This is a genomic window from Indolivaga macrotermitis (genome assembly GCF_900128985.1).
Lineage (GTDB): Bacteria > Bacteroidota > Bacteroidia > Bacteroidales > Dysgonomonadaceae > Dysgonomonas_A > Dysgonomonas_A macrotermitis.
The window spans coordinates 230,686-288,356 of sequence record NZ_FQUC01000001.1 but is presented as its reverse complement, the minus strand read 5'-3'; the positions used below and the strand labels follow the sequence as shown (position 1 = coordinate 288,356).

42 protein-coding genes and 1 tRNA gene (1 of these 43 running past the window's edge) are annotated in these 57,671 nt (G+C 38.5%); 29 read left to right on the top strand and 14 right to left on the bottom strand.

Annotated features, from left to right (window positions below):
• Positions 1 to 49: 49 nt before the first annotated feature.
• Genes BUC12_RS01240 through secG form a run of 4 tightly spaced genes read left to right on the top strand, consistent with a single transcriptional unit; the run spans position 50 to position 3,180 of the window.
• A complete protein-coding gene (locus BUC12_RS01240) occupies positions 50 to 1,333 on the top strand; it encodes a sigma-54 interaction domain-containing protein (protein ID WP_062175361.1) in 1,284 nt (427 codons plus the stop codon).
• A complete protein-coding gene (locus BUC12_RS01235; protein WP_062175360.1) occupies positions 1,330 to 1,836 on the top strand; it encodes an LptE family protein in 507 nt (168 codons plus the stop codon). The genes BUC12_RS01240 and BUC12_RS01235 overlap by 4 nt, the downstream gene beginning before the upstream one ends.
• A gap of 39 nt (positions 1,837 to 1,875) precedes the next feature.
• Positions 1,876 to 2,835: a hypothetical protein gene (locus BUC12_RS01230; protein ID WP_062175359.1), complete on the top strand. Its 960-nt coding sequence runs from the start codon at positions 1,876 to 1,878 to the stop codon at positions 2,833 to 2,835.
• 3 nt (positions 2,836 to 2,838) lie between these two features.
• Positions 2,839 to 3,180 (top strand): preprotein translocase subunit SecG, encoded by a 342-nt coding sequence (gene secG, locus BUC12_RS01225; protein ID WP_062175358.1) that lies wholly within the window; start codon positions 2,839 to 2,841, stop codon positions 3,178 to 3,180.
• Between the two features lie 87 nt (positions 3,181 to 3,267).
• Here secG and BUC12_RS01220 read toward each other — a convergent pair whose 3' ends face one another.
• The 4 genes from BUC12_RS01220 to rlmH all read right to left on the bottom strand — a co-directional run bounded on the left by BUC12_RS01220 (position 3,268) and on the right by rlmH (position 9,637).
• Complete coding sequence (locus BUC12_RS01220; RefSeq protein WP_062175357.1) at positions 3,268 to 4,059, bottom strand: TrmH family RNA methyltransferase; 792 nt, start codon at positions 4,057 to 4,059, stop codon at positions 3,268 to 3,270.
• Positions 4,060 to 4,181: 122 nt separating this feature from the next.
• A complete protein-coding gene (locus BUC12_RS01215; RefSeq protein WP_062175356.1) occupies positions 4,182 to 6,092 on the bottom strand; it encodes a choice-of-anchor J domain-containing protein in 1,911 nt (636 codons plus the stop codon).
• Between the two features lie 22 nt (positions 6,093 to 6,114).
• Positions 6,115 to 8,772 (bottom strand): TonB-dependent receptor, encoded by a 2,658-nt coding sequence (locus BUC12_RS01210; RefSeq protein WP_062175355.1) that lies wholly within the window; start codon positions 8,770 to 8,772, stop codon positions 6,115 to 6,117.
• Positions 8,773 to 9,163: 391 nt separating this feature from the next.
• The gene (rlmH, locus tag BUC12_RS01205; RefSeq protein ID WP_062175354.1) at positions 9,164 to 9,637 is read right to left on the bottom strand and encodes a 23S rRNA (pseudouridine(1915)-N(3))-methyltransferase RlmH; all 474 of its coding nucleotides are present in this window, start codon (positions 9,635 to 9,637) and stop codon (positions 9,164 to 9,166) included.
• A 318-nt stretch (positions 9,638 to 9,955) separates the two neighbouring features.
• Here rlmH and BUC12_RS01200 point away from each other — a divergent pair, with 318 nt between their 5' ends.
• From BUC12_RS01200 to BUC12_RS01100, 21 genes are all read left to right on the top strand, one after another.
• Positions 9,956 to 11,245, top strand: a complete 1,290-nt coding sequence (locus BUC12_RS01200; RefSeq protein ID WP_062175353.1) for an Nramp family divalent metal transporter — start codon at positions 9,956 to 9,958, stop codon at positions 11,243 to 11,245.
• Positions 11,246 to 11,341: 96 nt separating this feature from the next.
• Positions 11,342 to 11,423 (top strand) — tRNA-Leu (locus BUC12_RS01195).
• A gap of 98 nt (positions 11,424 to 11,521) precedes the next feature.
• Positions 11,522 to 12,094, top strand: a complete 573-nt coding sequence (locus BUC12_RS01190; protein WP_062175352.1) for a Crp/Fnr family transcriptional regulator — start codon at positions 11,522 to 11,524, stop codon at positions 12,092 to 12,094.
• 64 nt (positions 12,095 to 12,158) lie between these two features.
• Complete coding sequence (locus tag BUC12_RS01185) at positions 12,159 to 12,971, top strand: SDR family oxidoreductase (protein WP_062175351.1); 813 nt, start codon at positions 12,159 to 12,161, stop codon at positions 12,969 to 12,971.
• 283 nt (positions 12,972 to 13,254) lie between these two features.
• Positions 13,255 to 14,412 (top strand): Rid family hydrolase, encoded by a 1,158-nt coding sequence (locus tag BUC12_RS01180; protein ID WP_157257463.1) that lies wholly within the window; start codon positions 13,255 to 13,257, stop codon positions 14,410 to 14,412.
• Between the two features lie 31 nt (positions 14,413 to 14,443).
• Complete coding sequence (locus BUC12_RS01175) at positions 14,444 to 18,517, top strand: two-component regulator propeller domain-containing protein (RefSeq protein ID WP_062175349.1); 4,074 nt, start codon at positions 14,444 to 14,446, stop codon at positions 18,515 to 18,517.
• A 127-nt stretch (positions 18,518 to 18,644) separates the two neighbouring features.
• Positions 18,645 to 19,535, top strand: coding sequence for an AraC family transcriptional regulator (locus BUC12_RS01170; protein WP_062175348.1), 891 nt, complete (start codon positions 18,645 to 18,647; stop codon positions 19,533 to 19,535).
• 263 nt (positions 19,536 to 19,798) lie between these two features.
• A complete protein-coding gene (locus BUC12_RS01165) occupies positions 19,799 to 21,574 on the top strand; it encodes an acetylxylan esterase (RefSeq protein WP_062175347.1) in 1,776 nt (591 codons plus the stop codon).
• A 32-nt stretch (positions 21,575 to 21,606) separates the two neighbouring features.
• A complete protein-coding gene (locus tag BUC12_RS01160; RefSeq protein WP_062175346.1) occupies positions 21,607 to 24,492 on the top strand; it encodes a sugar-binding domain-containing protein in 2,886 nt (961 codons plus the stop codon).
• A gap of 31 nt (positions 24,493 to 24,523) precedes the next feature.
• The gene (locus BUC12_RS01155) at positions 24,524 to 25,819 is read left to right on the top strand and encodes a glycoside hydrolase 5 family protein (protein ID WP_082141857.1); all 1,296 of its coding nucleotides are present in this window, start codon (positions 24,524 to 24,526) and stop codon (positions 25,817 to 25,819) included.
• A 5-nt stretch (positions 25,820 to 25,824) separates the two neighbouring features.
• Entirely contained in the window at positions 25,825 to 27,042 is a 1,218-nt protein-coding gene (locus BUC12_RS01150; protein WP_062175345.1) for a glycoside hydrolase family 27 protein, read from the top strand.
• A gap of 26 nt (positions 27,043 to 27,068) precedes the next feature.
• Positions 27,069 to 28,505 carry an MFS transporter gene (locus tag BUC12_RS01145; RefSeq protein WP_062175344.1) on the top strand — a complete coding sequence of 479 codons (1,437 nt, stop codon included), beginning with the start codon at positions 27,069 to 27,071 and terminating at the stop codon, positions 28,503 to 28,505.
• A gap of 7 nt (positions 28,506 to 28,512) precedes the next feature.
• Positions 28,513 to 29,679: an AGE family epimerase/isomerase gene (locus BUC12_RS01140; RefSeq protein ID WP_062175343.1), complete on the top strand. Its 1,167-nt coding sequence runs from the start codon at positions 28,513 to 28,515 to the stop codon at positions 29,677 to 29,679.
• A 44-nt stretch (positions 29,680 to 29,723) separates the two neighbouring features.
• Positions 29,724 to 32,042, top strand: coding sequence for a glycoside hydrolase family 3 N-terminal domain-containing protein (locus BUC12_RS01135; RefSeq protein WP_062175342.1), 2,319 nt, complete (start codon positions 29,724 to 29,726; stop codon positions 32,040 to 32,042).
• Between the two features lie 118 nt (positions 32,043 to 32,160).
• Positions 32,161 to 34,161, top strand: coding sequence for a glycoside hydrolase family 97 protein (locus tag BUC12_RS01130; RefSeq protein WP_062175341.1), 2,001 nt, complete (start codon positions 32,161 to 32,163; stop codon positions 34,159 to 34,161).
• A 239-nt stretch (positions 34,162 to 34,400) separates the two neighbouring features.
• A complete protein-coding gene (locus BUC12_RS01125) occupies positions 34,401 to 35,300 on the top strand; it encodes a helix-turn-helix domain-containing protein (protein ID WP_062175340.1) in 900 nt (299 codons plus the stop codon).
• Between the two features lie 580 nt (positions 35,301 to 35,880).
• Positions 35,881 to 39,075 carry a SusC/RagA family TonB-linked outer membrane protein gene (locus tag BUC12_RS01120; RefSeq protein WP_394333920.1) on the top strand — a complete coding sequence of 1,065 codons (3,195 nt, stop codon included), beginning with the start codon at positions 35,881 to 35,883 and terminating at the stop codon, positions 39,073 to 39,075.
• Positions 39,076 to 39,125: 50 nt separating this feature from the next.
• Complete coding sequence (locus BUC12_RS01115; protein WP_062175339.1) at positions 39,126 to 40,856, top strand: RagB/SusD family nutrient uptake outer membrane protein; 1,731 nt, start codon at positions 39,126 to 39,128, stop codon at positions 40,854 to 40,856.
• Between the two features lie 29 nt (positions 40,857 to 40,885).
• The gene (locus tag BUC12_RS01110) at positions 40,886 to 41,710 is read left to right on the top strand and encodes a hypothetical protein (protein ID WP_062175338.1); all 825 of its coding nucleotides are present in this window, start codon (positions 40,886 to 40,888) and stop codon (positions 41,708 to 41,710) included.
• Positions 41,711 to 41,904: 194 nt separating this feature from the next.
• Positions 41,905 to 43,710: a DUF6057 family protein gene (locus tag BUC12_RS01105; RefSeq protein ID WP_062175337.1), complete on the top strand. Its 1,806-nt coding sequence runs from the start codon at positions 41,905 to 41,907 to the stop codon at positions 43,708 to 43,710.
• A 6-nt stretch (positions 43,711 to 43,716) separates the two neighbouring features.
• Positions 43,717 to 45,177: a TolB family protein gene (locus BUC12_RS01100; protein WP_062175336.1), complete on the top strand. Its 1,461-nt coding sequence runs from the start codon at positions 43,717 to 43,719 to the stop codon at positions 45,175 to 45,177.
• Positions 45,178 to 45,244: 67 nt separating this feature from the next.
• Here BUC12_RS01100 and BUC12_RS01095 read toward each other — a convergent pair whose 3' ends face one another.
• Positions 45,245 to 45,607, bottom strand: coding sequence for a hypothetical protein (locus BUC12_RS01095; RefSeq protein WP_139261982.1), 363 nt, complete (start codon positions 45,605 to 45,607; stop codon positions 45,245 to 45,247).
• A 110-nt stretch (positions 45,608 to 45,717) separates the two neighbouring features.
• On the opposite strand from BUC12_RS01095, the gene BUC12_RS01090 reads away from it, so the two are divergent.
• Positions 45,718 to 46,302: a hypothetical protein gene (locus tag BUC12_RS01090; RefSeq protein ID WP_062175334.1), complete on the top strand. Its 585-nt coding sequence runs from the start codon at positions 45,718 to 45,720 to the stop codon at positions 46,300 to 46,302.
• 81 nt (positions 46,303 to 46,383) lie between these two features.
• Here the strand turns inward: BUC12_RS01090 and tsf are convergent, their stop codons facing one another.
• The 6 genes from tsf to BUC12_RS01055 all read right to left on the bottom strand — a co-directional run bounded on the left by tsf (position 46,384) and on the right by BUC12_RS01055 (position 51,074).
• The gene (gene tsf, locus BUC12_RS01085) at positions 46,384 to 47,208 is read right to left on the bottom strand and encodes a translation elongation factor Ts (protein ID WP_062175333.1); all 825 of its coding nucleotides are present in this window, start codon (positions 47,206 to 47,208) and stop codon (positions 46,384 to 46,386) included.
• 116 nt (positions 47,209 to 47,324) lie between these two features.
• Positions 47,325 to 48,170, bottom strand: a complete 846-nt coding sequence (rpsB, locus tag BUC12_RS01080; protein WP_062175332.1) for a 30S ribosomal protein S2 — start codon at positions 48,168 to 48,170, stop codon at positions 47,325 to 47,327.
• A 218-nt stretch (positions 48,171 to 48,388) separates the two neighbouring features.
• Positions 48,389 to 48,775 (bottom strand): 30S ribosomal protein S9, encoded by a 387-nt coding sequence (gene rpsI, locus BUC12_RS01075; protein ID WP_062175331.1) that lies wholly within the window; start codon positions 48,773 to 48,775, stop codon positions 48,389 to 48,391.
• A gap of 5 nt (positions 48,776 to 48,780) precedes the next feature.
• Complete coding sequence (gene rplM / locus BUC12_RS01070; RefSeq protein ID WP_062175330.1) at positions 48,781 to 49,236, bottom strand: 50S ribosomal protein L13; 456 nt, start codon at positions 49,234 to 49,236, stop codon at positions 48,781 to 48,783.
• Positions 49,237 to 49,814: 578 nt separating this feature from the next.
• The gene (locus BUC12_RS01060; RefSeq protein WP_062175328.1) at positions 49,815 to 50,588 is read right to left on the bottom strand and encodes a carbonic anhydrase family protein; all 774 of its coding nucleotides are present in this window, start codon (positions 50,586 to 50,588) and stop codon (positions 49,815 to 49,817) included.
• A 48-nt stretch (positions 50,589 to 50,636) separates the two neighbouring features.
• Positions 50,637 to 51,074 (bottom strand): copper resistance protein NlpE, encoded by a 438-nt coding sequence (locus BUC12_RS01055; RefSeq protein WP_062175327.1) that lies wholly within the window; start codon positions 51,072 to 51,074, stop codon positions 50,637 to 50,639.
• Positions 51,075 to 51,289: 215 nt separating this feature from the next.
• Between BUC12_RS01055 and pnp the strand changes: the two genes are divergently transcribed.
• Entirely contained in the window at positions 51,290 to 53,473 is a 2,184-nt protein-coding gene (gene pnp / locus BUC12_RS01050; RefSeq protein ID WP_062175326.1) for a polyribonucleotide nucleotidyltransferase, read from the top strand.
• Positions 53,474 to 53,579: 106 nt separating this feature from the next.
• On the opposite strand, the gene BUC12_RS01045 is transcribed toward pnp, so the two are convergent.
• The 3 genes from BUC12_RS01045 to BUC12_RS01035 form a co-directional block, all read right to left on the bottom strand.
• Entirely contained in the window at positions 53,580 to 54,077 is a 498-nt protein-coding gene (locus tag BUC12_RS01045) for a hypothetical protein (RefSeq protein WP_062175325.1), read from the bottom strand.
• 11 nt (positions 54,078 to 54,088) lie between these two features.
• Positions 54,089 to 54,532 (bottom strand): MarR family winged helix-turn-helix transcriptional regulator, encoded by a 444-nt coding sequence (locus BUC12_RS01040; RefSeq protein ID WP_062175324.1) that lies wholly within the window; start codon positions 54,530 to 54,532, stop codon positions 54,089 to 54,091.
• A gap of 83 nt (positions 54,533 to 54,615) precedes the next feature.
• Complete coding sequence (locus tag BUC12_RS01035; RefSeq protein ID WP_062175323.1) at positions 54,616 to 55,593, bottom strand: GlxA family transcriptional regulator; 978 nt, start codon at positions 55,591 to 55,593, stop codon at positions 54,616 to 54,618.
• A gap of 116 nt (positions 55,594 to 55,709) precedes the next feature.
• Between BUC12_RS01035 and BUC12_RS01030 the strand changes: the two genes are divergently transcribed.
• On the top strand, positions 55,710 to 57,206 hold the full coding sequence (locus tag BUC12_RS01030; RefSeq protein ID WP_062175322.1) for a succinate CoA transferase: 1,497 nt from the start codon (positions 55,710 to 55,712) through the stop codon (positions 57,204 to 57,206).
• 62 nt (positions 57,207 to 57,268) lie between these two features.
• Positions 57,269 to 57,671: the 5' end (the start) of a class II fumarate hydratase gene (fumC, locus tag BUC12_RS01025; protein WP_062175321.1), read on the top strand. The gene runs 992 nt beyond the window's last position; only the first 403 of its 1,395 coding nucleotides appear in the window; its start codon is at positions 57,269 to 57,271; its stop codon lies beyond the right edge, outside the window.

Sequence of the window (57,671 nt, the reverse complement as noted above, 5' to 3'; positions counted from 1 at the left end):
TAGATAATTAAGGAATAAAAGGTCGTAAAAGACCTTAAACTGGAGAATTATGGCAAAACCGGATTTACAACAAGTAAAACAACGATTCGGGATCATTGGAAACAGTCCTGATCTTAATAGAGCTATCGACATAGCCCTACAGGTCGCACCTACCGACATGTCTGTACTGGTAACAGGAGAAAGTGGCGTAGGTAAAGAAACTTTTCCACAGATAATACATCAGTTCAGCCGTCGTAAACACGGAACATATATCGCTGTCAATTGCGGCTCTATCCCCGAGGGAACTATCGATTCGGAACTTTTCGGGCACGAGAAAGGGTCTTTTACCGGAGCTACGGGCGACCGTAAAGGATATTTTGAAGTAGCCAATGGAGGCACATTGTTTCTTGACGAAGTAGGCGAGCTTCCGTTATCTACCCAGGCACGCTTACTACGGGTTCTCGAAACCGGAGAATACATAAAAGTAGGTTCGTCTAAAGTCGAAAAAACAGACGTCCGGGTAGTAGCTGCCACTAATTTAGACATGGTTACGGCGACTTCAAATGGAAAATTCCGCGAAGATTTGTACTACAGGCTCAATACTGTTCCTATCCGTGTACCGGCCTTACGCGATAGACAGGATGACATACCCCTACTTTTCAGAAAATTTGCCAGCGACTGTGCCGAAAAATACCAGATGCCCTCAATCACACTGACCGACCGTGCTAAAGATATGCTGAAGCACTACCGTTGGCCGGGCAACATCAGGCAATTAAAGAATATTACCGAGCAGATATCGATCATTGAGCAAGAGCGCGAGATATCACCTGAAATACTGAAACTGTATCTTCCGGACAATGAGGTAGGAATAGTACCTATCGGCACCATCAATGCCGGATCAGGAAGCAATGACCAGAAACTATTTAACAGTGAAAGGGAAATACTCTATCAGGTATTATTTGATATGAGGAAAGATATGAATGAACTCAAAAAAGTGGTTCACGATCTTGTTTCCGGTACAGTCGAATCTGCCCAGCATCTGTCGACAGATAATAAAATGCCGGCAACACCTACAACCCTTACAGTCGTAGATAAAGATCAGAGCAGGGCTGTCCCGATTAAATATACAGAACCTACATCTATAACCCCGTTACCGATAAAAGACGATGCCGAAGATATAGAAGCGAATGATTTTATTGAAGAAACTGCTTCGTTAGAAGACGTGGAACGGGAAATGATAAAAAAAGCCCTCGAACGGCACAACGGTAAACGTAAGAATGCTGCTCAGGATCTGAAAATATCAGAGAGAACCCTCTACAGAAAGATCAAAGAATATAACTTAGATAATTTATGAAAAGATTTATCGCCTGTCTGGCTGTCATTTTGGTAGTCATATCATGTAGAGTGTCATACCAGTTTAATGGGGCATCCATTGACTATACTAAAATCAAAACTCTTTATATTAAAGACTTCCAGAATCAGGCCGACCGCGTTAATCCTTCAGTGGCTCCGGCATTTAACTTGGAGATGAGAGACTTTTTCACAAGGAACACCAAGTTGTCTATTCTGTCTAATGGCCCTGCCGACCTTGAACTGGAAGGCGAGATAATCCGTTATGACCTGATGGGGCTGAACGTAACAGAGAATGCGCTTGCCGCCACTACACGTTTGACAATGGCCGTAAGAGTACGCTACCGGAATAATGTAAATCCGAATGAAGACAAGGAAGAAACATTCAGTGCATACCGGGATTTTGATGCCAGTATAAACTTTACTAATGTTGAAGAAGATTTATATAATCAGATAAACAAAGAGATAATAGACCAGATATTTAATGCTACCATGTCGAACTGGTAACCGTATATCTACTCTATCCAATATTAAAATATATCGACTATGAATATCAGGGACTTTTACCAACTCGTAGAACTGGAACGGGAGCCGGATGCAGGTATGCTTACACAGCTGCAGTTCCTGACAAAAAAATACCCTTTTTTTCAGGCAGGTATATTTACTTATATCAAATGCCTTTACCTTTTGGAAGATGATACATTCCGAAATGAGTTAAAACGTTTGGCTGCTTTTGTTATCGACCGGAAAGCCTTGTTTTACTATGTGATGAACAACCAGTTCAAAGACTTCCAGAAACAGGCTGAAAAGAGATTAACCCAAGACAGGACAGATTTTCTTATAAATGCTTTTTTCGATACACTATCCGACAAGGTTGAAGAAGAAAGGAGGCTCGAGCACGCTATCGTAAATTCGAGTATGGCGTCTCTGGATTATTTCTCGTATCTGGAGTCAGAATCGTCCATCCAAACAGAGATAAATCTCGGAAAAGAAAAGAAGAGTAAAACAGATGAGATATTGGAAAATTTCGATTTCGGTTCTTTACCTGAAGATATATCTATCTCCGAGAGTTATACTTTAACAGAGGAAACTACAGACGAAGAACCTCCGGTTTCAGTTCCGGAAGAACCTATAACCGAGGAAACCTCTGAAGATTCGAAAACTCCTTCACTTAAGCATCAGGATATCATAGACCGCTTTATCTCGAAAGCCGAAAACAGAGACGATATCCGTATAAAAATGGAAAGGTCGGATAGTAGCGATGAAGAAGACATGGATAATATGGACGAAGATATGGATGGCAATGCCAGTGAAAAGGAACTGGATGATGACATATTCTTTACTCAAACACTTGCCAATATTTACATTAAGCAGAAAAAATATAATCGGGCTTATGAAATTATTAAGCGTTTGAGTTTGAATTATCCCGAAAAAAACACTTACTTTGCAGACCAATTATCATTTTTGGAAAAACTAATAAAGAATTCGAATAAAAAAACTAAATAAATAATGGTAACCGTATTTTCTATTTTATCAATTATTGCGTCTATTATATTGGTATTAGTCGTTTTAATCCAGAAATCAAAAGGAGGAGGCTTATCTTCTAATTTTTCTTCTTCAAATCAGATTATGGGTGCACCTAAGACTGCTGATTTTTTGGAAAAAGCAACTTGGGGTTTAGCTATTGCTATTATGATATGCAGTTTAGCAAGTGCTAAATTCATTTCGTACGAGAGACAACAACCTCAAACACAACAGACAGCTCCGGTAGATAATACTCAAGCTCCAGATATGAATTCGCCACAGCCTACTTTACCGGCTCCTATGCCAGCTCCGGCTCCTGCAAATTAATAGAGAATTATTTATATTTTTACGATATATAGTAAAAGAGGAAAGTTTCGAAAACTTTCCTCTTTTTTGTATCATAAAAGAACAGTATCAGAATCCCCGCTGCCGCATAGCTTCAAAAGTAATTACTGCAGTAGACACGGAAACATTAAGAGAATCAATCTTTCCCCTCATCGGTATCTTTATTCTTTGATCCGAATTATTCAACCAAAAATCAGTTAGTCCATCTGCTTCCGTTCCCATTACAATTGCTGTAGGAGTAGTATAGTCTACATCCTGATACCATTCCGAAGCCTGTAACTCTGCTGCTAATGCTTTTATTTGATTCTGCTTAAGCCACATTAAAGCCTCCTGAGACGAACAAACAGCAACAGGAACAGTAAATACACATCCTACACCCGAACGTATTGCGTTGGGGTTGTAAATATCAGTCAATGGATCGCAGACAATTACAGCATCAACCTGCGCAGCATCAGCTGTACGGAGGATGGCCCCTAAATTCCCGGGCTTCTCTACAGCCTCGAGTATGATGATAAATGGATTCTTCTTTATTTTTAAGTCCTCTAAAGTATGCGATTTAGGTTTCATCAAGGTCAGTAAACCATCCGAACCTTCGCGGTAGGCTATTTTATCAAATACCTGCTCCGAAACTTCAAATTTACAGCTATTCTCAATTCCACTTAAAACTTCGGGATAATCAGTCTTACTAAATAGTTCGGGGCAAATAAATACAGAATCAACCTCATAACCAGCAGACAATGCCAACATAAGCTCTCTTGCACCTTCCAGTATAAAAAGACCTTGCGTTTTACGTTCTTTGGCTTTTCCTAGCTTTACTATATTCTTGATACGATTATTCTGTAGGCTTATTATCTTTTCCATTATATATTACAAATTGAAATACAAAGGAATAGAAAAACATCTTTCCATCCGAATGTTTGCATGAAAAAAGAGCTTATCCCGATTTGGGATAAGCTCTTTTCCATATATTGAGAATCTATTGATTACTCTGCAGTTTCTACATAACCGGCTCTGGTATTCGATTCACGTTGAATGAACTTCCATTCTTTTGTTCCGGTACATTGCATAGTATATACCCACTCTTCTGTACCAATTGTACTGATATGGCTTGAGTATATCTTTAATGTAACCTTTGCAAATTGTTCTACACCGTTTACAATAGGGGTTGCATTCGGATATGTTGCAGCCAATATTATCTGTACCCCGGCTATTGTGCGGTCATTACAGAATTTTTCTTTCTCGGCACTTGTTCCTTCCAATGGATAAAGAGGATCTAGTGAACGGTCTTTATCACGGTAAGATACATTAGGATAATAAGCACTGAAACCATAATAGTATTCTGCATTACCTCTTGTATCCCACACAGCAGGATTATCTACTGCCTCATTTGCTTTCACATAATCTACGACTATCTGATAATCGGCTTTCTCTGTTTTCACAACAAATGTAGGATCAAATATCCATTGCTTTTGACCATTTACGTCTGCAAAAACAAACTGATCTGTTTTCTCTACAACAAATGTATTAGGAGTCCATGCATTATTATTGAATATATATTCATCTGCTTGGTTCGAGCTGCTAGTTTTGTATACAACAACATAACTTGCATCAGGTTGAGCATATGGATATTTAGATTTCAGATAAGTTGAGATATAACTTGGTGCATTATCTGTTGTCAGATAAGTAACGCCCATAGCTTCGTAATCGGCTGGCTGAAGAACGACTTTTCCTGTCGATGCTTTCCATGCTGAACCATCAAATTCGTAGGCAGTATATACAGTTTCGGATTTTTCGACTTTGATACCCGGTATCGCATTGAAAACATTTACATTATCCACACGATAAGTAGTTGTCAATCCGGTTACACCGTTTCCAACATACTTAAATGCGACATATACTTTCTCGCCGGCAAAACTGCTCAAGCTACCCATTCCGGCATCTTCGAAATCATTCATTGATGCTGAAGGTACAGGAATTGTAAATTTACTTGAGATATTAGTCCATGTAGCTGCAGCTACATTTGTACCATCAAAGTCTTTAGATACCCAAACTGTCAAAAGATCTCCCGCCGGATTTCTCACGCAGATATCGAATGACAGATATGGATTGGCTACTTGCCCTAAATCTACCTGAGGAGAGATTAACCAAATCTCATTTTCACCGGTTGATTTGTATGAAGAAACTTCAGCAAAGAAGTTACTGTCGTATGTTTTTGCCTGCCAGTTATATGTTCCTTTCAGGTCTTTGCTTTGCCACCCGTCTTTATTTATGATATCATAAGCAACATAGCTTCCTTCAAAATCTTCTGTCAAATAGCTATCGCCAATAACAGTTGCATCTACAGGCTCTTCTGTCGAATATTGATAAGTAATGTTTTTCAGATCGCCTTTTTTTGCATTTGGATAACGGGCTTCTAATACCGCAGGGAGATTATTTGCCGGAGATTTACTTGGCGTAAAAGCATCTGCAAATGGTTCGCCCCATACTAATTTATAATCAGTGTCACCTAGAACCAGAGATTGTGTCGATAGACCGGTTAAAACCGAATCTCTTTTTTCGTCAAAACTGTAAGTGATTTTGGCAATAGAACCTACATCTCCTGCAAGATATTTCGATTTCAGCAGATAAGGCATCAATGTAGAAGCTGGTAGTGCATTTGAAAATACCTTCGCACTATTAAACGCATCAGCCATTGCCGAATCTGCAGCTGTTTTATTAGCCCTAAGAGCAGAAACGATGGTTGCAACATCTCCCGATTGGAATGTATACTCATAAGTTGCTACATTTCCGGGTTCCGTCTTATTTTCAAAATCATCGAAATAGTGTTCGTTATAATCACAAGCCGAAAAAATGCCGGTGAGTAATACTGCTACTATGTATATATATTTTTTCATTTTTCTATAAATCTTATTTAGGTTAGAATCTTACTCTCAATGATGCTGTATAAGTACGTCCGAATCCATACATTACGCCTACATTTTCCCAACTGCTACCACCTTCGGTACGAGCATTGTAATCTAATGCATCAGAAATGTATTCCTGATTCAGTACATTGTTTATATTACCACTAATAGTCGCATCTAATGTACCGATCTTGAACTTATAGTTTGCTCTGGCATCAAGTACACCTGCACTTGGGATTTTCCAAGGACTATAATATTTATAAGTTCCTCCAGCATTAGGCATTTCTATTTTGAAATTTGCATAGTTATCACTGTAGTGAGTATAATCCAAACCAACAGTCAACTTTTCATTGAACATTTTATAACTTGCTCCGGCTGCAAATGTAGTTTGTGCAGAGTTTCCTACGCGTACACCTTTCATATCTACAAAGAATGCCTTATGCTCTTCACCTTCGGCAAGAGGGTTGTTACCATCATTTGTTGGTTGTCCCATATTATTGTATGCATATCCGGTAGCTTTGCTATCCCAGATCCAGTCTCCCAGAGAAACCATACCTGTAATCTCAAGATTGCGGATAGGTTTTGCAACAAAGTCTAATTCTATACCTTGGTGACGGGCATTGATACCACTCATATTAACGAACGAATTACGGTCGTTACCCAAAGTCGATACCATCGTTTTATCCATCCATTTAGTGTAATAAAGGTTCAGGTTAGCCGACAAATATTTCGAACGATAACCGTATCCTACTTCCGCTGAGAATAATTTTTCATTGATCGCATCTTTATTTACAGCATTACTTGTATGAATGTTAGTGAAATAACCACCACTCATGAATGGTGCACGAGAAATATAACCTGTATTGAAGAATACATTGTGCTCTTCTGTCAGATTATAGTTTGCTCCACCTTTCACATTGAATCCTAAGAATGTTTTAGAATCCGATTTTTGATTAGCTTTGCTGTAATAGTAGCGGTCTTTTTTCCAATAAGTACTTGTAGAAAGCGATCCTGACAAGAATACGCTTAATGCTTCTTTATTATATTCAGCCTGAGAGAATACTCCATTTTGAGATACATAACCTGTATTATCGCGATATACAACATCTCCGACTTTAAGTTTTTGATACTTGTAGCTATCAGTTAGTCCCGGCCAGTTTGTTTCGGATATGCCCTTACGTTGTGGGTCAAGATAGAAATCACCACCCATCAGGTCTATAATCTTACTATCGTGAAGACCGGCATAGTAACGAACGTCGATACCTCCATAGAAATCAATCTCCTCAGTTAATTTAGTAGTGTATGTTGAGATAAGACCCGCCCAGAAGTGGTTGTTACGAGATTCTGTCAATACAACATCCGATCCGTTTGGATTATTCTTATTTGATTGCAATAAAGACGTGTAATCCATATAACCGGTAAGAGGATCACGGTAGTCCTGATTCAAAGACCCATCAGACGAATTTGTTCCATACAATCCATTGTAATTACTTCCTCTCCATGCACGTCCAGCTCCATCACCTATAGAAACATAGGCTACAGTAGATAAGCTCGATTTATCATTAATTGTCCAGAAGTGATTTAATGATATCTGAGGTTTGTGATAACGGTTACGATTTTGATTAACTCGTTCTCCCTGATTGTCAAAACCATAAGTTGGATTGAATTTATATCCGTCCTTTTGTTGTTGCCATCCACTTATAGTCAGGTAATCTCCGCTATAACGTTGGTTATGCCATTGAGGCGAACCGAACGCTGTGAATGATAACTGATGATTGTCATTGATAATTTTAGAGATATTCAGGAACCATGTGTAAGCTTCAAACTCTGTTCCCATAATATATCCGTCTCCCCAGTTCTTAGAACCCAGGAATGTCATAGCCCAGCCATTTTCAGAAAGACCTGTAGAAACACTGAACGCTAACTTATTATAGTTGTCATTACCTAAACCATAGAATACGAAACCACCTTTAGTAGCATCTGTCGATTTAGTTACAATATTAATTGTACCTCCTACCGAAGGAGCAGCAACTTTAGAAGCACCAAGTCCACGTTGTACCTGCATCGAACGGGTTACATCAGACAAACCAGCCCAGTTAGACCAGTATACCCCACCCCATTCCATATCATTTACAGGAACTCCATTTACCATTACAGCAATATTAGCAGATTCAAAACCACGAAGATTGATACGCGAGTCGCCATATCCACCACCTTGTTTTGTAGCATAAACACCCGGAGTAGACTTTAATATCTCGGGAAACTCCTGAGAACTTAATTTAGTCTCCAGCATTTCGGGTTCGATTACCGAAATTGCAACCGGAGTTTTACGTCTGATTGCAATAGATGATGTTACAACCACGTCTTTAAGACCAATCGCATCACTCTCCATCTCTATTACTCCCAAATCGGCAGATGCATCGATATGCATTGTTTTATAACCAACATAGGTCAAATCCAATTTACCCGATACGGATGAAACCTTGAATGAAAAAGATCCGTCAAGGTCTGTTGAAGTTCCGGCTTTAGCCGCCTGTGAGAATACAGATACTCCGATCAACGGCTCCTTTGTGTCTTTGTCAATTACTTTACCTTTGATCGTTGATTGAGCAAAAGCCGAGATTGAACTAAATAAAACAGCAAAAAGCAGAAAAAATAGTTTTCTCCTCATGATTAATTTTGATAGTTTAGATATTAAAAAATGTAATGATTTTGTTTTGGTCCGAAGGATATGTAAAGAAATTTCACTTTCTCTACCGGCTTGATTATTTATATGTGACCACAAGCAATTCATCAGATTCAGGTTAAGACGATATAAGACTTTCGTCGATACAGATTTTCCATGAGGGAATACCCCTCATAAATGACCCAATAGGCTAGATAGCCTAGCATCTTTTTACAACTACTTTTCCGGGAGAAACTACTCCGCATAATAATGATCACTTATATTATATAAATATGAAGCAAAGGTAAATGATTTTAAATGGATATATAAATAAAACATAAAAAAATTATCAGCAAGTTAACAGATTTAATAGATTTGTAATAATTAATGTAAAATTTCACTCGTGATGATATGGCTCATTATTAAGTATAGTCATAGCCCTATAGAGCTGTTCTATAAATATGAGGCGTATCATTTGGTGGGAAAATGTCATCCGGGACAGAGATATTCGCTCTGATGCTTTTTCATATATCGTTTGAGCAAAACCATAAGGTCCTCCGATAACAAAAACCAAGCGTTTGTTTACTGTATGGGACTTCTTTTCGATGTAACCGGAGAATCCTACAGATGAAAACTCTTTGCCTCTTTCGTCTAACAAGACAATATAATCACCGGGTTGCAAACACTTCAGTATCAAATCTCCTTCTTTTTCCTTCTGCTGTTCTTCTGACATACTCCTCACGTTTTTAATATCAGGAATCACTTGCATCTCAAAAGGTATGTAATGCTTCAACCGGTTTTCATACTCTTTGATTGCCTCTACAAAATATCCGGCATCGGTTTTTCCAATAACAAGCAGGCTTATCTTCATTTATTTTTTCATCTTTTACAACCGCCAACACACTCAAGTTATGCCTAACTTAAACATATCAGTGATCTGAAATTCTCTCACAAAAATATTAAATTGGAATAAAAACACAGCCTCATTTCAATCAATATTTTTTTACATAAAAAATGTTACAAACCAAAATAAGTTCTATCTTAGTTTATTGATAGCAAGATATGGCAGTATAGAGTATAGGAAAAATAAAGATTGCGAAATATGGGAAAACAAGTTAAGCTCTAAATGCGTTGTTATAAGCATTGGATTTTATCACTATAAAAACAAGACTTTCGAATTCTTTTATCGATGATACATTTTTGGAAAAAAATACTGAAAGATTATACAAAACGAGACACCAAGTTAAAATCGAGTGCTCTTGATCTTTTTAAATATATAGGACCGGGCTTGTTGGTTACGGTCGGGTTTATCGACCCCGGCAATTGGGCTTCCAATTTTGCGGCAGGGTCTGAGTTTGGATATACATTACTTTGGGTTGTTTCTCTTTCAACCATCATGCTAATTCTATTGCAGCACAATGTGGCTCACTTAGGCATAGTTACCGGTCTCTGTTTATCGGAAGCTGCAAACAAGTACCTTCCCAGAACAGGGTCGCGAATAGTATTATGGTCTGCGATAGCTGCATCCGTTTCCACCTCTCTGGCTGAAATTCTGGGTGGAGCCATTGCTCTAAATATGCTTTTCGGGATACCAATAAAGGTTGCTGCTGTACTCGTAACTATATTCGTGTTCTGCATGATGTTCTCGAGCTCGTACAAAAAGATCGAGAAATATATAATTGCATTCGTCTCCATTATCGGACTATCATTTATCTACGAATTATTTCTTGTCGATATAGAATGGGGTGAAGCTGCCCGATCGTGGGTTGTTCCGTCAGTACCTCAAGGTAGTATACTCATTATCATGAGCGTATTGGGTGCAGTAGTTATGCCACACAACCTGTTTCTCCATTCGGAAATCATACAGAGCCGTGAATGGAACCTAAAAGACGATAATGTTATCGAAAAGCAATTGAAATATGAGTTTTTCGACACCTTATTCTCGATGGTTATAGGATGGGCTATAAACAGTGCGATGATACTATTGGCTGCCGCAACTTTTCATAAACAGGGAATAGTCGTAGATGACCTGCAACAGGCAAAAAGCCTCCTCGAACCTCTTTTGGGCAATGCAGCCGCTATTATATTCGGAATAGCATTACTCTTTGCCGGAATTTCATCATCAATGACCTCAGGAATTGCCGCAGGGTCAATTTTTGCAGGGATGTATGACGAACCATATAACATCAAGGACATACATTCGCGTACAGGTGTAGTCATTTCATTAGGTGTTGCATTACTTATTATATTCTTAATTACAAATCCGTTCAAAGGGCTCCTTATTTCCCAAGCTGTGTTAAGTATGCAATTACCCATAACCGTATTCTTACAGGTAAGGCTAACTTCGTCAAAAGAAGTGATGGGCAAATATGCCAATCGTCCGACTACGAAATACACGCTATATATTATAGCTTCGGTTGTAACGCTTCTTAATATTTGGTTGCTATATACTCTGGCTACCGGTTGGATCACAGAATAAACAAAGGAGGGGGTACATTTTTCAAAAAATATCGCCTTATTTATTTGAATTCTAAAAACTATAATTATCTTTGTACCCGCTAACGCAATATTAGCCGCGGATGTGGCGTAATTGGTAGCCGCGCCAGACTTAGGATCTGGTGCCGTGAGGCGTGGGGGTTCGAGTCCCTTCATCCGCACTGAGAGCGACAAATTGAAGATTTCTTCTTTTTGTCGCTTTTTTGTTTCTTATAATTATCTATTTTTATGCCTATCGACCACTTTAAACTCATAAGGAATGCAATATTGTAAACTTTATAATATAATATCAGGCTATATTGAGCTTGAAGAGCAAAACAAAGAATTAGTAAGAACTGTATTCAAGTATGAATTTGCAGAAAAAGGGAAAACATTGATTAGTTCCGGGGAGTATACCGACAAGGCTTTCTTCATAATTTCCGGGTATTTAAAATATTTCAAGATGCTCGATTCCGGCAAAGAATTGATCATACATCTATACTCCCCCGATAATTTTGCCATATCATTAAATAGCTTTTTTTTAGGCACGAAAGCAGAAGAATCGTTACAAGCGATTACTGATTGCGAATATTTATGGATTACAAAATCCGATCTGGAAAAACTATATTCAACAAGTTACGAATGGCATAACTTTGGGCGGAAATTACTCGAAAGCGCGCTGATTGAAAAGGAAGAAAGGGTCATCGACCAGCTAACATTGACCGGACAAGACAAGTATATGAAACTACTTAAAAACCATCCGGATATACTTCAGAATGTACCCGTAAAATATATTGCTTCATTTATTGGAATAGAACCCGAATCGCTAAGCCGTATAAGGAAAATGAATTAACTAACATTTGTTAAGGAGTTCAGACTATTGCCAGATTTACCTTTGTCGAAAAACAACAGTAAATATGAAGACAATATTAATAACCGGAACATCAAACGGAATAGGGAAAGAAACTGCTCTTTTATTTGCTAGCAAAGGATGGCGTGTAGCCGCAACTATGAGAGACACCAAGCACTTTTCCATATTCTCAGAAAATAAAAATATAAAGGCTTACTTGCTAGATGTAAGAGATAAAGACTCTATAGATGGCTGTATCCAGCAAGTAATTCACGACTTTGGCAAGATAGATGTAATTGTAAACAATGCAGGTATCTATACGACCAGTCCATTAGAGATGACTTCTGATAACGCTATCGATAACATTATAAGAACAAACATTAATGGGGTTATATATACGACAAAAAGCATTTTAGACCATTTCAGAAAGAATAAATCGGGTACGATAGTGAATATCTCGTCTATTGCCGGACGGGCTACATTTCCTTTCCAGTCGGTATATCACACCTCAAAATGGGCAGTGGAGGGATTTAGCGAAAGTCTTTATTATGAACTGGAACCCTTGGGGATACGGGTCAAAATAGTTGAACCGGGTGTGGTTAAAACCAATCTTTATGAATCACTATCAAGCATTACTTTCGACAACTACCCTGAAGAGTATCAGAATAGTTTTGTAAAAGGCTATAAATCACAGCTTAAAAATTTAAAGAATGGATATTCTCCTATACTTGATGCAGAGACAATCTATAAAGCAGTCAACAGTAAAAGTTCCGGACTGAGATATACAACCGATACTACAACTAAGCTAGCTTTGCTCCTTAACTGGCTTCTACCCTTGTCCATATTCCGCCGCATAATAAAGAAAATCAATAGATTATAATACAATTAAAATTTACCTACACTAAAAGTGGCAAAAAGAAGATTCTCTCTTCTTGCCACTTTTCTCTATTAATAAAACCAATTCTTGATAATTTTAAATATATAAAATTGCCTAAAACAAAAGCAGGCTTATCATGAAATATTATCTTTGTATGAAACCATAAAGAACATTTCTTTTCACATACTTCTAATTTAAATTATCCGAATTAAGCAAAATCAGATGGCAGAATTTATCTGTAGGTGATTTGATAGCAAGAATTTGCATGAATAAAATGGAGACTGGAATGATTAAAAGACATTGTTTAAACGAAGGGTTAACCCAATTCGTAACATATACTACTGACAATGGGATTGACGAAGGATTTCTAATTCTTAGAACTCAACCCTATCTGCCCCTTAATGATGCGTTAAAGAGTCTTTCTTTAGAATATAATAACTTGTTGTTGAGAAAAGAATTTACAGGCTTTGCTCCTATATATACAAGATTCTTTCTGAGCGATGTTGAAAATCAGTACCAAGAAGTTTGTCGATCTGATATATATAATAATTTATCTGCAGGATCGGTTAGAATGACCGGTAAAGAACCGCTTGACAGTGCAAAGGTTTCTATTGTAAGCCATTTTCTTAAAACAGATAAAGAACACCTTTCCCGGATTGACAACAACTACCCTAATTCTCTAGCATTCAGGGGACAGAACTACGGTATGTATTTTTATGCGGATTGCGGATCTTCCGAAAGCAACGACCCCGGAGAACAAACCGCAATCATTCTGAATAAATTAGAAAAAAGTTATTCTGATATAGAAGGCAAAAAAGATCTTATCAGGACATGGGTATCAGTGAGGGATATTGATAATAATTACATACCATTTGTTGTAAAAAGAAAAGATTTCTTCGAACTTATCAGCATGGATAGGTATTATCCGGCAAGTACCGGTGTAGAAGGACGATCGTGGGATCCCAAAAGGCTCGTTGTATTGGATGCCCTTATTTATTCAGGACTGGATGATGATCAGATAGTAAAAATGGAAGCTGTTGATAATATGCCTTCGACAATAAGCTACGGGGTCACTTTCGAAAGAGGACTAAAAGTCGAATTCGGAGACAGAACGCATTATCATTTGTCCGGAACTGCCAGTATAGACATAAACGGAAAAGTCATACATATCGGTGATATTCACAAGCAAGTAGAGCAGGCTCTGGCTAACTTCAAAGCATTATTAAACAATAGTGGTTTATCTTTTGCCGACCTTATGTATCTTGTTTTCTACGTTCGGGATGCTAAGTGTACAGAAGAGATCAGAAACATAGCAGATAAAATCTTGCCTGCGGATATCCCCAGAGTATATGTACGCAGTTCTATTTGCAGGCCTCAATGGCTGATGGAGCTGGATGGAATTGCAATAGGAAAAGGGAATATGCAATACAATCCGTTCAAGTGAAATTTAAGAAAAGTATATTGATAAAATATCCATGACAAAAAATCTGATATTTATATTCATATTATTATCAGGAATCTTTGATCTTGTAAAAGCAAAACCTTCTCAATATCAGGCACCCAAGTTGATAGGAACTCAACAGGGCCTTTCGAGTACTAAGGTTAGCTGTATTATACAGGATAAGGAGGGCTTTGTCTGGATCGGAACTGAAGACGGACTCAATAAATTCGATGGTTTCCGCTTTTCGATATATAAAAGGAAAGATGGGGACTTCTCATCCCTTTCCCATAACAATGTAAAATCAGTGTATTGTGATTCGGAAGGTACTCTATGGGTAGGCACAATGATGGGATTGCAATATTATAATAGGGTAAAAAATAATTTCATCAATGTATTCTTGGGGCAATCCATAGAAATGATGCTTAGAAGTTCTTTCTTATGGATTTTTGAAGATTCTCAAAAGAATCTTTGGTTTAGTCTTTACAACATCGGAGTATTAAAATACTCTTTAACAACGAAGAAAAGTGTCTTGTACAAATCGTTGCCCGACGGAGGCAAATTATCAAGCAAAGCCATCCGGCACATAATGGAAGACCGAGACGGTAATATCTGGTTTACTTCATTTGATAATGGTATCACCATATACGACCCAGGAAAAGACATATTCCACTACTATAATACCGAAAATAGCGATCTGCCAACTAATGCGATATTAAAGGTATGTCAGGCAAGCAACGGAAATATTGTTGTTACAACATTGGGAACTGGTGTATACATCTTTAACCAGATGACCAAGTCTTTTATGAAAACTAACTTGGGAGTATCAGCTTTTGCTACAGAATCGATGAAAGACGGAACTGTATTGATAGGAACCGAAGGTGAAGGACTTTTCTATATAGACAACTCGGGAAAGAATGTACTAAGGCATCCGGCTATCTCTCCTTTAAAGAACGAGATAAACGGAAGTAAAATGCACTGTTTCCTCGAGGATGCCAATGGCGATTTATGGATTGGAATGTACAATGATGGTATTTGCCTGTTACCAAAAGAACCGAAAGGATTTATTAATTACAAAAGAAGTTATGACAACTCTAACTCTTTGAGTTATGGACAGATCACTGGAATCACCACCGACAACAATGGTGATATATGGTTTGCTACGGATGGAGGAGGACTTAACTTCTTTAATAAATCGACAGGTAAATATACCTACTATAAACATCATCCGGCAGATCCTAAATCGATACCTGACGATGCTGTTGTAGCTGTGATAAAGGACAGCAAAGGAACAATCTGGGCAGGAACATATATCGGCGGGTTGTGCCGTTTTGACAAAGCCTCGGGTGGATTTAATGTATATCAATATTCCGAAAATGAAAATTCAATTCCGGATAACTATGTGAGATGCATTTTAGAAGACGGAAAAAACAACTTGTGGTTAGGGACCGACGGTGGGGGTATTAGCTATTTCAATACTTCGACCGAAACTTTCACGAATTACTCTTCGACTAAAAACCGGGGGCTGGTATCAGACAATGTTACGTGCATGTTCCTGCAAGACGAAAATACACTGTGGATCGGGACTCACTCGGGAATTTGCAGGCTTGATATTCCTTCCGGGAAATTTACCAGTTACGAAAAAGGGACATCAGTAAACAACCTTACTATTTACAGTATCAACAAAGACAATTCAGGGAATATCTGGATCGGAACAACTTCGGGTCTATATAAATATAATGCACAGAGAAATACTTTTGCGAATTACGGCCTATCAGGGCGTTTCAGTAATATTGTTATCGATGGTATTGTTTCTTACAAAGATCAGTTATGGCTCAGTACCAACGAAGGAATTATCTGCTATCTTCCCAAGTCCGAAGAAATAAAATACTTTTTGAATAATAACGATCTGGGAGGAACGTATTTTATCCGTTCGTCATGTTATATAAGTCCTGAAAACGAAATATTCTTTGGAGCAGGAGACGGAAGCTATGCCTTTTATCCCGAAAAACTGGATATAAGAGAATTATCACCAAAGGTATATATCACCGATCTGGAAATATTCAATGAACCGATAATTGTCGGAAAACCGTATAAAGGGCATACCATACTGAATAAGGCTCTCCCGTATACCAATGAGATAAAATTACAATATTCCGATAACAGTTTCACCCTGCACTTTTCATCTCCGGAGATTAAATATCAATCATCTGTCTACTACATGTGTTATCTCGAAGGTGTCGACAAACAATGGTTTTCATCACCCGATGCACAGCAAAGTGTAACATACAATAATCTACCACCGGGAAAATATACATTTCATGTGTATGCCAGTAATATTCCGGAAGAACAAGGAAAGAATATAACGACTCTTTCGATAGAGATATTTCCCCCGTTATGGCTTACATGGTGGGCTAAGCTGGGATATATCCTTATACTCGTCCTTATCATAGCAACTATTATGTGGATAAGTTATATCAGGATGAGAGATAAAAATGAATTGAAAATGGAACGGTTAAGAGCTAAAGAACAGGAAGAACTTAGCCGGAACAAAATGCAGTTCTTTACTAATATCAGCCATGAGTTCCGCACTCCTCTAACCCTGATTATTGCTCCACTTGAAGAAATGCAGCAATCAGAGCCGGATAAAGAACGCTCACATATCATGAAGATGATGCTGCGCAACGCAAACAGGCTATTGAGGCTTATCAACCAGATATTAGATTTAAGAAAAGCCGAAAACAATAAAATAGAAATAGAAGTTCACCCGATAAACCTTGTCCTGTTTATTCAGGATTTTATAGGTATATTCTCAGATGTATTACACAGAAAACAAATATCCCTGTCTTTAGATTATAACTCGAAGGATATAATTATATGGTATGATCCCGATTTACTCGAAAAATGCCTGTACAATCTCTTATCCAATGCATTAAAATACACAGGGGAAGGTGGAAAAATACACATTTCCATATCGAAACAACCTGATAACGATATCATATTGAGCATACAGGATAATGGAACCGGAATCAATCAAGATGAGCAGCCATACTTGTTCGATCGCTTTTATCAAGGACAATACTCGAAAGGCTCCGGTACCGGAATCGGCCTGCACCTTGTTAAAACAATAGTGGAATTGCATCATGGAAGTATTGAGGTTCAAAGTGAACCCGATTCCGGCAGCTCCTTTATTCTGCATATTTTGGGAGGAAAAGACCATTTCGATCCGGAAGACTGTAACGAACAGCCCTGGCAACCATCTGATTCCGAAAAGGACTTATCCGGAATAGAAGAAGAAATAGCCGAGACTATTCCGGTCAAAAATGAACCTGAGAGAAAAGACAAGCCTCTGATCTTATTAGTCGAAGACGAAATTGATATGCGAATGTACATTCGCCATGAATTAGTGGACAGGTACATCATTGATGAAGTAAATAATGGAAGGGAAGCTCTGAACCGTTTAGAGACTTTACAGCCCGACCTGATTATTACAGATGTAATGATGCCCGAAATGGACGGAATTGAATTTACACGGATAATTAAAGAAAATATCGAAACCTGTCACATTCCTGTCATTCTGCTCACTGCAAATAATGAGGTAGAACAAAGACTGGAGGGTTTGGAAACCGGAGCAGACAGCTATATTGTCAAACCATTCAGAACTGATTATCTTCGTATCCGCATAAAGAAGCTGCTTGAGACCAGGCAAAAGATGCGGGAGAAATTTACCCGTATGCTCAATCTCGAAGCACAGGAAGTTGATGTTGTAAACGCCGATGATGCATTTCTGCAAAATAGTATCAGTTATATACGAGACAACATTTCCGAATCTACACTTTCGGTCGAAGATATGGCAAAGCATTTAAGTATAAGCAGAACAAATCTCCATCGAAGAATAAAAACTCTAACGGGGCAAAGTCCTGTCGAATTAATTAAGACTATACGCATGAAACAAGCTGCATACCTTCTGGAAAAGGGATCTCTTACAATCTCCGAAGTTGCGTATGAAGTCGGGTATAACTCTTTGTCTTATTTTAGCAGTAGCTTCAACTCCTACTGGGGAGTACCTCCAAGTGCGTATACCAAAAACAGCGAGCAAAAGTCTAAATAATACAAGTTACACTTGCGATTGATACATTTTTTAAAGTTTATGGTACAAATTTGAAAGCCTCTTTCAGTAAGGTAACATAAATTTGGATTTTGAAATAGTATTCATTGTTACCTTGTATTTTATATATATGAACTCAAATCTAGCTGCCATAACCGAAGTTACTCCCTTGTCGGAAAAAGACTGTTTCTACATTGCCGATCGGCATAAAACAGAATTTACATATCCCATGCACTCGCATGCGGAATTCGAACTGAACTTTGTAGCCCATGCAAATGGTGTAAAACGGGTCGTAGGAGACTCCGTAGAAATCATCGGTGAATATGATCTGGTGCTGATAGCCAGCAAAGATCTGGAACATGTATGGGAACAACACCTATGTGAGTCGAAGAATATTCGCGAAATCACAATACAATTCTCACCCGACCTGTTCTTCTCTAACTTTATCGATAAAAACCAATTCGAATCTATACGGGCCATGTTGGAAAAAGCTCAATTAGGGATATCTTTCCCTATGGCTGCTATCATGAAAGTATATCAACTACTCGATCAGCTATCGGGAGAGCGTAATGGCTTCTATGCAGTAATTAACTTTCTTACTATCCTGCATGAACTTTCTCTTTTTGCCGATGAAGCAAAAACACTATCGAGTTCGGCCTATGCGAAAATGGGAGTTTACTCAGACAGCCATCGTATACAAAAAATACAGAAACATATAAATGATAATTACAAAGAAGAAATACGGCTAACACAACTTGCCTCTTTGATCGATATGACTCCGGCCGCTTTCAGCAGATTTTTTAAACTAAGAACAGGTCGCGGATTATCCGACTATATTATTGATATCCGTTTGGCACAGGCAGCCCGTCTGCTTCTGGATACGATGATGACCATTTCGGAGATTTGCTACGAAAGCGGGTTTAATAACCTCTCTAATTTCAACCGTATCTTTAAAAAGAAAAAAGGATGCTCTCCAAAAGAATTCAGGGAAAATTACAGAAAGAAAAAGCAAGTAATTTAATTTCTTTCAATTTGATACAAATCTAGCACAAGATAGTATTGTGTTCAGTCCTAATAATACTATTCGGACACATCCCTAATTTGTATAAAAATGAAAAATATGTCTTTCTTTAAGGCTTTATCCCCATTTTAGCAAACAGGAAGAAAAGTATCACCAATAGATAATATAGTACTACTTAAATAAAAGATACTACCCTATTTTTGTAAATATACCTTGAGTGAGCTAAAGTAAAATTGAAAATCAAAAATAATACCATATCAATTATGAAACATAAAAGCTTGATACTCCTTGGCTTGATATTGATGGCCATGGCTTTTCCTTCTTGCAAAACAGAAGTGCAAGAAATTATTACCTCAAAAGTTACTGATAACTTCGATAACGCATGGAAATTTCATGCAGGAGAGGGTGTTGATAGCCTATGGACAGATACAACTTTTGATGATACAGCATGGATCATAGTATCGACCGACAGCTTACTGAAAGACAAAGGTATAAAACTAGACAATGGATTTGGATGGTATAGAAAAACCGTACAATTATCGGACAGTTTGCAGTCTGCCATTAAGGAAAAAGGAGCTATTGTGCTTCATTTGGGCAAATTAGCTGCTACAGACGAAGTGTATTTCAATGGTAAACTAGTTGGTAAGACCGGCGAGTTTCCCCCGAATTATATGGGCTATAACGATGGAGAAAGAAATTACCTGATCGGAGAAGAAAACATCAACTTCAGCGGGGATAACCTGATAGCTATTAAGTTTCACGATGGTTGGGGGACAGGAGGCTTTTTAGCCGGAGCAAAACTCAGTATATCTTCAGCCGAAACAAATGACAAGGTATCGCTAAATGTTGATGTGGCAGACCAAGACTATGTTTTTATGGCTCCTGATCCAATCAGTATCAAAGTAAACATAGATAACAAAAACACATGGCCGGTAAAAGGGAATCTGGTCGTAACTCTTACTACAGACAATTTTCAACCGGTAAAAACAGACTCGTCAGCTATTAAAATTGATGGTAATGGTACATTTTCCCATTCTTTCGAATTAAAAGATCCTAATCCGGGATTCTACAGATATACAGTTCAATTCAAAAGAGATACAACCGTAGTATGCGAAAAGAAATTCAACGTAGGCTTCGAACCGGAGAAAATCAGTTCCCCTTTGGATGCGAAAGCTGATTTTAAAGAATTCTGGGATAACAACTTGAAAGAACTGGCTAAAGTTGCACCAAATTACAAATTGATTCCTGTACCCGAAGCTTCTAAACTTGATTACGATATGTATCGGGTAGAAATGCGCTCTTTCGGAAACGAACTTATCCAAGGGTATTATGCCAAACCTAAAAAAGAAGGCAAACATCCTGTAATTGTCGAATATATGGGATATGGTTCATTACCTTACTTTCCTAATCAGACATGGGATGGATTTGCATATTTCGTTCTATCAATCAGAGGTCAGGCATTGAATTTACCTACAAACCGTTTCGGAACATGGATTACATACGGACTGGACAAGAAAGAGGACTACTATTACCGTGGAGCATTTCTGGATGTTGTGAGAGCCCTTGATTTCGTAACCAGCCGTCCCGAAATAGATGCTGAGAAGATCGCAGTCAGAGGTGGCAGCCAAGGTGGCGCATTGTCATTTGTTGCTGCGTCATTGGATAAACGAGTAAAGGTAGCTGCTCCTAATATACCGTTTCTGTCAGATTATCGTGATTATTTCAAAATTGTAAACTGGCCGAGAAGTGACTTTGACAACTATATGAAAGAGCATCCGGAAGCTAAATGGGATAATGTATACGACCTGCTTACCTATTTCGATATAAAGAATCTGGCTCAATGGATCGAATGCCCGGTACTTATGGGTATTGGCGTTCAGGACGAAGTTTGCCCTCCACATATAAATTTTGCGGCATACAATCAGGTGAAATCAGAAAAACGCTGGATGGCATTTCCTCATCATGGGCATAGTGTTGGTAGCGAATTTCATGATGCTATGATGGCATTGTTCAGAGAGAAACTGAATGTACAGGAATAACATCATCTAATTGTCCAACTTTAATTTGAATCATGAGAAAATACAATATAATATTCCTACTTATTGCTTTGATTACAGGATACTCTTGTAATCAAAGCAATAAGCTATACGAGCGCCCGCGTATCGATTTACAGGGGTCGTGGAGTTTTCAACTAGACTCACTTAATCAGGGAATTTCGGAAAACTGGCAAACTTTAAACTTTACAGACTCGGTTCATTTACCGGGGACCACCGATACGAACAAGAAAGGTATACTCAACACCAAGATGGACGAGACTACCTACCTTTCGCGCATATATAGTTATGTAGGTAAAGCTTGGTACCAAAAACAAATAAATATACCCGAATCATGGACTGGAAAGAATATCAGTCTGTTTTTGGAACGTACCAAACCAACTACCGTTTGGATAGACGGAAAAGAAGTAGGAACGAATGACAATGTTTCTACCAGTCAGATATACGATCTAACTGCATATGCATCTCCCGGAAATCACCAGATAACGATCATGGTTGATAACGGGGAATCGGTACCACCACAGGTAATAGCCAACTCACATGCTTATACAGAATCTACACAAACAAACTGGAATGGTATCATTGGTGAGATGTATCTCGAAGCTGTAAATCCGATGCATATCAAAGACATTCAGGTATATCCCAATGCGAAAGACAAATCAGTCTTAGTAATAGTAAAGATTTCTAATCCTGAAAAAATAAGTCAGGCTCAACTCAGACTGGAAGCTCAAGCTTGGAATACAGACCAAAAACATAATGCTGAAGTAGTAAATCAGGCTTTAGATTTATCTAAAGATGAATTTGAAATAACATATAATCTGGGAGACAAAGCTCTGTTATGGAGCGAATTTCATCCTGCATTATATAATTTAGACATAACACTGGAAAATGGAGACCAGCTATATGATTCGCAAACAGTAAGCTTCGGGCTTCGCGACTTTAAAGTACAAGGTACACAATTTTCGATTAATGAGAATATAACTTTTCTGAGAGGAAAGCACGATGCTTGCGTATTCCCTTTGACAGCCCATGTTGCTATGGATGTGGATACTTGGCGAAAATATTTCCAGACAGCGAAACAATACGGAATCAATCATTACAGGTTTCATTCGTGGTGTCCGCCTAAGGCCTGCTTTGAGGCTGCCGATATAGAAGGAATTTATTTGCAACCCGAATTACCATTCTGGGGTACAATGGATAAGAATGACAACAGGCTTCTATCTTTCTTAAGTAAAGAAGGAATAAATATCCAGAACGAATTTGGTAACCATGCCTCTTTTGTGATGTTCGCACTTGGCAACGAACTGTTCGGTGATCAGGAAGCGATGGATAAGTTAATCAAAACATTCCGTGAAATAGATAGTAACAGACACCTATATGCATTTGGTGCCAATAACTTTTTGGGATATGAAGGGCAGATTCCCGGAGAAGACTTTCTGGTGACCTGCCGAATCGGAGGATCGGGAGATGACGAGCCATACAAAACCCATGTAAGAGGATCCTTTTCTTTTGCCGATGCCTATGATGGAGGTTATATCAACCATACGTATCCTAATTCGGTAATGGATTTTTCGAAAGCGATAGAAGGATGTACTGTTCCTGTAATCAGCCATGAGACAGGGCAATTCCAAGTATATCCCGATTACAACGAAATAAAAAAATATACCGGAGTATTACAACCCAGAAACTTTGAAATATTTAAGAAAAGGCTCGAAGAAGCAGGGATGCTTGATCAGGCTGACGATTTTTTCAAGGCCTCGGGTAAATGGGCTGTGCAGCTTTATAAAGCTGATATCGAGATGGATTTAAGAACCAAAGGTTTTGGAGGATTCCAGTTATTAGACCTACAGGACTATCCGGGACAAGGATCGGCTTTTGTCGGTATTCTGGATGCCTTTATGGATAGTAAAGGACTTGTTGCACCCGAAGAGTGGAGAGAATTTTGCTCACCTATAGTACCCTTGTTTATTTCGGAAAAGTTCTGCTGGACTAAAAATGAAACATTGACAGGCGAGATAAAAATTGCCAATTATTCAGAAACAAAACTGGATGGCAAAAAGCTTGAATGGATAGTAACCGGAGAGAACGGCAAAACAATAGGAAACGGCACTTTGAATATATCTTCAACTCAGCAAGGCCTGATAGACTTAGGTGCAATACAGATGGATCTTTCTTCTATAGATAAAGCACAAAAGATTTTATTGAGCTTAAACATATCCGGAACCGAATACAAAAACACATACCCGATGTGGGTATATCCTCCAAGAGGCGAAATAGAAATTCCAGAGAATATTACGGTAACAAGAAAACTGGATGCTTACGCTATAGGCAAACTCAAAAATGGAGAAAGTGTTTTCTGGTATCCTGACCAAAAACAATACACTAAGTCTACTGTAGGCGGGTTATTCCAGACCGATTACTGGAATTACCGTATGTTTAAAACAATCAGCGAAAACATAAAGAAAACAGTTTCGCCCGGAACGCTGGGTATTTTGACTAATCCGGAACATCCTATTTTTAAAGATTTTCCTACAGAATTTCATACCAGCTGGCAATGGTTTCCTATTATAAAGAATAGCTATCCTCTGATTATGGATAAGATGCCCTCTGAATACCATCCAATAGTACAGGTGATTGATAATATAGAACGGAATCATAAACTAGGGCTGATTTTCGAATTCCAGATGGAAAGCGGTAAACTTCTGGTCTGTATGGCCGATTTAGATGCTGCCATGGATAAACCTGAAGCTAAGCAACTGTTTTTTAGTATCATGAATTACATGAAATCGGATGCTTTTAAGCCTGCTTCTAAAATAGATATGAAATCGTTAAACGAATTATTTAGTCCGGCTACATCTACTAATAAAATTGCCCTGTTACAAAATATTTCAAAATATAAATAATCCTCTTAGAGATAAAACATACATTAAAATGATGAAAAAACTAATACTTCTCACTATTACAGCACTATTTATGTTCTCGTGTGGTCAGAAAAAAAGTACAGACACTACATCCAACGAGCCCGCGTTTGTAAAGCAAAACGGAGGGCACTTCGAGATAAACGGTAAGCCTTACTATTTCATAGGAACCAATTTCTGGTACGGAGCTATACTTGGATCTACCGGACAAGGCGGTAACCGTGACCGGTTGCACAAAGAGCTCGATTTCTTTAAAGAAAACGGTATAACAAACCTTCGTGTTCTTGTCGGAGCAGACGGATATGCTGGACAAGAGGTTAAAATCATGCCTACCCTGCAACTTGAGCCGGGTGTTTATAATGATACTATTTTTGACGGGCTGGACTATCTGCTTGCCGAAATGAAAAAGCGTGACATGCATGCGGTACTATTCCTTAACAACAGCTGGGAATGGAGCGGTGGATACGGACAGTATCTTAATTGGGCTGGAGAAGGCGATGTACCTGAAAAAGGTGTACATGACTGGCCTGTTTTTGTAAAGCAAGTTGCGAAATATGCAGATTGTGATAGTTGCCATACACTTTTTCATAACCATATAAAAGCCGTTATATCAAGAACCAACGGGTACACAGGAGAAAAATATACAGATGATCCCACTATCATGTCGTGGCAAATTGGTAATGAGCCCCGTGCTTTCAGTGACGAAGCTAAACCTGCATTTGCGAAATGGATAAAAGAAGCGGCAGCCGTAATACGTTCCGTAGATCAGAATCACTTGATTTCTATCGGATCTGAAGGTATATGGGGGTGTGAAATGGATTCTGCTCTTTTCGTAGATATTCATGCGGACAAGAATGTAGATTACCTGACTATGCACATCTGGCCTAAGAACTGGAGTTGGATAGATATTGCCAACATACCCGGATCGGTAGATGTTGGTATCGAGAAAACCAACGAATATATGAAACAACACATTGCAATTGCAGCAAAATTAGACAAACCGGTCGTTTTAGAAGAATTCGGATTCCCTCGCGATAACCATAAATACACATTGGATGATCCTACTACTGCACGTGATAAATACTACCGCAATATATTCAGCCAACTGGTTACCTCTTATAAAGAAACCGGAGCTTTTGCAGGATGTAACTTCTGGGCATGGGGTGGATTCGGACGTCCGGCTCACGAATTCTGGAAACCTTGGGACGATTATGTAGGCGATCCTTCACAAGAAGAACAAGGATTAAACTCTGTTTTCAATACAGATTCTACTATCAAAGTAATTAAAGAGTTTTCAGACCAGCTAAAATAATAAATATGAAAAAAGGTATTATATCGATAGCATTACTTCTTTTATCGTTTGGTGTATTTTCTCAGAAGTTCGATAGTCTTGCACTAACACCACAGATGGGATGGAATAGTTGGAACAAATTTGCAACCAACATCAATGAACAGATGGTTAAAGAAATGGCTGATGCTCTGGTTAGTTCAGGACTTAAAGATGTCGGCTATAACCATATATTGTTAGACGACGGATGGATGGATATGAAGCGTGATGCTCAGGGAAATCTTGTCCCACATCCCGAAAAATTCCCGAATGGGATTAAAGTGGTTGCTGACTATGTACATTCAAAAGGCTTAAAATTCGGATTATATAATTGCGCCGGTTCAGAAACATGCGCCGGTTATCCCGGAAGCCGTGGACACGAATACCAAGACGCATTGAAATACGCAGAATGGGGTGTCGATTACCTGAAATATGACTGGTGTAGCACCGGTAAAATGAACGCCGAAGAAGCGTATACAACTATGCGCGATGCGCTTTATGCAGCAGGTCGTCCTATCCTATTAAGTATCTGTGAGTGGGGAGACAACGATCCTTGGAACTGGGCTCCTCCAATCGGGCATAGCTGGCGTACAACAGGTGACATTTACAATTGTTTTGAGTGTGCGCACGATCATGGAACTCATTTCTCGTGGGGAGCTATTAATATCGTGAATATGAGAGATCAGGAAATGCTCCGCAAAATAGCAGGTCCCGGACACTGGAACGATATGGATATGCTCGAAATAGGTAACGGAGTTTTTACCGTACACGAAGAGCAAACACACTTAGCTTTATGGGCAATACTTAACTCGCCTCTGATTTTGGGTAATGATATAAGAAATATACCAAAAGAAACACTCGAAGTTCTTACCAACAAAGACATAATTGCCATAAATCAGGATCCATTAGGAATACAAGGTTTCAAATACGGGACAGAAGGCAATGTTGAAATCTGGGTAAAACCGATGGTTAATAACGAATGGGCTATCTGTTTCTTTAACCATTCACAGGAATCTATTGACTTAACATTCGATTGGACGGACAAAATCATTAAAGACGAAGTCTTCAACAAAGAGATCACATTCAATAAAGAGAATGTCTATAAATTAAAAGACCTGTATCAGAAAAAAGAAATAGGAACGACTAAGCAGGTATTAAAACAAAGGCTCGAAAAAAGCCAGTCCTTAGTAGTCAGGGTATACAAATAAGTTTTTTAAGCTAAAATATAAAATATATGACTGGTACAAATAAAGTCTCTTTAAAAGAAAAAATCGGTTACGGTTTTGGAGACATGGCATCTTCTATGTTCTGGAAGATATTCGGAATGTATTCACTGTTCTTCTATACCGATGTTTTCGGTATCACAGCTGCGGCAGCGGGAACGATGTTTCTGATAGCACGTTTATGGGACTCATTTTTCGACCTGTTTGTCGGAATCATGGCTGACCGCACAAAAACGCGCTGGGGAAGCTACCGTCCTTACCTACTTTGGTTTGCGATCCCTTTCGCTGTAATGGGTGTATTTACCTTCTTCGTACCCGACTTTGCCGAAACAGGAAAACTGATTTACGCTTATGTAACATATTCTCTGATGATGATTGTGTACTCGATCATCAATGTTCCTTATGCGTCATTGTTGGGTGTTATGTCTTCCAATCCACAAGAACGGAATATTCTGTCATCTTACCGTATGTCTTTCGCCTTTATCGGTAGCTTTATTACATTTATGCTATTACAACCGCTTATAGACGGATATGCAAAAGCTTTTGGTTCAGGTGAGGTACAAAATACACTGGAGCAGGTACAGGAAAGTTCTGTCAGTACATCCCCAATAGGGTGGACTTTAGGTGTAGCAACTATCGGTATTATCTGCACCGTTTTATTCTTCTTGTGTTTCAGTTGGACACGTGAACGTGTAAAACCTGTAAACGAAGATGAGAATACCTCAGTAAAACAAGACCTAAAGAACTTGTTCCAAAACTCTCCCTGGTGGATTCTGGTTGCAACAGGGTTAGCAGCTTTATTATTTAATGCCGTACGTGACGGAGTTGCCATATATTATTTCAGGGATTATGTACAGTTTCATTATCGTATGCCTCTTACAGGTTGGGATATGACTACAATTTATTTCCTTGTAGGACAAGCGGCAAACCTTGTCGGTGTTATCATGGCTCCTACCCTATCTTCTAAGTATGGAAAGAAGAGAACATATATGATATCGATAGCAATCGCAGGGGCTCTCAGTATTGTGTTCTTTTTTATCCCGAATCAAATCGGATGGATTTTATTATTGCAAGCTTTAATCTCGGTTTGCGCCGGATATGTATTACCTCTTCTTTGGAGTATGTTCGCCGATATAGTAGACTATCAGGAACTAAAAACAAACCGCCGTGCATCAGGACTGATCTTTTCATCCTCATCTATGTCTCAAAAGCTAGGATGGGCTTTAGGAGCAGCTCTTACAGGATGGGTACTATCGATATTCAAATACAACCCTGAAATAGCTCAACAAAGTATGGAAACCATCTTCGGCGAAAAGCTTATGATAAGCATATTTCCTGCTGTTTGTTGCTTACTAGCATTTATCGGTATGATGGTTTATCCTCTTTCTGAGAAAAAAGTTAAAGAAATTACTCAGGAACTGGAAGAAAAACGAGGTAAATTAAACTAATAAAATTATGATCGGTTTTAAAGACGAATTAGTCAATAATATATTACCATTCTGGATAAATAATATGCAGGATGGTGCTAACGGAGGTTTTTACGGGCGTATCGATGGTGAAAACAATCTTCATGCCGAAGCGAATAAAGGGGTTGTACTCAACGCCCGTATACTATGGACATTCTCAGCGGCTTACAGGCTTCTGAAAGATGAAACCTACAAAGCAATAGCACAGAGAGCCTTCGATTACATCAATGCTTATTTTATAGACAAAAAGCACGGAGGTGTATACTGGGAGTTGGATTATAAGGGCAATCCTGTTAATACAAAAAAGCAGACATATGCTCAAGGCTTTGCATTATATGGCTTTTCCGAATTTTACCGGGCTACAGGTTCTCCCGAAGCATTGCAATTAGCCAAAGACTTCTTCTTTCTACTCGAAAAGTGCTATGACAAAGAACGTGGAGGATATCTGGAAGCTTATACCGAAGATTGGAATCCGATTGAGGACATGAGATTGAGTGATAAGGATGCAAATGAGAAAAAAACAATGAATACTCACCTGCATGTATTAGAGCCATATACCAACTTATGCCGAATATGGGATAATACTGAATTGAAAGACGCTCAACGACGTTTAATTCTTATCTTTACTGACAAGATACTGGATAACTCAAATTTCCATCTAAATTTGTTCTTTGATGAGGATTGGAATATCAAATCTCCTGCGATTTCATACGGACATGACATCGAAGCCTCGTGGTTGCTATATGAAGCTGCTGAGGTATTAGGCGATAAAGACCTTTTATTAAAAATAAAAGAATTATCGCTTCAAATAGCAGATACTGCCGGAGAAGGTCTACAGGCTGATGGCAGTCTTATCTATGAAAAAAAGGCGAATCACATGGAACTCGATCGCCACTGGTGGGTACAAGCCGAAGGAGTTGTAGGCTATATGTATGCTTTTAAAAACTCTGACAAAGCTGAATATTTAGAAAAGGCAGAGCTTTTATGGAAATATATACAAACAAATATTGTAGATAAAGCTAAAGGAGAATGGATTTGGAGCCGTTCACCCGATGGAAACATTAACACAAAAGATGACAAAGCCGGATTCTGGAAATGTCCGTATCACAACAGCCGCATGTGCTTTGAAATGATCGAACACTTTGGATACGAATAAAAAAAAGACTTAATACCTTTTTGTATTATTTAAATAATCAAAACATGAAAAAAACATTCGCAGTAATGGCTGCCTCGTTAAGCCTTATAGCAGGAGCTCACGCTCAGGTTACAAGTGATGTCGAGAAACAAGCAGCTGCCATAGTTTCAAAAATGACTTTAGCCGAGAAGATTGGACAAATGTCTCAAATTTCTATCGACATTGTTTGTAAGGGACAAGATACCCCACCGACAAGTACATTGGAGATAGATATGGATAAACTTCGCGAAGCTGTGGTCAAATACCATATAGGCTCTATATTGAATGCACCTAACACAAGAGCCCGTACACCCGAATGGTGGTCGGATGCTATAGCTAAGATCCAACAGGTAGCAATGAACGAAACCCGGATGAAAGTCCCTGTTATTTATGGACTGGATCAAATTCACGGAGCTACCTATACAGCAGGTTCCACAATGTTTCCTCAGGAGATAAATCTGGCTGCTACATGGAATCCCGTTCATGCCCGTAAGATGGGAGAAATCACCGCATACGAAACCAGAGCCAGCAATGTCCCGTGGACGTTCTCTCCGGTTCTTGATTTAGGTCCCGATCCTCGTTTCCCCAGACAATACGAAGCTTTTGGTGAAGATCCGTATATAGCCTCTGTTATGGGTTATGAACTAGTTAAAGGCCTTGAAGGTGACGATAATAATATCGGTAATCCGCATAAGATTGCTGCTAACATGAAGCATTTTCTTGGATACGGAGTACCTATCAGCGGAAAAGACCGTACTCCGGCTTATATTCCGATGAATGTACTTTTAGAATATCATGTTCCTGCTTTCCAAGCAGCTGTTGATGCGGGTGTACATACTGTGATGATCAATTCGGGAATTATCAACAACGAACCCGTACATGCCAGTTTTGATCTGATGACAAAACTTCTTCGTGAAGATATGGGCTTCAAAGGGATGATCGTTACCGACTGGGAAGATATCAATAAATTGTATAACCGGGATAAGATGGTTCCGTCAATAAAAGAAGCTATCAAAGCCGGAATCAATGCAGGTATAGACATGTCGATGATACCTTATAACTATGTAGAATTCTGTACCCTTCTGACCGAATTAGTAAACGAAGGATCAGTTCCGATGTCGCGTATCGACGATGCTGCTACAAGAGTAGTAGCTGTTAAGCTTGGACTAAATTTGTTTAATGCACCTAATACGCTAAGCAAAGATTATCCTGAATTTAACTCTAAAGAATTCCAGAAAGCATCATACGATGCGGCTGCACAAAGTATTACTTTGTTGAAAAACAATGAGAATATATTACCTCTCAAAAAAGGTGCTAAAATATTAGTAACCGGCCCTAATGCAGTAAGCAAACGTTCTTTGAATGGAGGATGGACATTCTCTTGGCAAGGTGAAAAGATTGATGAATTCGGAGATAATTACCTAAACCTTTTGGAGGCTATTCAAGCAAAATATGGTAAAGAGAATGTGACATACGTACCCGGAGTAAGTTATGCTCAAAAAACCGAATGGGCTACAGAACACAAAGATAAATTTGACGAAGCTGTAGCGGCTGCAAAAAGCGTAGACTACATAATCCTTTGTCTTGGAGAAAACTCTTATTGTGAAAAACCGGGTGATTTAGACGATTTGTACTTGAATGATCTGCAAACAGAGTTAGCAAAAGAAGTTTTGAAAGCAGGCAAAAAAGTAATACTTGTTTTGAGTGAAGGACGTCCTCGCATCATCTCAAAATTCTCCTCTCAGGTAGATGCTATCGTGCAAACATATTTACCCGGTATCTATGGAGCCAATGCTTTAGCTGATGTGCTTTCCGGCGAGGTTAATCCTTCAGGAAAACTTCCATATACCTATCCGGCATTCCCTAACTCATTAGTACCTTATTATCATAAGTATGCTGAAGAGCAAGAGAATACCGACAGTGCATACAATTATGAAGGTGATTACAATTTTGAATATCCTTTTGGACATGGCTTAAGCTATACCACATTTACTTACTCAAATGCTAAGATAAATACAGGTCAACAATCATTGGGAACTAAAGACGAAATCATTATCAGTATAGATGTGACTAATTCAGGAAATATTGCAGGGAAAGAAGCTGTTCAATTATATTCGTCAGATTTATTTGCCAGTTTGATTCCGGACGTAAAACGCCTGAGACGTTTCGAGCTAGTAGATTTGAAAGCAGGGGAAACAAAAACCGTAACATTCAAATTGACTCAAAAAGACTTATCATTTATCAACCTGCAAAATAAGCGTGTTGTAGAACCGGGAGACTTCGAATTCCAAATCGGAGCATCTTCTGCCGATATTAAGGCTAAACTAGCATTCAACATACAGTAAATATAGAGGGAGCAGCCAAACACTGCTCCCTAATCTTCTCTGTTTTTATTATCCCTCATAAAATATCATGACAGTAGCAACCGAAATTCCGGTTGTTGCTTAAACAGTAAATTAAAAAATGAAGAATACCAGAAGATTACTTGTTCTAGCACTGATCCTTTCTGTTTTCAGTTCAGGAAGCTTTGCTCAAAAACAATTTGCACTGAAATCTCCTGACGGAAAATTAAATGCCGATATATTGGTTGGCAATACGATCGAATACTCAGTTTCGCATGCCGGAGACCTGATGCTGTCTAAATCGCCATTGTCCATGAAACTTGAAGGAGGACTCGCATTCGGTGTTAACTCAAAATTATCAGGCTCTACAACAAAATCTGTCAATCAGACTATAGATGTAACGATCTATAAACGCAAAAAAATAGAAGACAATTATAACGAACTGACCCTAAAGTTTAAAGATGGTTTTGACGTTATCTTCAGAGCATATAACGATGGAGTAGCATACCGCTTTGTTTCTAACCTTAAAAAGCCTTTCAAAGTAGAAAGCGAGCAAGCCGTGTTCAATTTTCCTGCAGACCAGAAAGCTTATATACCCTATGTCCAAATAGTGCGTGAGCCCCTCGAAAAACAATTTTATAACTCATTCGAAAATACTTATGAACATATAAGCCTCTCGCAATGGGATACAAAGCGTTTAGCTTTCTCTCCACTGATTGTAGAGGGCGTAAATGGTAAGAAAGTGGGTATTGCCGAATCTGACTTGATTAATTATCCCGGAATGTTTCTTTATAACGGAAATACATCTAATAGCCTAACCGGTATTTTCGCTCCTTATCCCAAAGAAATCAAACAAGGTGGCCATAACATGTTACAAGGAGAAGTCCAATCTGCAGAATCTTATATCGCTAAATACGATGGTGCGACATCCTTTCCCTGGCGTATAGTAATAGTTTCGGAAAAAGATTCGGAGTTAGCAGACAGCGATATGGTTTACAAATTAGCGACACCCAGTAAGATAGCTGATGCTTCATGGGTGAAACCGGGTAAGGTTGCATGGGATTGGTGGAATGACTGGAACTTATACAATGTCGATTTTAAAGCCGGTATAAATAACGAAACTTATAAATACTATATAGATTTCGCATCGAAATACGGAATAGAGTATGTTATACTGGATGAAGGATGGGCTGTAAACTTACAAGCCGATTTGTATCAGGTAATACCCGAAATAGACCTTAAAGGACTGGTTGATTATGCCAATAAAAAGAATGTAAGTCTTATACTTTGGGCAGGTTACTATGCCTTTAATAAAGATATAGAAGGTATCTGTAAACATTATTCCGAAATGGGTATCAAAGGGTTCAAAGTTGACTTTATGGATAGAGACGATCAGCCGATGGTCGATTTCCATTACAAAGCAGCTGAAATAGCTGCAAAATACCATATGTTGCTCGACTATCACGGATCGTATAAACCTACCGGCTTACAGAGAACGTTCCCTAACGTAATCAATTTCGAAGGCGTACATGGTCTGGAACAAATGAAATGGTCTCTTGAGACAGTTGACCAGGTGACATATGATGTAACATTCCCATTTATCCGCATGATTGCAGGACCTGTTGATTATACACAGGGAGCAATGCGTAATGCTACAAGAGGCAATTACCGCCCCGTTAATAGTGAGGCCATGAGCCAAGGTACACGTTGCCGTCAATTGGCAGAATATATCATTTTCGAATCACCCCTAAACATGCTATGTGATAGTCCGTCTAATTACATGAATGAACAAGAATGCACTGAGTTTATAGCCTCTGTTCCTACAGTATGGGATAATACTATTTCGTTGAATGGCGAAATCTCTAAATATATCACCATTGCCCGTCAAAAAGGAGATGTTTGGTATGTAGGCTCTTTGACGAATTGGGATACAAGGACTTTAAATTTAGACCTTTCTTTTCTTGGTGAAGGTAATTACAAAGCCGATATATTTAAAGATGGCGTAAATGCAAACAAAGTAGCCCGTGATTATGTGAAAGAAACAATAGCGATTCCGACCGACAGGCAATTAAAAATATCGATGGCTGAAGGTGGTGGCTATGTGATGAAAATATATAAGTGATACTCTCCCCTCTTTATAAAAAAGGCTTCAGAATTTGAAGCCTTTTTTATTGCATATATATATATCAACTAACAGACTGGATATGATGCTTTTTATTAATGTACGAATTATATCATGTTTTAACATGGTATGATACAAATTTTAAAACTTTAAGTACAAAATTGAAACACTTTTGACCTATGAGGCAATACATTTGTGTATACAAAAAATGTTAACTAGTACTTTAATATCCGTGTGCCATGAGACATAATTTTAATTTATTGCCAGAAATCACACCTCTGTCTAATAAAGATTATTTCTATATTACAGACAGATATAAAACAGAATTCACATCTTCGATAAGCAGATATGCCGAGTTTGAACTGAACTTTGCAGCATATGCTCAGGGGATGAAAAGGATTGTGGGCGATTCTGTTGAGGTTATAGGCGATTATGACTTAGTCTTACTTGCCAATAAAAACCTGGAACATGTATGGGAACAAGACGAAAATCTTTCGCACAAAGCGCGCGAAATAACAATCCAGTTTTCATCAGACCTATTCTTCTCTAACTTTCTGAACAAAAACCAGTTTGATTCAATAAGAAAAATGCTGGATAAAGCTCAGAAAGGTCTCTCTTTTCCAATGCCCGCTATATTAAAAGTGTACAAATCACTGGATACACTGGCTTCAGAAAAAAACGGATTTTATTCTGCGATAAAATTTATGAGTATTCTATACGAATTATCTCAGTTTTGTGACGAAGCCCATACCCTTTCGAGTTCTTCATTTGCTCAGGTAAAAGCCCGTTCTGAAAGCCGTAGAGTTCAAAAGGTACAGGAATTTGTTAACAGGCACTACAAAGAAGACATACGATTAGAACAACTTGCCGATCTATCGGGAATGACCCCTGTAGCTTTTAGCCGCTTTTATAAACAACGTACAGGAAAAAGCGTTACCGATTATATTATCGATATGCGTTTGGGACATGCAATCCGGCTATTAGTCGATTCCGAGATGCCTATATATGAGATCTGTTACGATTGCGGTTTCAACAATGTATCGAACTTCAACCGGATCTTTAAGAAAAAGAAAGATCACTCACCGAAAGAGTTCAGGGAGAACTATCGCCGGAGAAAGCTTGTTGTCACACCAGAATGAGAAACCTACAGATATAATATAGTGTATTCTTATATTTTTTTGTATTTTTATACTATATACAATACACATATGATACTTTTCTGTTTCTAATAACTGAGAGTTTTATATTGTATATAACCAAGGGCCCCATCTATATTAAACTTTTGCCCCTCTATTATAAATTACTAAAAATCAGACTTACGCACTATTTTAGACGCTTGGCGATGCCTTGTATCCTAAAATAAAAGGTTGCAGCAATATTTATATCGAACTATGGTATGAATATTTGGGCCTGATATCGAAAAGTATCGTTAATGGATAAAATAGTGTCAATTTTTGATTTTAGGTTTCTCTAGATTTGTAAACAATATATATTCACTCTAATTGTTAACTTTTACTAAATTCATTTCAATAATTATGATCAAAACCAAAACATGATGGTGACCATTTTACATGTGGATACTTCAAATACAACTTCCCACATGCGATAAAATCAATGTATATAGAGATATATACAAAGTCTTATAAAAAAACACAATTGTATTACATGGAAAATAAGGAAATTAAATTAAAAACAGTAAGACTTAGGGCTATACCTGTAATGGGATATACAGCTTTATGTTTATTACTATTTGCTCCGCTTTCCGGACATGCGTCTAAGGGATTACCTACTGGAGCAGAAACCACGGAAGCACAACAAACCGGATCTACTGTTAAAGGTACTGTTAAAGACGCAACAGGCGAGCCCCTAATCGGAGTTAGTGTAACTGTAAAAGGTACAACCAATGGAGCATTAACTGATATAGATGGTAATTATACTTTAAAAGTATCTGAACCTAATGCAGTTCTTGTATTTAGTTATATTGGTTTCAAAGCACAGGAACTAACTATAGGCGGACGCAGTGACATTTCGGTAACTCTACAGGAAGATCTTGGAATACTGGATGAAGTTGTAGTTGTTGGATACGGTGTTCAAAAGAAGAAACTTATTACCGGAGCTACTGTTCAGGTTAGTGGAGATAATCTAACCAAATTAAGTACTACAAGTGCCTTTACAGCACTACAAAGTCAAACTCCAGGGGTAAATATACAAGCTTCATCCGGACAACCCGGTGAGGGCTTTAAAGTATATATTCGCGGTTTAGGTACTGCTAACTCTTATGCTCCATTATACGTTATCGATGGTGTTGCTGGTGGAGATATTAATAATCTGAATCCTTCTGATATCGAATCTATCGATGTATTGAAAGATGCAGCTTCTGCTGCTATCTACGGAGCCAGAGCTGCCAACGGGGTTATCCTTGTTACAACAAAGCAAGGTAAATCCGGTAAAATACAGGTATCCTACGATGGGTATTTTGGTGTACAAAATGTATACAAGACTGCTTCATTGTTGAATGCTCAACAGTACATGCAGGTTATGGATGAAATCAATTTCAACGAAAATCAGGCTCTCAATAACTGGCAGGCAATACTAGGAGATAACTACGAATCGGTGATGAATGGTACTTGGAAAGGCACTAACTGGCTGAACGAAATGCGTAATAAGAATGCTCCGATCCAAAACCATGCTGTCAACCTTACAGGGGGTTCTGAATTTTCCAAATTCTCAATGGGAGTATCTTATACTTCGCAGGAAGGTATTTATGGCTACCCTGTTCAGTCTGAATATGAAAGAACCACAGCACGCCTTAACTCCGAACATGTTTTGTGGAAAGCAGGGGACAGAGATGTTATAAAAATCGGAGAAAACCTGAATTACAGCTATACTGTAAGAAATGGTATTGGTATTGGTAACCAATATTGGAACGACATTTCTAATGCTTTGAGAGGTATGCCTATTATGCCTGTATACGGCTCTAGCGGAGAATACTTCGATTATGACGACATTAAATCATCAGGGCTAAGCCAATATGAGTCTCAAATGTCTAATCCTATAGCAGATATGGTTTATAACCGTGGTTATAATACTACCAAAAATCATAATCTGAACATGACCGGATATCTGGTAGTAGAACCAATAAAGAATCTGATATTTAAAACTCAGTTCGGTTATAAGATGAGTGCCAATAATTATCGCGCTTATACACCTGAATACACCCTCTCATCATCTTCCAACAATCAAGTCTCCTCAGTTGATCAACATGGAGGAATGGGATGGAGTTTTACTTGGGACAATACAGTGAACTATAAATTTGAATTAAACAAAGCCCATCACTTTGATGTATTAGTAGGTCAATCTATAGAAAAGTCGGGGATGGGTGATGACTTTGGAGGAACAGGAGGAAACTTGAACTTCAATGGCTACAAATACGCATACTTATCAAATACTCAAGGCCTTATTGCAGGTGCAAGTTCTGTAACAGGAGAACCTTGGGATGAAGGACGACTAGCTTCATTCTTCGGACGTATTAACTACGACTGGAACGAAACCTATATGGCAACTCTGATTATGCGTGCTGATGGATCCTCTAATTTTGCCCGTGGAAAAAGATGGGGATACTTTCCTTCTGTATCGGCAGGATGGGTAACTACGAATGAGAAGTTTATGGAATCATCCAGATCATGGTTAGATTTCTTGAAAGTACGTGCCAGCTGGGGGCAAAATGGTAACTGCAATATTCCAAACTTTATGTATTTGGCTACAATATCATTTGAGAATGCAGATTATTCTTTCGGAAACAATAAAGAATCTCAAACGACAGGAGGATTTTCAAAGATTCTTCCTAACCCTGATGTAACGTGGGAAACTTCTGAACAGCTTAATCTGGGTATAGATGCACGTTTCCTTGACTCTCGATTAGGGCTTGCCTTCGACTGGTATTCTAAAAAGACCAAAGATTGGTTATTACAAGCTCCTATTATAGGTGCTATAGGTACCGGAGCTCCATATATCAATGGAGGTGAAGTGGAAAATAAAGGGCTCGAGATTGGTCTGAACTGGAATGATCATATTGGTAGTGATTTTACATATGGAGCCAATCTAAATATGGCATTCAATAAAAATAAGGTACTTAAAATTAATAATTCCGAAGGTATTATCCATGGAGAAAGTAATCTGCTAGCACAGAATACTCCTGAGATAAACAGAGTTCAGGAAGGATATGCTATGGGATATTTCTATGGCTATAAAACAGCCGGTATCTTCCAGAATCAAGCAGAAATTGATGCATGGAAAGCAGCAGGTAACGGAATTATACAAACAAATGTGCAGCCGGGTGATGTTAAATTCGTAGACCTTAATAAAGATGGCGTAATTAATGAAGATGACAAGACTCAAATAGGAGATCCTAACCCTGATTTTACTATGGGATTCAGCTTTAACATTGGTTACAAAGGGTTCGACCTAAGTGTAACTACATATGGTGCATTCGGGCAACAGGTAGCAAGATCTTATCGTAAATTTTCGGATGGAAGACATGAGAATTATACAACTGAAATACTTGAAAGCTGGCGTGGAGAAGGTACATCTAACAGATTACCAAGGCTTACTTCCGGATCGAACGCCAACTATATCAATATTTCGGACTTGTATATAGAAGATGCAGATTATCTGAAACTTCAAAATTTAACGATAGGATATGATTTCAAGAAATTATTCCCTAAAATGCCATTAGGTCAAGCTCGTTTATACTTTACTGCTCAAAACCTATTTACTATAACAGGTTATTCGGGTATGGATCCTGAAGTTGGTTACGGAGGGGATGATACTGTATATTCTTGGTCTCGAGGTATTGATGTTGGTTATTATCCTAATCCCAGAACTTATCTAATTGGTGTAAATCTCAAATTCTAATCGGAAATACACTAAGTCGTTAATTCTGTTTATAAAAACTTAAAGAATATATGAAGAATTTAAAATATTTAGCAATAGGAGCAGTAGCATTACTGTTCTCGAGTTGCGAAAGTTTTCTGGATACGGAAAACTATACAGAAAAGAATACATCGAACTATCCTCAGACATTGGCTGATGCACAACAAGTGCTTGCCGGTATCTACAACAATTTAAGTGTTGTCAATGCAAACCCTCAATATTCTTTCCACATGGTTTCGGAGCTAGCTTCTGACGACCGTTTTGGAGGAGGAGGATCCGGAGACAGACTACTCCAGGCCATAGATTTGATGATGAGTACAGGTACAGATATGATGAGACAATTTTGGTTAGATCGTTATGTTGGTATACAAAGAGCAAATAATGCTATTGAAACATTGGGTAACTGTACAGGATATAACAGTGAGGATCAAAAAAATAAAATGATCGGCGAAGCATACTTCTTCCGTGCATTCTATTATTATGAGTTAGCCTCTTTATTCGAAAATGTACCTTTAATCGTATCCACAGCTGGAGATGGAACGATAACTCCACAGGCAGATCCTAATGATACATGGGCTCAGATAATTTCAGATTTAAAGACAGCAATTGAAATGATGCCTGCACAGAAAACATCATCTTCGGAGGCTGGACATGTCGATAAATACACTGCAGAAGCTTTAATGGGACGTGCATTCTTATTCTATACCGGATTTTATAAGAAAACAGACGTTACACTTCCTGATGGAAGTACTGTTACACAAAGTGATGTCATAGGATGGATCGATGACTGTGTTAATAACTCCGGATATAGCTTAGTTCCTGATTACCGTAACCTTTGGGCCTATACTAACGAGTTGACTAAAAACGACTACTCTTATACCAAAGGGCAGAATCTGAGATGGGTAGAAGATAATAATGCGATTAACCCAGAATCTATGTTTGCTATCAAATACTCCAAATTTGCTAGTTGGGATACAACAATTGGATACTCAAATGGATATGCCTTATTCTTTGGTATGCGTGGTGGCCAAGAGCTAGGCAATACATTTCCATTCGGACAAGGTTGGGGCGCAGGTCCGGTTTCTCCAGGTTTATGGTCAGAATGGGGATCAGCAGAACCTACCGATATGAGACGTAGAGCCACAATATGTAATATTCCGGAAGAAGTTCCCGGATATACAAAAGGCGGATGGACTGATTTTGTTCAGGAAACAGATTACTATGATAAAAAGGGTGCTCCTATTTCATCTAAAAAAGCAGATGGATCAGGTTACTGGGAAACTTTTGAACAAGATATGTATGATTATACTACAGTTAACTTCCAGTTATCAAACATCCATGATCTTGTGTTAATCCGCTTTGCAGATGTACTATTGATGCAATCTGAATTGAAAAAAGATGTTTCGGGTATTAATAAGGTACGTGCTCGTGCAGGATTAGATCCGATTAGCGCATACAGTGATGATGCCCTGAGAAAAGAACGTCGTTGGGAGTTAGCCTTTGAAGGTACACGCTGGAATGATATCCGCCGTTGGCACATTGCAGAAACAGCTCTAACTGTGCAAAATAATCAGGCAACATATTTCCAAGGCCTGGCAGACAGAAATACAACTGTCAACAATGGTGGCGGATATGCAGCCCGGTATAATGCTACGAATGGAGGTTTCTTTCCTATTCCGGAATCAGAAATTGCATTGTCAGAAGGTGTTTATAAACAAAATACCGGATGGGAATCAGGTACACTATATTCAGGATGGAGATAATTGTGTAAAACAAAAAACCAAAAGAAAATATGAAACATATATTATATTCAATAGCAACGCTTATAGTCGCAACACTCTTTATCTCGTGTGATCCTATTCAGGATGATAAAAGCATGGGGGAGGTCGTAACTTCTGTTGATCAGATTAATGCAACTGTTACTGCCGTTGTACATGATGGAAAAAACACCAATAAGGTAAAAGTAAATTGTACCAGTCCTGTATCATGCCAATGGACTGACGGCGTAAATATACTCACCAGTACTGAGGGAGAATTAACCCTAGTTGTAGAAGGGGCCCAAACAATTACATTGAAAGCAATGGCTGCAGATGGTACTATCTTTGAGAAAGCATTCAACTATACTGTAGAAGACATGTATTATGAAGTAGATCCTGAGTATGGCTATTTCTTCGGAACAGGAACTAAAACCTGGACATGGGCTGCAACCGGATGTTTCGGTAATGGTGGTGGTTCAGATACAGGTCCCGCTTGGTGGGTATTGAATCCTGAAGATATCGAAGAGCAATGTGCCGGTAAGAATTTACCTCTTGATGGTAAAGGTGCTACCATGAAATTTGTCCTTAGTGGAAAGAAAATGACCAAAACAACTATGACCGGTGTTGAATATGCCGGATCTATGGAGTTCAACATGACGACTGGTAGTGATTGGTCTAAAGGTACGGTAACCTTTACTAATACCAATATATTATGCGGTTACGACTTCAATGATGCAAATTTTGCAGCATGGAGCACATATAATATTATTGAACTTACCGATGACAGAATGGTATTAGCAGCTCAGGAACATTCTCCTAATACCAACTATTGGTATTGGGTATTTGTACCGCAAGAATAATTACCCAAGGCAAATCATATTTAGATGAGTATAAAGAAGGAGGAGCAATCAGCTCCCCTTCTTTTGCTCTTTTTATAAGGTAAGTAGCTCCTCTTATCCACTTTTAACTATGAAGATTCCCTTATTTTGACTAAATTTCACCTTGAATTATCTGTTCGGATACACATCTGACTTAAAAAACCCATGAAAGATTTATGATTAAGCTACTAAAACAATTCAACTGGCTTTTGTCATTACTATTTGGTGTAGCAGTATTCCTCTTTTTTGCATTCTATTATCAGTATCATTTGCATTATCAGGAACAGTTACAGTTATTTCTTTTCACACCATACTATTGGTCTGATCTGATGAGCCGTCCCGGAGGACTGGCTGATTATTTAGGAACATTCTTCACTCAATTTTATTATTATTCTTGGTCGGGAGCCTTAATAATTTCAATTTTGCTGGTATTGCTCCAATTAGGAATAAAGAAATTATGTAATGTCTGGGCCGACCGCTCATTAATAATATTACCTTTTACATTCGTACCCTCTATTATTATATGGGGCATACTTTGTGACGAAAATTATTTACTTTCGGCTCTCATTGCCGTCTTGCTACCCTTGGGTGCAGCTCTTTTACATTTGAAGATAAAGAGTCCTGTTTTCAGGATAATATATATATTCTTAGCATTACCATTACTATATTGGCTGTCAGGAGGCGTATTCTGGATATTCGGATTACTTTGCATTCTTTCCGAATGGCTATACTTTAAGCAATTAACAAAGTTCCAATGGGGAATTTTATTCGTTATAGTTATTGGTTGTATTTTATTACCGCCCTATGTTGCGAGTATATTCATACAATATCCACTGAGGCGCCTTTGGTGGGGTATCAGCTATCATCGCTATCCGGTTGTGTCTCCTTATCCTTTATTAGCTCTATGGTCGAGCATTATCATAATTCCTTTGCTGTTTGCTTTCATTAAAGGAAAGATAAGCAGAGTTAAGAATGTTACTTTCTTATCCACATCGGGAATTATCATGGTTTCCCTTTTTGCTTTTTTTATGGTGAAAAACCTTGCCGATTGGCAGAAAGAGGAAATAATGGCTTATGACTATTATATCCGTACTCAGGATTGGCAAAAGATAATACGGATGGCAAACCATAAAGACCCTAATACTCCATTATCTGTGACATGCCTTAATCTGGCTTTGTCTAAAGATGGATCTATGGGTAACAGTATGTTTCGCTATTATCAGAATGGACCTGAAGGATTATTACCAACTTTTCAGCGGGATTTTACATCTCCACTTATGTCCGGAGAAGTATATTATCATCTTGGTTTTCTGAATACTTCAATGCGATATGCATTTGAAGCCATGGAAGCTCTACCTGATTATAAGAAGAGTTCACGCGCAATGCTTAGGATAGCCGAGATAAACCTATTGAACGGAGAATACAAGGTTGCAGAAAAATACCTGAAGATTCTGCAACATACCTTATTTTACAGTAAGCAAGCAGAACAAATGCTCGAATGCTTGGGTAATGAACAGAAAATAAATGCAAATCCCCAATGGTCGCTTTTGAAAAAGTACCGGATGAAAGATGATTTCCTGTTCAGTGAAAATGAAAAAGATCAAATGCTAGGATTATTGTTTGTTAATAATCAATCCAATAAAATGGCTTTCGAATATCTGATAGCATACACTTTGCTGACTAAAGATTTGGATCACTTCGTTCAATATTTCCCTTTAGGTAAAAACCTAGGATATAAGGAAATACCTGCTCATTATCAGGAAGCATTACTCTTTTACTGGATAAATACAGGGCACGATGTATCCTCTTTGCCATGGAGTATAGATCCGGCTGTCGTTCAGAATTATATAAATTTTGCAAAGGCTTTGGCATCCGGAGCTAATGTAAATGCCCTATCCGGAGGCTTTTCGCAGACATACTGGTATTACCTTCAGTTTGCAGGAGGCGATCCGCTAAACTATTCTCAAAACCCGATTTATTGATAAGTTATGATCAGATATACATTTTTTGCAGCAATTATTTTAGTGATACTTTCGGGTTGTAAAGAACAAGTCGAATCACCGGATAAAATAGATAGCTATCCTGTAATCCTCCCTGATTATGTAGGTGTTACCATTCCTGCAAGTATTGCTCCTCTTAATTTCACATTCGAGAACGAAAAGTTTGAAAAAATAGATGTAGCGATTAAAGGTAAAAAATCAGGAGAAATTCATATACAGGATAAAGAGGTAGCACAATTTCCTATAAAAGATTGGAGTAACTTACTCGAAGCAAACAAAGGTTCCGAAATAACCGTTACCGTTAGCCTCAAATCAGATGGAAAATGGCGTCAGCATAAAGCATTCAGCATTTATATAAGTGAATTCCCTATCGATTATGGTTTAGCTTACCGTTTAATAGCTCCGGGCTATGAAGTGTACAGTAAAATGGGTATTTATCAGCGGGATTTATCCTCATTTGACCAAAAAGCTATTTATGAAAATACAATGGTTCCGGGATCATGTGTCAACTGTCACGCTTTTAACCAGAATGACCCGGCAACAATGAGCCTGCATGTACGTGGCGAACACGGTGCTACCATGTTACAAATAGATGGTAAAATGGAGCTGTACAAAACAAAAACCGATAGCACAATAGCATCTTGCGTATATCCTTATTGGCATCCATCGGGAGACTATATAGCCTATTCCGTTAACCAGACAAAGCAAGGCTTTCACGAACGGCATAATGAGCGTATCGAGGTGTTTGATGAAGCGTCGGATGTAGTAGTATATGATGTAAAGAAGAACCAGTTACTAACCAGTTCTTTACTTAAGACAGACAACTTCGAAACTTTCCCTGTATTTTCTCCGGATGGACGGACTTTATATTTCTGTTCCTCTAAGAAATTCGATATACAATCGGGCTACCAAAATATAAAATACAGCCTTTGCAAAATATCCTTTGATCCCGAAACCGGAAATTTCGGCTCTGTTATTGATACTATTATTTCATCGGAAACGACAGGGAAGAGTATATCGTTTCCACGTCCTTCCTTCGATGGAAAATACCTGATGTATACCCAATCCGATTACGGTAACTTTTCTATCTGGCATAAAGAAGCAGATTTATATCTGCTGAATCTTCTGGATGGAACTTCGAGACGGATGGATGAAGTTAACAGTGACGATACTGAGAGTTTTCATGACTGGAGCAGTAATTCCCGTTGGTTCGTATTCAGTAGCCGCCGTGGCGACGGTCTTTATACACGACCTTACATTGCTTCGATAGACAATGAAGGTAATATTTCTAAACCTTTCTTATTACCTCAGAAAGATCCGAGATATTATGATACTTCACTTTATTCATTCAATGTTCCTGAGTTTATCAAAGCTCCCGTCGATGTAAATGCCAGAGAGCTGGAGAAGAAGTTATTATCAAAGGAGCGAATTCAGATGCAACTCAGATAAAAAGTCTATACATTACATAACTGAAAATACCATTGTATAAGACAATGGTATTTTTGTTTTTGATAGATCAAAGGTCTTTCTTCCGGCTATAATCTTCCAACCAATACTTCATGCCTGTCGATGTTTCAGCATCCTTCTTTATTATTCTCAGGGCTTTTTCTTCTGTATCATTATCAACCTCTAACATCTCAAGTATCTGCACCGCCACCCATATATCCGTGCGGTTTTCTTCAATATCCAACAATTTCGAAAATTCCAGAATCTCATCTTTTTCTTTTCTATTACGAATGAGCTCTATAATCTCGTACATCCTGTTAACAGCCTGATTATTCTGCTCCACTGTTTCCATATCTGCGTAATCTATCAGGCTACAGACATATGTCATTTGCTTATATTCGTTAATTAATTCTTCGATAGTCATATTTTTCATTCTTTATAGTCAAAGGCCAATAAAAATACACTTTAATTTGAGGATTAGCAATTTGCCTTTAATCTACATTATTTATTATCTTTGCACCCCCTGAAAAAAAAACAACAGTTATGGATATTCTCAAACTCGCAGAAAAGAACCAACAAATAGGTTGGAAAGTGTTAGAAGACACCCGGATCATATCTACCTGGGAAAGTATAGGAGCTACGGTTAACATAATAGGCTCTCTAAAAACAGGACTTATGATGAAAAAGCTGGATATAGATATGCATATCTATAGCGATAAGTTGGATATTGCTAAAAGCTTTTCGGTACTCCAACAGCTGGCAGAAAAATTACCGTTAAAGGAGATCCAGTACAGAAATCTCATCGATACCGAAGAAGAATGCTTGGAATGGCATGCCTTATATGAAGATAAGGATAAAAACAATTGGAAATTGGATATGATCCATATCCGTAAAGGCTCGAAGTACGATGGTTTTGTAGAAAGAGTTACTGAAGCTATCTCCAGCCGTCTTACACCTGAAACGCGTAAAGCTATTCTGGAAATAAAATCGAATGTTCCACTAGACGTAGTTGTTCCGGGAATAGAAATATACCATGCTGTTTTTGCAGGAGGTGTCCGTAGTTATAATGAGTTTATGCCATGGAGAGAAGATCATCCGTTAACTAATAGTATGGAATGGATACCATAAACCGACTATAACGGGACTATAAAAAGAAAGCATTGCGAACGTAAATCCGCAATGCTTTTATTTTTCGATCTTATTACCGTATTATTCAGCGTTCAAAGAGAAACGTTTGAATGCAACTACAGTAAGTTCTTTATCTACAGATTGTAGATATTGTTCGATATTTTGTTTTGGGTTTTTGATAAATTCTTGTTGAAGAAGAGTAAACTCTTTGTAGAACTTAGTCAAAGCACCTTCTGCAATTTTGTCGATTAGGTTTGCCGGTTTACCAGCTTCAAGAGCCTTTTCTTTAGCCAGATTCAACTCTCTTGCTTTGATTTCTTCCGATACTTCTTCGGCAGTCAGAGCAACAGGATTCATAGCAGCGATTTGCATAGCTACATCTTTTCCTACCTGAGTATCAACACCAGCTTTATTGAAACCTACGATAGTAGCAAGCTTGTTTCCCGGGTGAATGTAGAAAACTACAGATGGAGCAGAAAGTGTTTCGTAAGCACCAATTTCCATTTTTTCACCGGTTACTCCCATACGGTCTGTAACAAGGTCTGCTATTTTGCGGCCATCTACTTCAACTTCGTTCAAAGCATCTAAAGAAGCAGGTTTGTTAGCTAATGCAGCGTTAAGGATTGTAGTAGTTAAACCAACAAATTCAGCGTTAATAGCTACAAAGTCTGTTTCACATTTTAAAGCTACAAGAGCAGCAAAGTCATTATTTGATCCTGCAAGAACACATCCTTCTGAAGCTTCGCGGTCTCCACGTTTTGCTGCAAAAGCCTGTCCTTTTTTACGTATAATTTCAATGGCTTTATCAAAGTCACCATTCGATTCTGTCAATGCATTTTTACAATCCATCATCCCCGCACCTGTTCTTTTGCGTAGGTTTTGGATATCAGCCATACTAACTGCCATATCTTTATCTTATTTTTTAGATTATAAATTCGAATTTAAAAAAATAAGGTTAAGAACCAGCACTAAGAAAAAAGTGTTCCTAGCTGTTATTCTTAACCTTTATGTTTTATACGAGATTACTCTTCGTCTTTCACATATTTGCTAGCAACAGCAGCTTTCAACGCTTCATCATCATCTTTAGATGTACGTTCTTTTTTAGCTCCGGCTTTTGCTTTACGTTCTCTCTTTGCTCCTTCTTCTTGAGCTTCAGCTGCATTGCTGTCTGCCTTTTCTACTTTTCTTTCTTCCAATCCTTCTTTGATTGATTCGCATAGGTGAGAAAGAATTACTTCAATAGATTTAGCAGCATCATCATTTGCAGGAATTACAAAGTCCAAACCTGAAGGGTTAGAGTTTGTATCTACCATAGCAAATACAGGTATGCCAAGACGTTGAGCTTCTTTCACTGCGATGTGTTCTTTCAATACATCAACGATGAAAAGAGCTGAAGGGAGACGTGTCAAATCCTGGATAGAACCCAGTGTTTTCTCTAATTTAGCACGTTGACGAGTGATTTGAAGTTTTTCTCTTTTAGAAAGAGTATCAAATGTTCCGTCTTTGATCATTTTGTCGATAGTTGACATTTTCTTTACAGCCTTACGGATTGTAGGGAAGTTTGTCAACATACCTCCTGGCCAACGTTCGATAACGTATGGCATATTTACAGATTGAGATAAATTTGCAACTACTTCTTTAGCTTGTTTTTTTGTAGCAACGAACAGGATTTTCTTTCCTGATTTTGCTATTTGCTTCAAAGCAGCAGCAGCTTCATCTGCTTTAGCTATCGTTTTGTATAGGTCGATAATGTGAATGCCATTACGCTCCATGAAAATATAAGGAGCCATTGCCGGATTCCACTTTCTTTTCAAGTGTCCGAAGTGTACACCAGCTTCAAGTAATTGGTCAAATTCTAATTTTGCCATTTTTATTTTTTCTTTTAAAATGCGTTTACTTTCTTTTTCTTAATTTGAATTGTCAGGTAGCTCTTTCATTTAAGTACTAAACTTCAATATCTGAGATCCCGGCAATTTAGATGCTAAACGTAACTTTTGCCGACGTATAACTACGCCTATATTTCTAATCATGCCACCAAGATTATGCAACCAAAAGCATATCCGGATGAATGAAAGCCATATCCAAATTAACGTTTTGAGAACTGAAATCTTTTTCTTGCTTTAGGCTGACCTGGTTTTTTACGCTCAACAACACGAGGGTCACGAGTCATGAAACCTTCTGCTCTAAGAGCTGGTTTATCATCAGCATTGATCTTAACCAAAGCACGGGCAATACCTAAGCGTGCAGCTTCAGCTTGTCCTTTATAACCTCCTCCATTCAGATTGATCATGATGTCGTATTTTTCCACAACACCTAATTTATTTAAGGGTTGAGTTACAACATACTGAAGAATAGTTGAAGGGAAGTAATTTGTTAGATCGCGTTTGTTGATAACAATTTTTCCGGTTCCTTCGCTAACGTATACACGTGCTACTGCAGCTTTGCGTCGTCCGATTGCATTTACTACTTCCATTGTTATTATTTAAGAGAGTTAATATCTAATGTTTTAGGCTGTTGAGCCTCATGCTTGTGCTCTGAGCCTCCATAAACATAAAGGTTTTTCAAAAGAGCTGCTCCTAAAATATTTTTAGGCAACATACCTTTTACTACTTTATGCACTAGTCTGTCCGCACCTTTGCTTAGCAATACGGCAGGAGTAGTTTCGCGTTGACCTCCAGGATAACCTGTATATCTCAGATAAACACGATCTGTCCACTTATTACCAGTTAGAACAACTTTGTCAGCATTGATAATAATTACATTGTCTCCACAATCTACATGAGGAGTAAAACTTGGCTTATACTTTCCTCTCAAAAGCTTTGCCACTTTTGAAGCCAAACGACCTAAAGTCTGGCCCGAAGCATCAATCACAACCCACTCTTTTTTTGCGGTTGCTTTATTTGCTGAAATGGTCTTATAACTTAAAGTATCCACTTTCGTTAATTGGTTTAATTTGATTAATGACTTTTACCTGACCACAATCCAATCTACTTTTATCTGCTAAGGACACTTGTAAGCAAATAATAGACTATGCATCAGATAATTATATTCACATTTATAATAATCGGCTCGCAAAGATACATATTTTCCATCAATTAGCAAAAAATATACACCCGATTCAATACTTGATAATTAAGGCAGGCATATAAATCGTTTCGCCGGAAGGGTTACACAAAGGTAACACATATATCTTACCGCTAGACCTTAAGCTCTTATCCGTAAGCCAATTGTGTTTTCCAAGGTGACATTTAGGTGACACGTGTGTCACCTTTGTCACCCTTTTGTCACCTTCATTATCCATTGATAATAAACCAATTAAATCCACAAAAGTAACAAAAGGAGCAGGAGTGACATTGTTTTTTATTTTCATTTCGATGTTCTTTAAAGGTTTGTTTTGAATACTTTATTCATCATTCTTAATTCTTAATTCATCACTTATTTACCTAATAGATAAAAAAAGAGAAGCATTTCTTCCGAAATGCTTCTCCTAACTATATATCAAGATGTATCGATTACATAAATGTAACTTTACCTGTTTCCATATCGTATACACCTCCTACGATCTTTATTTCGCCTTTCTCTTCCATTTCTTTTAGTATCGGGCTCTTTTTTCGTATTTCGGCTATAGCCAGAATTACATTTTCATCACATACAGCCTCTACAAAAGCGGGATTCTTTGAAGTTTTTTCACCCTCGAAACTTTTACCGGCCGAAGCTACTGCAGGACGAATCTTTGCTAATAAAGGCGTTATATTACCAAGTTTCACATCGTCAATTGCCGATTTAACAGCTCCACAATAATCATGCCCCAAAACTACAATTAATTTCGAACCTGACACTTTGCACGCATATTCTAAGCTTCCCAGAATATCTTCGTTCACTATATTACCTGCAACACGGGCAACAAAAACATCGCCTATCCCCCGGTGAAAAACATCTTCAACAGGAACGCGCGAGTCAAGACACGACAATACTACAGCTTTTGGATATTGCCCTAGAGCAGCATCGCGTACTCTCTGCGAATTGTTACGCACAGTAAGGTTATCTTCCGAAAAATCTTTATTCCCCTGTATAAGGGAATCCAATACCTGCTGCGGTGTTAGCTTAGCTTGCTCCTCAGCTGTCAGCACAGAACTTGTAAGTATATCATCAGACTCCAATTCCTCGAATTCGGCAGGTACTGTTTTAGCAACCTGAGCCTGTTCTTTGGGTGGCTGATTGTTACACGAGCTAAAAAATGCCAGTGAGGACAAAAGCAGCAAACCTATTGCGTTGATCTTTCTCATATTGTCTTATTCTTATATAATATATAGGTATGGTGAATATACTTCGATTTATTTCCTTAGAACATAATCGTCTCCCATCTCGCCAACGATACGATTACCATCGATATCAAGTTGACGAAGAGCGTTTTCTTCGACAAAATACTGATTAGGTTTATCTTCTCCCGACAGTGTGACTATTCTGCCTGTCTTGTCCCATGCATATTTTCCTTTCGACGAATATGGCTTATTGTTTTTTCCCACATAAGTCACATCTTTAGTATAGGTACTATCTTCCAATACGATAGTTATCTCCATACCCTCGCCCGAAGCTGTAGGAAGTGTACCCTTATAAGCACCTTTCACGTCCAATGAGTTCTGAGCATTATGCGTATCTGCCACTTCCAGAGTATCTGTCAAGGATGCAAGATCAATGTCTGTTTCCGGTTTTGGTTTATTGTTGCAGCTGAACATCACAACTGCAAGCAATAAGAATGCTGTCTTTTTCATAATCAATCCATTTTGTTTTATTATAGCATCTAATGATCACTCTCATCTCGTGCCGTTAGTAATTTCACAATTATAACTATAACCAAATGGCCGGCAAAAGTGTTCAAATATTTATGTTAAGCTATCTTTAGTAATAGTTTAGCTTATCTCCAAACAGAATAATAAAAAACTTTACGTACCTTTACGCGATTTTTAGAAGATAGAAAAAAATAATTATGATTAAACCGATTACAAAGAGTATCGATTTGGGTGATGGAAGGTCTATCACCATTGAAACAGGAAAACTGGCTAAACAAGCTGACGGATCAGTAACTGTCAGAATGGGAGACACTATCCTGTTGGCAACTGTATGTGCTGCCAAAGATGCAAATCCGGGTGTAGATTTTATGCCCCTGCAAGTAGAATACAAAGAAAAATTTGCTGCTTTCGGGCGTTTCCCCGGAGGTTTTACCCGTCGCGAGGGGCGTGCTTCGGACTACGAGATCCTAACTTGCCGTCTTGTCGACAGGGCTTTACGTCCTCTTTTTCCGGACGATTACCATGCAGAAGTTTTTGTTAATATAATTCTGTTCTCTTCGGACGGAAAAGATATACCTGATGCCTTGGCAGGTCTTGCCGCATCGGCTGCTTTAGCTGTATCAACCATACCATTTAATGGTCCGATTTCAGAAGTTCGTGTAGCCCGTATAGACGGTAAGTTTGTACTGAATCCTACCTTCGAGCAACTGGAACAAGCTGATATGGATATTATGGTAGGTGCTACTATCGATAATATCATGATGGTAGAAGGCGAAATGAAAGAAGTACAGGAAGCAGAAATGCTTGAAGCAATTAAATTTGCACACGAAGCAATTAAAGTTCAGTGCCAGGCACAGATCGAACTGATGGAATTGTGCGGTACTACCGAAAAACGTACATATTGCCACGAAAATAACGATGAAGACCTACGCAAAGATGTTTGGGCCAAATGTTACGACAAAGCGTATGCCGTTGCAACATCGTGCAATACAAACAAGCACGAACGTGTAGCAAATTTCGAAGCTGTTGTTGAAGAATATAAAGCCGGACTTACAGAAGAAGAATTGGCTGAAAAAGGTGCACTTATAGGTAAATATTACCACGATGTAGAAAAAGAAGCAATGCGCCGTTCTATTCTGGATGAAGGTAAACGCCTTGATGGTCGTAAAACAACCGAAATCCGTCCTATCTGGAGCGAAGTGGATTATCTTCCCGGAGCTCATGGCTCGGCAATTTTCACCCGTGGTGAAACCCAATCTTTAACAACTGTTACATTAGGTACCAAGCTGGATGAAAAAATCATCGACGATGTTCTGAATAACGGAAGAGAGCGTTTCTTATTACACTACAACTTCCCTCCATTCTCTACAGGAGATGCCCGTCCACAAAGAGGGGTTGGCCGTCGCGAAGTTGGTCACGGAAACCTTGCTCACAGAGCATTGAAACCAATGATCCCTACTGATTATGCATATGTAGTACGTGTTGTTTCTGAAATCCTTGAGTCAAATGGTTCGTCATCTATGGCAACTGTTTGTGCCGGAACTCTGGCTCTTATGGATGCAGGTGTTACTATTAAGAAACCAGTTACTGGTATCGCTATGGGACTTATCTCCGAGAAGAAAGGTACTAACTATGCTGTTCTTTCCGATATCTTAGGAGACGAAGACCATCTGGGTGATATGGACTTCAAGGTTTGCGGTACACCTGATGGTATTACTGCTACACAAATGGATATAAAGGTAGACGGACTTTCTTACGAAATTCTTGAAAAAGCATTGAACCAAGCAAGAGAAGGACGTTTGCATATTATGGGTAAGATACTGGAAACACTTCCAGCTCCAAGACCTGATCTTAAACCTAATGCACCTCGTATTGTCGTAATGATGATACCTAAAGAATTTATCGGTGCAGTAATCGGACCTGGAGGAAAGATTATACAAGGTATACAAGAAGAAACAGGTGCAACTATTACTATCGAAGAAATAGACAACCAAGGCCGTGTCGAAATATCTGCTACGAACAAAGCTTCTATCGATGCTGCCGTAGACAGAGTGAAAGGCATTATTGCAGTTCCCGAAATCGGTGAAGTATATCAGGCTAAAGTTCGTTCTATTATGCCTTATGGCGCATTCTGTGAATTCCTTCCGGGAAAAGACGGATTGCTTCACATCTCGGAACTCTCATGGGACCGTATCGAGAAAATGGAAGACGCAGGTCTGAACGAAGGAGATATCATCGAAGTAAAACTTGTAGATATCGATTCTAAAACCGGAAAAATAAAGCTTTCGCGCAAAGCGTTATTGCCACGTCCTCCACGTCCGGAACGCCCAGTGGTAAAGAAAGACGATCAGGAGCAGGCTCCGGCATCAGAAAATAATTAAATTATATTTTTGATACATATATGAGAAAAGGATTGCTTTACCGGCAATCCTTTTTCTATGAATAATAATACTGACATTACACTTTGCATGCCGAGCAGACAGGAGGTCAGCTATGCTTTTTTGTTTTCCATGGCTTAAAAACAGAGATACCTGTTAAAAACAACAATACCAAAGAGAAGAAAACTCCGCAATAGAAGACCAATTCAGATTGATACAGGAAGTCAGCATCGGTTAAGGCTGCATCCCTCATCTTATCGGCAGTTTCAAGATTTGCATCCAACCAGGGACTAAGAACAAATGTTCCGACAATAATTACAGTCATTCCGGCTATCCATTTTACCGTGATCCACCGGTGTTTGAAGAATCCCCAATTAGTCCATACACCATAAGCTATACCGACAAAGACAGTAAGAGTAGCCCCGGGTATCACCAACCAATCATCAATAAAGCGTATTATCTTAAACTTCATATACAATTCATCTCCCGATTGTACCGATACAAATGTGAGGATCGCCATAGATACGACGCCTATAGTCCACATCATGACTAAAATTAAATGAATGGTTTTTAAAACCTTCATTCCTTTTGATCCTAATTTCTTCATACTAAAATATTTTATTCGTCTTTTCGTTCTCTTTCTTTCAGATTAGTATATACTTTCGTCAGCATATCCTTCAGTTGCTTCCGGTCTTTTTCGGCAAAGCCAGCCAATGCTTCTTCTATTATCCGATCCGCAACTTTCAGTGCTTGCGGCATCAACTCCCTGCCTTTGTCTGTTATGCAAACCGAATTTTTCAGATTACGAACCTGAATTCTCACTGCTAAACCTTTCTTCTCCAGATTATCAATTGTACGCTTTATTGCTGCTGCATCTTTCGACAGTATCTGAGCTATTTCCAACTGACTCAAAGCATCTTTATAATAAAGACAGCGTAAAACTATAAACTGAGAGTGAGGCAGATCTATATTACTGGCTTCTAAACTGGCATTTAACGATTTTGCTAACCAAATTGAAGCACGGCTGACTAAAAGCCCTAAAGAATAAAGACGATCATCCATTGTTTTATTTTTTTGTAAAGATAAAACAAATATTGATTAGTCAATATTTGGATTCCAAAAATAAGTTGCTTTTAAATATCGATTCAGCCAAAGTTCCTTCTGTATTCTATGGGTGATGTGTGTATGTGCTTCTGAAATACTTTTCTCATATTGTCTGATGAGCCGAAACCGCACAGATCAGCAATTACTTTCTGCGAGAGACGGGTATCTGTCAAATAACGACAAGCCGTTTCGATTCGCACCTTATCGATGTATTTAGCAGGTGTTATCTTCATCTCACGAGCAAAAACCCGGGCAAAATTACGAGGACTCATCGAAGCTTTATCAGCTAAATATTCTACTGTGATAGCTTCATTCAAATGTTTCGATATCCATTCGCATATGGTTTGAATCGGTTGATAATCGGTATTCTGATGTGTAAGAATCGTACTATATTGAGACTGGCTTCCCTGACGTTTCAAATACAAAACCATTTGTTTGGCAATCTCCAGCGAAAAAGCACGCCCATGATCTTCTTCTATTAATGCCAACGCCAAATCCATTCCACTGGATATACCTGCCGACGTATATATATTGTTGTCTTTAATAAAGATAGGGTCGTTCTCGACTTCTATATCCGGAAAGGCTTGTTTAAGTGTAGCACATTTTTCCCAGTGAGTCGTTGCTGTATGACCAGACAAAACACTGGCTTGTGCCAGAAAAAAACTACCGGTACATACCGAACAAATACGGCGGAGTACTTTAGATTGATCATATATCCATCGGAGAACATTCTTCGGTAATTTGTACTTTTCTATCTGCCAATTAGGAACACCCGGTATTAACAAAGTATCTATAGGGAAATCAATATCCATAATACTGCCTTCACATTGGATTGCAAATCCAGAAGCTGTCGGTACAGCCAGATTATCATCAATAGACAAAAGGTGTAACTTATAAGTGTCTTTATTTCCGCGCAGAGACTCCATAGCTTGAGTGAAAACTTCACATGGACCTGCTATATCTAGTAATGTAACATCCCGTATCGCAAGAAAAACAATATGCCGTATATTTTTTGTCATCTACATTATCATTTTCACAAAGATAGTATTTTATCTGGCAGCATTAGATGTATTATTGTCATTTGAGACACAGTGTGCAGAACTTAACTTTGCCTCATATTCTAATAACTCGCATTATGTCTATAAAAACAATTACTGCTGAAGCAGCAGCACTACTTATCAACGACAATGACAATGTCGGATTCAGTGGCTTCACTCATGCCGGCTGTCCTAAAATAGTACCACTGGCCTTAGCTAAACGAGCAGAATCCGAACATTCCGAAGGACGTAGTTTCCGGATAGGAGTATTCACGGGAGCATCTACCGTTGACAATATAGATGGCGCATTATCGAGAGCTAAGGCTATTAAGTTCCGTACCCCATACCAAACAAACAAAGACCTGCGCGACGCTATCAATGAAGGTGAGGTTGATTACTTCGATCTACACCTTTCTACTTTATCCCAAGACCTGCGTTATGGTTTTTATGGCAATATAGATGTCGCAATTATAGAGGCATCCGACATTACGGATGATGGCCGGTTGATTCCGACTTCGGGTGTAGGTATCACTCCTACAATTGCAAAAATGGCTAAGATTATTATTGTCGAACTCAATAAATGGCATCCGAAAGAATTGCGCGGAATGCATGATCTCTATGAAATGGAAGATCCTCCTTACCGGCGTGAAATCCCTATTTATTCAGTAAAGGATCGTATTGGTAAAGAATACTTACAAATAGACCCGGCCAAAACTGTTATTGTAGAAACGAATGTTCCTAATGCAGGAGGAGGCTTTAGTCCGATTGACAACACAACTCTAAGAATAGGTGAAAATGTTGCCAACTTTCTTGTAGATGAAATGAAGCGGGGCAGAATTCCGGAAAATTTCCTCCCCATACAGTCCGGTGTAGGAAATATTGCCAATGCAGTATTGTCTGCCATGGGGAACAATAGGGATATACCGGATTTTGAAGTATATACCGAAGTTATACAGGATTCTGTGATTGATTTACTCGAAAAAGAGCGTATTACTTTTGCCAGCGGGGGTACGTTAACCGTTAGCAACGAATGTCTAGAGCGGATTTACAGTAATCTCGAATTTTTCAAGAAACGTATAGTGTTGCGCACATCCGAAATATCCAACCACCCCGAGATTATCCGGCGCTTGGATATCATTTCTATGAATACAGCTATCGAAGCCGATATTTTTGGTAATATTAATTCAACACATATCAACGGAAATAAGATTATGAACGGAATCGGAGGTTCGGGAGACTTTACCCGTAATGCTTATATATCAATATTCTTAACTCCGTCTACAGCCAAAGGGGGCAATATCAGTGCATTTGTACCTATGGTATCGCATACCGATCACAACGAACATTCGGTAAAAGTCATAGTATCGGAATACGGGGTTGCAGACCTTCGGGGAAAATCGCCTAGAGAACGGGCTCATTGTATTATCGATAATTGTGTACACCCGGATTATCGCCCATTACTATATCAATATTTAGATAATGGGATAGAGGGACAAACTCCTGTCAATTTGTACAATGCATTTGCTTTTCATAAGGCACTGATCGAAACCGGAGATATGCGAAATGCGGTTATTGATAAAAATCATCATAAATAGGTATTGTACATTCATATATTAATGATGAACTTTATAAGTATAAATTTATAAATGAATCGTATATGAAATATCGTATTGAAAAAGACACAATGGGCGACGTAAATGTACCTGCCGACAAATATTGGGGAGCTCAAACCGAAAGATCACGGAACAATTTCAAGATAGGACCTGAAGCATCTATGCCTAAGCCTATTATATATGCTTTTGCTTATCTTAAAAAAGCCGCAGCATACACGAATGCCGAACTGGGTGTACTTCCTGCCGAAAAGAGAGACTTAATCGCACAAGCCTGTGACGAAATACTGGCAGGTAAATTGGATGACCAGTTTCCTTTGGTTATCTGGCAAACCGGATCGGGTACTCAATCGAATATGAATGTAAATGAAGTTATATCGAACAGGGCATTGGTTCTGAGTGGAGGTCAGCTAGGCGAAAAAAGCCCTGTGCACCCCAATGACGATGTTA

Coding starts and splice junctions, on each gene's coding strand:
- BUC12_RS01240 (WP_062175361.1), top strand. CDS start 50: ATGGCAAAACCGGATTTACAACAAGTAAAACAACGATTCGGGATCATT.
- BUC12_RS01235 (WP_062175360.1), top strand. CDS start 1,330: ATGAAAAGATTTATCGCCTGTCTGGCTGTCATTTTGGTAGTCATATCA.
- BUC12_RS01230 (WP_062175359.1), top strand. CDS start 1,876: ATGAATATCAGGGACTTTTACCAACTCGTAGAACTGGAACGGGAGCCG.
- secG (WP_062175358.1), top strand. CDS start 2,839: ATGGTAACCGTATTTTCTATTTTATCAATTATTGCGTCTATTATATTG.
- BUC12_RS01220 (WP_062175357.1), bottom strand. CDS start 4,059: ATGGAAAAGATAATAAGCCTACAGAATAATCGTATCAAGAATATAGTA.
- BUC12_RS01215 (WP_062175356.1), bottom strand. CDS start 6,092: ATGAAAAAATATATATACATAGTAGCAGTATTACTCACCGGCATTTTT.
- BUC12_RS01210 (WP_062175355.1), bottom strand. CDS start 8,772: ATGAGGAGAAAACTATTTTTTCTGCTTTTTGCTGTTTTATTTAGTTCA.
- rlmH (WP_062175354.1), bottom strand. CDS start 9,637: ATGAAGATAAGCCTGCTTGTTATTGGAAAAACCGATGCCGGATATTTT.
- BUC12_RS01200 (WP_062175353.1), top strand. CDS start 9,956: ATGATACATTTTTGGAAAAAAATACTGAAAGATTATACAAAACGAGAC.
- BUC12_RS01190 (WP_062175352.1), top strand. CDS start 11,522: ATGCAATATTGTAAACTTTATAATATAATATCAGGCTATATTGAGCTT.
- BUC12_RS01185 (WP_062175351.1), top strand. CDS start 12,159: ATGAAGACAATATTAATAACCGGAACATCAAACGGAATAGGGAAAGAA.
- BUC12_RS01180 (WP_157257463.1), top strand. CDS start 13,255: ATGATTAAAAGACATTGTTTAAACGAAGGGTTAACCCAATTCGTAACA.
- BUC12_RS01175 (WP_062175349.1), top strand. CDS start 14,444: ATGACAAAAAATCTGATATTTATATTCATATTATTATCAGGAATCTTT.
- BUC12_RS01170 (WP_062175348.1), top strand. CDS start 18,645: ATGAACTCAAATCTAGCTGCCATAACCGAAGTTACTCCCTTGTCGGAA.
- BUC12_RS01165 (WP_062175347.1), top strand. CDS start 19,799: ATGAAACATAAAAGCTTGATACTCCTTGGCTTGATATTGATGGCCATG.
- BUC12_RS01160 (WP_062175346.1), top strand. CDS start 21,607: ATGAGAAAATACAATATAATATTCCTACTTATTGCTTTGATTACAGGA.
- BUC12_RS01155 (WP_082141857.1), top strand. CDS start 24,524: ATGAAAAAACTAATACTTCTCACTATTACAGCACTATTTATGTTCTCG.
- BUC12_RS01150 (WP_062175345.1), top strand. CDS start 25,825: ATGAAAAAAGGTATTATATCGATAGCATTACTTCTTTTATCGTTTGGT.
- BUC12_RS01145 (WP_062175344.1), top strand. CDS start 27,069: ATGACTGGTACAAATAAAGTCTCTTTAAAAGAAAAAATCGGTTACGGT.
- BUC12_RS01140 (WP_062175343.1), top strand. CDS start 28,513: ATGATCGGTTTTAAAGACGAATTAGTCAATAATATATTACCATTCTGG.
- BUC12_RS01135 (WP_062175342.1), top strand. CDS start 29,724: ATGAAAAAAACATTCGCAGTAATGGCTGCCTCGTTAAGCCTTATAGCA.
- BUC12_RS01130 (WP_062175341.1), top strand. CDS start 32,161: ATGAAGAATACCAGAAGATTACTTGTTCTAGCACTGATCCTTTCTGTT.
- BUC12_RS01125 (WP_062175340.1), top strand. CDS start 34,401: ATGAGACATAATTTTAATTTATTGCCAGAAATCACACCTCTGTCTAAT.
- BUC12_RS01120 (WP_394333920.1), top strand. CDS start 35,881: ATGGGATATACAGCTTTATGTTTATTACTATTTGCTCCGCTTTCCGGA.
- BUC12_RS01115 (WP_062175339.1), top strand. CDS start 39,126: ATGAAGAATTTAAAATATTTAGCAATAGGAGCAGTAGCATTACTGTTC.
- BUC12_RS01110 (WP_062175338.1), top strand. CDS start 40,886: ATGAAACATATATTATATTCAATAGCAACGCTTATAGTCGCAACACTC.
- BUC12_RS01105 (WP_062175337.1), top strand. CDS start 41,905: ATGATTAAGCTACTAAAACAATTCAACTGGCTTTTGTCATTACTATTT.
- BUC12_RS01100 (WP_062175336.1), top strand. CDS start 43,717: ATGATCAGATATACATTTTTTGCAGCAATTATTTTAGTGATACTTTCG.
- BUC12_RS01095 (WP_139261982.1), bottom strand. CDS start 45,607: ATGAAAAATATGACTATCGAAGAATTAATTAACGAATATAAGCAAATG.
- BUC12_RS01090 (WP_062175334.1), top strand. CDS start 45,718: ATGGATATTCTCAAACTCGCAGAAAAGAACCAACAAATAGGTTGGAAA.
- tsf (WP_062175333.1), bottom strand. CDS start 47,208: ATGGCAGTTAGTATGGCTGATATCCAAAACCTACGCAAAAGAACAGGT.
- rpsB (WP_062175332.1), bottom strand. CDS start 48,170: ATGGCAAAATTAGAATTTGACCAATTACTTGAAGCTGGTGTACACTTC.
- rpsI (WP_062175331.1), bottom strand. CDS start 48,775: ATGGAAGTAGTAAATGCAATCGGACGACGCAAAGCTGCAGTAGCACGT.
- BUC12_RS01060 (WP_062175328.1), bottom strand. CDS start 50,588: ATGAGAAAGATCAACGCAATAGGTTTGCTGCTTTTGTCCTCACTGGCA.
- BUC12_RS01055 (WP_062175327.1), bottom strand. CDS start 51,074: ATGAAAAAGACAGCATTCTTATTGCTTGCAGTTGTGATGTTCAGCTGC.
- pnp (WP_062175326.1), top strand. CDS start 51,290: ATGATTAAACCGATTACAAAGAGTATCGATTTGGGTGATGGAAGGTCT.
- BUC12_RS01045 (WP_062175325.1), bottom strand. CDS start 54,077: ATGAAGAAATTAGGATCAAAAGGAATGAAGGTTTTAAAAACCATTCAT.
- BUC12_RS01040 (WP_062175324.1), bottom strand. CDS start 54,532: ATGGATGATCGTCTTTATTCTTTAGGGCTTTTAGTCAGCCGTGCTTCA.
- BUC12_RS01035 (WP_062175323.1), bottom strand. CDS start 55,593: ATGACAAAAAATATACGGCATATTGTTTTTCTTGCGATACGGGATGTT.
- BUC12_RS01030 (WP_062175322.1), top strand. CDS start 55,710: ATGTCTATAAAAACAATTACTGCTGAAGCAGCAGCACTACTTATCAAC.